Source organism: Methylocystis sp., from assembly GCF_050251305.1.
In the GTDB taxonomy this organism is placed as follows: Bacteria; Pseudomonadota; Alphaproteobacteria; order Rhizobiales; family Beijerinckiaceae; genus Methylocystis.
This window is the reverse complement of the sequence record NZ_JBFWNB010000011.1, coordinates 1-53766: the sequence shown is the minus strand read 5'-3', so window position 1 is coordinate 53766 and position 53766 is coordinate 1. Positions and strand designations below refer to the sequence as shown.

Annotated in this window: 58 protein-coding genes and 1 tRNA gene (1 of these 59 only partly in view); 25 read left to right on the top strand and 34 right to left on the bottom strand. The window is 62.7% G+C overall.

Translation table 11 applies throughout. The annotated features are described in order from the left end of the window. Positions 1–302, bottom strand: the beginning of a protein-coding gene (locus tag AB7F41_RS05940; RefSeq protein WP_428382777.1) for an FAD-linked oxidase C-terminal domain-containing protein. It extends 1192 nt beyond the left edge of the window; the window shows 302 of its 1494 coding nt (coding positions 1–302); its start codon is at positions 300–302; the stop codon falls past the left edge of the window. Positions 303–531: 229 nt separating this feature from the next. Between AB7F41_RS05940 and AB7F41_RS05935 the strand changes: the two genes are divergently transcribed. The 4 genes from AB7F41_RS05935 to AB7F41_RS05920 all read left to right on the top strand — a co-directional run bounded on the left by AB7F41_RS05935 (position 532) and on the right by AB7F41_RS05920 (position 3545). Then, positions 532–921 carry a response regulator gene (locus AB7F41_RS05935; RefSeq protein WP_428382778.1) on the top strand — a complete coding sequence of 130 codons (390 nt, stop codon included), beginning with the start codon at positions 532–534 and terminating at the stop codon, positions 919–921. Between the two features lie 205 nt (positions 922–1126). Further along, positions 1127–1202 (top strand) — tRNA-Ala (locus AB7F41_RS05930). A gap of 248 nt (positions 1203–1450) precedes the next feature. Then, positions 1451–3079 (top strand): adenylate/guanylate cyclase domain-containing protein, encoded by a 1629-nt coding sequence (locus AB7F41_RS05925; RefSeq protein ID WP_428382780.1) that lies wholly within the window; start codon positions 1451–1453, stop codon positions 3077–3079. After that, complete coding sequence (locus tag AB7F41_RS05920) at positions 3036–3545, top strand: hypothetical protein (RefSeq protein WP_428382782.1); 510 nt, start codon at positions 3036–3038, stop codon at positions 3543–3545. The genes AB7F41_RS05925 and AB7F41_RS05920 overlap by 44 nt, the downstream gene beginning before the upstream one ends. A gap of 204 nt (positions 3546–3749) precedes the next feature. Here the strand turns inward: AB7F41_RS05920 and dapA are convergent, their stop codons facing one another. Both dapA and AB7F41_RS05910 read right to left on the bottom strand, forming a co-directional pair. Continuing rightward, the gene (gene dapA, locus AB7F41_RS05915) at positions 3750–4670 is read right to left on the bottom strand and encodes a 4-hydroxy-tetrahydrodipicolinate synthase (RefSeq protein WP_428382783.1); all 921 of its coding nucleotides are present in this window, start codon (positions 4668–4670) and stop codon (positions 3750–3752) included. Positions 4671–4943: 273 nt separating this feature from the next. Further along, a complete protein-coding gene (locus AB7F41_RS05910; protein ID WP_428382785.1) occupies positions 4944–5141 on the bottom strand; it encodes a hypothetical protein in 198 nt (65 codons plus the stop codon). A 437-nt stretch (positions 5142–5578) separates the two neighbouring features. Here AB7F41_RS05910 and AB7F41_RS05905 point away from each other — a divergent pair, with 437 nt between their 5' ends. The 3 genes from AB7F41_RS05905 (at position 5579) to AB7F41_RS05895 (ending at position 7626) form a co-directional block, all read left to right on the top strand. Continuing rightward, positions 5579–5983 (top strand): CBS domain-containing protein, encoded by a 405-nt coding sequence (locus tag AB7F41_RS05905; RefSeq protein WP_428382787.1) that lies wholly within the window; start codon positions 5579–5581, stop codon positions 5981–5983. 247 nt (positions 5984–6230) lie between these two features. Next, entirely contained in the window at positions 6231–6617 is a 387-nt protein-coding gene (locus AB7F41_RS05900; protein ID WP_428382788.1) for a hypothetical protein, read from the top strand. A gap of 271 nt (positions 6618–6888) precedes the next feature. Next, the gene (locus tag AB7F41_RS05895) at positions 6889–7626 is read left to right on the top strand and encodes a L,D-transpeptidase (RefSeq protein WP_428382790.1); all 738 of its coding nucleotides are present in this window, start codon (positions 6889–6891) and stop codon (positions 7624–7626) included. Between the two features lie 153 nt (positions 7627–7779). Here the strand turns inward: AB7F41_RS05895 and AB7F41_RS05890 are convergent, their stop codons facing one another. Both AB7F41_RS05890 and AB7F41_RS05885 read right to left on the bottom strand, forming a co-directional pair. Next, positions 7780–8040: a hypothetical protein gene (locus AB7F41_RS05890; RefSeq protein ID WP_428382791.1), complete on the bottom strand. Its 261-nt coding sequence runs from the start codon at positions 8038–8040 to the stop codon at positions 7780–7782. A 320-nt stretch (positions 8041–8360) separates the two neighbouring features. Continuing rightward, a complete protein-coding gene (locus tag AB7F41_RS05885) occupies positions 8361–8756 on the bottom strand; it encodes a cupin domain-containing protein (protein ID WP_428382793.1) in 396 nt (131 codons plus the stop codon). Positions 8757–9024: 268 nt separating this feature from the next. Between AB7F41_RS05885 and bfr the strand changes: the two genes are divergently transcribed. Beyond that, on the top strand, positions 9025–9516 hold the full coding sequence (gene bfr, locus AB7F41_RS05880; RefSeq protein ID WP_428382795.1) for a bacterioferritin: 492 nt from the start codon (positions 9025–9027) through the stop codon (positions 9514–9516). An 84-nt stretch (positions 9517–9600) separates the two neighbouring features. On the opposite strand, the gene AB7F41_RS05875 is transcribed toward bfr, so the two are convergent. After that, a complete protein-coding gene (locus AB7F41_RS05875; RefSeq protein WP_428382797.1) occupies positions 9601–10533 on the bottom strand; it encodes a hypothetical protein in 933 nt (310 codons plus the stop codon). A 403-nt stretch (positions 10534–10936) separates the two neighbouring features. On the opposite strand from AB7F41_RS05875, the gene AB7F41_RS05870 reads away from it, so the two are divergent. The 3 genes from AB7F41_RS05870 to AB7F41_RS05860 are packed head-to-tail and all read left to right on the top strand — an operon-like array spanning position 10937 to position 14050. Further along, a complete protein-coding gene (locus AB7F41_RS05870; protein WP_428382799.1) occupies positions 10937–11410 on the top strand; it encodes a FeoA family protein in 474 nt (157 codons plus the stop codon). Further along, positions 11407–13770, top strand: a complete 2364-nt coding sequence (gene feoB, locus AB7F41_RS05865) for a Fe(2+) transporter permease subunit FeoB (RefSeq protein ID WP_428382801.1) — start codon at positions 11407–11409, stop codon at positions 13768–13770. Before AB7F41_RS05870 ends, feoB begins: the two co-directional genes overlap by 4 nt. Positions 13771–13783: 13 nt before the next feature. Beyond that, positions 13784–14050, top strand: a complete 267-nt coding sequence (locus AB7F41_RS05860; protein ID WP_428382802.1) for a FeoC-like transcriptional regulator — start codon at positions 13784–13786, stop codon at positions 14048–14050. Between the two features lie 107 nt (positions 14051–14157). On the opposite strand, the gene AB7F41_RS05855 is transcribed toward AB7F41_RS05860, so the two are convergent. Continuing rightward, positions 14158–14667, bottom strand: a complete 510-nt coding sequence (locus tag AB7F41_RS05855) for a YcxB family protein (RefSeq protein ID WP_428382804.1) — start codon at positions 14665–14667, stop codon at positions 14158–14160. Positions 14668–14902: 235 nt separating this feature from the next. Here AB7F41_RS05855 and AB7F41_RS05850 point away from each other — a divergent pair, with 235 nt between their 5' ends. Then, on the top strand, positions 14903–15985 hold the full coding sequence (locus tag AB7F41_RS05850; RefSeq protein WP_428382806.1) for a HoxN/HupN/NixA family nickel/cobalt transporter: 1083 nt from the start codon (positions 14903–14905) through the stop codon (positions 15983–15985). On the opposite strand, the gene AB7F41_RS05845 is transcribed toward AB7F41_RS05850, so the two are convergent. Further along, complete coding sequence (locus AB7F41_RS05845) at positions 15903–17600, bottom strand: adenylate/guanylate cyclase domain-containing protein (RefSeq protein ID WP_428382808.1); 1698 nt, start codon at positions 17598–17600, stop codon at positions 15903–15905. The genes AB7F41_RS05850 and AB7F41_RS05845 overlap by 83 nt on opposite strands. Positions 17601–17696: 96 nt before the next feature. Continuing rightward, the gene (queF, locus tag AB7F41_RS05840; RefSeq protein ID WP_428382810.1) at positions 17697–18158 is read right to left on the bottom strand and encodes a preQ(1) synthase; all 462 of its coding nucleotides are present in this window, start codon (positions 18156–18158) and stop codon (positions 17697–17699) included. 286 nt (positions 18159–18444) lie between these two features. Here queF and eno point away from each other — a divergent pair, with 286 nt between their 5' ends. Together eno and AB7F41_RS05830 are read left to right on the top strand one after the other, a co-directional pair. Continuing rightward, complete coding sequence (eno, locus tag AB7F41_RS05835; RefSeq protein ID WP_428382812.1) at positions 18445–19728, top strand: phosphopyruvate hydratase; 1284 nt, start codon at positions 18445–18447, stop codon at positions 19726–19728. Positions 19729–19876: 148 nt separating this feature from the next. Beyond that, on the top strand, positions 19877–22738 hold the full coding sequence (locus AB7F41_RS05830; RefSeq protein ID WP_428382813.1) for a valine--tRNA ligase: 2862 nt from the start codon (positions 19877–19879) through the stop codon (positions 22736–22738). Here the strand turns inward: AB7F41_RS05830 and AB7F41_RS05825 are convergent. Continuing rightward, complete coding sequence (locus AB7F41_RS05825; protein WP_428382815.1) at positions 22735–23523, bottom strand: phosphodiester glycosidase family protein; 789 nt, start codon at positions 23521–23523, stop codon at positions 22735–22737. The genes AB7F41_RS05830 and AB7F41_RS05825 overlap by 4 nt on opposite strands. A 194-nt stretch (positions 23524–23717) precedes the next feature. Between AB7F41_RS05825 and ribB the strand changes: the two genes are divergently transcribed. Then, positions 23718–24851, top strand: a complete 1134-nt coding sequence (gene ribB / locus AB7F41_RS05820) for a 3,4-dihydroxy-2-butanone-4-phosphate synthase (RefSeq protein ID WP_428382817.1) — start codon at positions 23718–23720, stop codon at positions 24849–24851. Here the strand turns inward: ribB and AB7F41_RS05815 are convergent. Next, complete coding sequence (locus tag AB7F41_RS05815) at positions 24826–25386, bottom strand: hypothetical protein (RefSeq protein ID WP_428382819.1); 561 nt, start codon at positions 25384–25386, stop codon at positions 24826–24828. The genes ribB and AB7F41_RS05815 overlap by 26 nt on opposite strands. A gap of 68 nt (positions 25387–25454) precedes the next feature. Continuing rightward, positions 25455–26831 (bottom strand): L,D-transpeptidase family protein, encoded by a 1377-nt coding sequence (locus AB7F41_RS05810; protein ID WP_428382821.1) that lies wholly within the window; start codon positions 26829–26831, stop codon positions 25455–25457. A 312-nt stretch (positions 26832–27143) separates the two neighbouring features. On the opposite strand from AB7F41_RS05810, the gene ychF reads away from it, so the two are divergent. After that, positions 27144–28241: a redox-regulated ATPase YchF gene (ychF, locus tag AB7F41_RS05805; protein WP_428382823.1), complete on the top strand. Its 1098-nt coding sequence runs from the start codon at positions 27144–27146 to the stop codon at positions 28239–28241. A 45-nt stretch (positions 28242–28286) separates the two neighbouring features. Here the strand turns inward: ychF and phaR are convergent, their stop codons facing one another. After that, on the bottom strand, positions 28287–28916 hold the full coding sequence (gene phaR, locus AB7F41_RS05800; protein WP_428382825.1) for a polyhydroxyalkanoate synthesis repressor PhaR: 630 nt from the start codon (positions 28914–28916) through the stop codon (positions 28287–28289). A gap of 245 nt (positions 28917–29161) precedes the next feature. Here phaR and AB7F41_RS05795 point away from each other — a divergent pair, with 245 nt between their 5' ends. The 3 genes from AB7F41_RS05795 to AB7F41_RS05785 all read left to right on the top strand — a co-directional run bounded on the left by AB7F41_RS05795 (position 29162) and on the right by AB7F41_RS05785 (position 32360). Then, entirely contained in the window at positions 29162–30334 is a 1173-nt protein-coding gene (locus AB7F41_RS05795; RefSeq protein ID WP_428382827.1) for an acetyl-CoA C-acetyltransferase, read from the top strand. Positions 30335–30445: 111 nt separating this feature from the next. Then, positions 30446–31171 (top strand): acetoacetyl-CoA reductase, encoded by a 726-nt coding sequence (gene phbB / locus AB7F41_RS05790; RefSeq protein WP_428382828.1) that lies wholly within the window; start codon positions 30446–30448, stop codon positions 31169–31171. Positions 31172–31271: 100 nt separating this feature from the next. Continuing rightward, positions 31272–32360, top strand: coding sequence for a lysylphosphatidylglycerol synthase transmembrane domain-containing protein (locus AB7F41_RS05785; RefSeq protein WP_428382830.1), 1089 nt, complete (start codon positions 31272–31274; stop codon positions 32358–32360). Between the two features lie 21 nt (positions 32361–32381). Here AB7F41_RS05785 and AB7F41_RS05780 read toward each other — a convergent pair whose 3' ends face one another. Then, positions 32382–32927: a GrpB family protein gene (locus AB7F41_RS05780; RefSeq protein WP_428382832.1), complete on the bottom strand. Its 546-nt coding sequence runs from the start codon at positions 32925–32927 to the stop codon at positions 32382–32384. A 76-nt stretch (positions 32928–33003) separates the two neighbouring features. Here AB7F41_RS05780 and AB7F41_RS05775 point away from each other — a divergent pair, with 76 nt between their 5' ends. Beyond that, positions 33004–33609, top strand: coding sequence for a L,D-transpeptidase (locus AB7F41_RS05775; protein WP_428382834.1), 606 nt, complete (start codon positions 33004–33006; stop codon positions 33607–33609). A gap of 25 nt (positions 33610–33634) precedes the next feature. Here the strand turns inward: AB7F41_RS05775 and AB7F41_RS05770 are convergent, their stop codons facing one another. Both AB7F41_RS05770 and AB7F41_RS05765 read right to left on the bottom strand, forming a co-directional pair. Continuing rightward, positions 33635–34534, bottom strand: coding sequence for a pirin family protein (locus AB7F41_RS05770; RefSeq protein WP_428382836.1), 900 nt, complete (start codon positions 34532–34534; stop codon positions 33635–33637). 70 nt (positions 34535–34604) lie between these two features. After that, positions 34605–34808 (bottom strand): hypothetical protein, encoded by a 204-nt coding sequence (locus tag AB7F41_RS05765; RefSeq protein ID WP_428382838.1) that lies wholly within the window; start codon positions 34806–34808, stop codon positions 34605–34607. Positions 34809–34953: 145 nt separating this feature from the next. Here AB7F41_RS05765 and AB7F41_RS05760 point away from each other — a divergent pair, with 145 nt between their 5' ends. Further along, a complete protein-coding gene (locus tag AB7F41_RS05760) occupies positions 34954–35406 on the top strand; it encodes a MarR family winged helix-turn-helix transcriptional regulator (protein WP_428382839.1) in 453 nt (150 codons plus the stop codon). 47 nt (positions 35407–35453) lie between these two features. Further along, positions 35454–36758 carry an SCP2 sterol-binding domain-containing protein gene (locus AB7F41_RS05755; protein WP_428382840.1) on the top strand — a complete coding sequence of 435 codons (1305 nt, stop codon included), beginning with the start codon at positions 35454–35456 and terminating at the stop codon, positions 36756–36758. A gap of 2 nt (positions 36759–36760) precedes the next feature. On the opposite strand, the gene AB7F41_RS05750 is transcribed toward AB7F41_RS05755, so the two are convergent. Then, complete coding sequence (locus AB7F41_RS05750) at positions 36761–38845, bottom strand: elongation factor G (protein WP_428382842.1); 2085 nt, start codon at positions 38843–38845, stop codon at positions 36761–36763. Between the two features lie 158 nt (positions 38846–39003). On the opposite strand from AB7F41_RS05750, the gene rph reads away from it, so the two are divergent. Beyond that, positions 39004–39717, top strand: a complete 714-nt coding sequence (gene rph, locus AB7F41_RS05745; RefSeq protein WP_428382844.1) for a ribonuclease PH — start codon at positions 39004–39006, stop codon at positions 39715–39717. Position 39718: 1 nt separating this feature from the next. On the opposite strand, the gene AB7F41_RS05740 is transcribed toward rph, so the two are convergent. From AB7F41_RS05740 to AB7F41_RS05685, 12 genes are all read right to left on the bottom strand, one after another. Beyond that, positions 39719–40480, bottom strand: a complete 762-nt coding sequence (locus AB7F41_RS05740) for a WecB/TagA/CpsF family glycosyltransferase (RefSeq protein ID WP_428382846.1) — start codon at positions 40478–40480, stop codon at positions 39719–39721. 12 nt (positions 40481–40492) lie between these two features. After that, entirely contained in the window at positions 40493–41095 is a 603-nt protein-coding gene (locus AB7F41_RS05735) for a GNAT family N-acetyltransferase (RefSeq protein WP_428382848.1), read from the bottom strand. 21 nt (positions 41096–41116) lie between these two features. After that, a complete protein-coding gene (thrC, locus tag AB7F41_RS05730) occupies positions 41117–42523 on the bottom strand; it encodes a threonine synthase (RefSeq protein ID WP_428382874.1) in 1407 nt (468 codons plus the stop codon). Positions 42524–42616: 93 nt separating this feature from the next. Continuing rightward, complete coding sequence (locus AB7F41_RS05725) at positions 42617–43363, bottom strand: SURF1 family protein (protein WP_428382850.1); 747 nt, start codon at positions 43361–43363, stop codon at positions 42617–42619. Beyond that, positions 43360–43737, bottom strand: a complete 378-nt coding sequence (locus AB7F41_RS05720) for a DUF983 domain-containing protein (protein WP_428382852.1) — start codon at positions 43735–43737, stop codon at positions 43360–43362. The genes AB7F41_RS05725 and AB7F41_RS05720 overlap by 4 nt, the downstream gene beginning before the upstream one ends. A 73-nt stretch (positions 43738–43810) precedes the next feature. Further along, positions 43811–44701, bottom strand: a complete 891-nt coding sequence (locus tag AB7F41_RS05715) for a cytochrome c oxidase subunit 3 (RefSeq protein ID WP_428382854.1) — start codon at positions 44699–44701, stop codon at positions 43811–43813. Positions 44702–44776: 75 nt separating this feature from the next. Beyond that, entirely contained in the window at positions 44777–45370 is a 594-nt protein-coding gene (locus AB7F41_RS05710) for a cytochrome c oxidase assembly protein (RefSeq protein ID WP_428382856.1), read from the bottom strand. A 3-nt stretch (positions 45371–45373) separates the two neighbouring features. Beyond that, positions 45374–45583 (bottom strand): CoxF, encoded by a 210-nt coding sequence (locus AB7F41_RS05705; protein ID WP_428382857.1) that lies wholly within the window; start codon positions 45581–45583, stop codon positions 45374–45376. A gap of 12 nt (positions 45584–45595) precedes the next feature. Further along, complete coding sequence (locus tag AB7F41_RS05700) at positions 45596–46528, bottom strand: heme o synthase (RefSeq protein ID WP_428382859.1); 933 nt, start codon at positions 46526–46528, stop codon at positions 45596–45598. Between the two features lie 120 nt (positions 46529–46648). Then, positions 46649–48310, bottom strand: coding sequence for a cytochrome c oxidase subunit I (gene ctaD, locus AB7F41_RS05695; protein WP_428382861.1), 1662 nt, complete (start codon positions 48308–48310; stop codon positions 46649–46651). A 48-nt stretch (positions 48311–48358) separates the two neighbouring features. Beyond that, the gene (gene coxB, locus AB7F41_RS05690) at positions 48359–49222 is read right to left on the bottom strand and encodes a cytochrome c oxidase subunit II (RefSeq protein ID WP_428382862.1); all 864 of its coding nucleotides are present in this window, start codon (positions 49220–49222) and stop codon (positions 48359–48361) included. Positions 49223–49321: 99 nt separating this feature from the next. Beyond that, positions 49322–49582, bottom strand: a complete 261-nt coding sequence (locus AB7F41_RS05685; RefSeq protein ID WP_428382878.1) for a hypothetical protein — start codon at positions 49580–49582, stop codon at positions 49322–49324. On the opposite strand from AB7F41_RS05685, the gene AB7F41_RS05680 reads away from it, so the two are divergent. Further along, positions 49548–50084, top strand: coding sequence for an invasion associated locus B family protein (locus AB7F41_RS05680; RefSeq protein ID WP_428382864.1), 537 nt, complete (start codon positions 49548–49550; stop codon positions 50082–50084). The two genes, AB7F41_RS05685 and AB7F41_RS05680, sit on opposite strands and share 35 nt — an antisense overlap. Further along, positions 50062–50718: a hypothetical protein gene (locus tag AB7F41_RS05675; protein ID WP_428382866.1), complete on the top strand. Its 657-nt coding sequence runs from the start codon at positions 50062–50064 to the stop codon at positions 50716–50718. Before AB7F41_RS05680 ends, AB7F41_RS05675 begins: the two co-directional genes overlap by 23 nt. A gap of 97 nt (positions 50719–50815) precedes the next feature. On the opposite strand, the gene AB7F41_RS05670 is transcribed toward AB7F41_RS05675, so the two are convergent. The 5 genes from AB7F41_RS05670 to AB7F41_RS05650 form a co-directional block, all read right to left on the bottom strand. Then, on the bottom strand, positions 50816–51295 hold the full coding sequence (locus tag AB7F41_RS05670; RefSeq protein WP_428382868.1) for an ATP F0F1 synthase subunit B: 480 nt from the start codon (positions 51293–51295) through the stop codon (positions 50816–50818). Further along, positions 51285–51878 carry an ATPase gene (locus tag AB7F41_RS05665; RefSeq protein ID WP_428382870.1) on the bottom strand — a complete coding sequence of 198 codons (594 nt, stop codon included), beginning with the start codon at positions 51876–51878 and terminating at the stop codon, positions 51285–51287. Before AB7F41_RS05665 ends, AB7F41_RS05670 begins: the two co-directional genes overlap by 11 nt. 99 nt (positions 51879–51977) lie before the next feature. After that, positions 51978–52199 carry a F0F1 ATP synthase subunit C gene (locus tag AB7F41_RS05660; protein WP_138166641.1) on the bottom strand — a complete coding sequence of 74 codons (222 nt, stop codon included), beginning with the start codon at positions 52197–52199 and terminating at the stop codon, positions 51978–51980. 45 nt (positions 52200–52244) lie between these two features. Continuing rightward, positions 52245–53012, bottom strand: a complete 768-nt coding sequence (locus tag AB7F41_RS05655) for a F0F1 ATP synthase subunit A (protein WP_428382876.1) — start codon at positions 53010–53012, stop codon at positions 52245–52247. Between the two features lie 59 nt (positions 53013–53071). Continuing rightward, a complete protein-coding gene (locus AB7F41_RS05650) occupies positions 53072–53410 on the bottom strand; it encodes an AtpZ/AtpI family protein (RefSeq protein WP_428379975.1) in 339 nt (112 codons plus the stop codon). Positions 53411–53766: the final 356 nt, after the last annotated feature.

Here is a 53766-nt window from a genome sequence, read left to right as displayed (position 1 = left end):
AGAATGCCGTCCTCGAGCGGCATCGAACCGCCGGAAAGCGACGTGCCGGCGCCGCGCGGCACGACCTTGACGTTCATGTCGGCGGCGAGCGCCATGACGGCGCGCGCCTGCTCGACGCTCTCCGGCAGCGCGACGACGAGCGGAAGCGCCCGATACATGGTGAAGGCGTCGCATTCATAGGCGCGACGCGCGACCTCGTCGACGATCAGGCTCTCGCGAGGCAGAATGGCGCCGAGCCCCGCGATGAGTTCGTTGCGCCGCGACATGATGGCCGGCTCAGGCGCCGGCATGAGGAGCGTCATGGACTCGCGCCTCCAACGCGAGCGAGAGCGCCGCCGAAACCGCTCGGCCGAGCATGGCTTTGCTCCGGATGCGCCCCAATAATCCTAGCTCGTTTAGATGAGCCCCGGAATGCGCGCAAGCGCGCCGCGACCGCGCAAGCATAAGCAATGCGCGGCTTTTTTGGCGCTTTTCATTAATCTGCGTATGTTAGGCGCAGATCATCGCACGCCGAAAAACGGGCCCACGCGAATGACCAAAACCATCCTCATTGTCGAAGACAATGAGCTCAACATGAAGCTCTTCAACGACCTTCTCGAGTCAAACGGCCATGCGACGCTGCGCACGAAAAGCGGATTCGAAGCGATCGCCCTGGCGCGGACCCATCGGCCGGATCTGATCCTGATGGACATTCAGCTGCCGGAGATCAGCGGCCTGGACGTCACCCGTATGCTCAAGGAGGACAAAGATCTTCGCGACATACCGGTCATCGCGATCACCGCCTTCGCCATGAAGGGCGACGAGGAAAAAATCCTGCAAGGCGGCTGCCAGGCCTATCTGTCTAAACCCATTTCCGTGGCCAAATTCTTGGAGACGGTGAACGCCTTTCTCGCAGAGAAAGGCGAGGATCGCATCGCCTGATTGCGCCGCCTGTCGGGATGCGCCCTCCTTGGCGAAAGTCGAATGGCTGCCTGTGGGCCCTCCCCTCCGGGGCGGCCCACGACAGGAGCGAGGCGTCAGATATTGCGTCTTTTCGACGAGCTTGCAGCCGACGCGCGGCTGAACTATACAGCGCGCGACGGCGACATTCCGTCCGGCCTCCCCCAAGAGGCGTCCGAAATTGCGCGGGGCCATAGCTCAGTTGGGAGAGCGCTTCAATGGCATTGAAGAGGTCGTCGGTTCGATTCCGTCTGGCTCCACCAATAAAATCAATTAGTTAATTAGACAGTTTTCGCCGTCGCGACTGGCGGCGAGCCGTCCTGTCGTCACTCTGTCGCCACCAGTGCGTAGTCGCCCGGCACGCCGCTTCCGCCACCTCCTGCGAAAAAACCGAAGTGGAGGCAGGAGATCGATGGCCTCACACCAGATTCCCAGCTGGTCCTAACGGGCCGAACTCGTTCGCCGACCGTCAGTCCCGGCCAAGAGCAAGCGTCTGCGAGGAAATATGCAGTTGAAACGCCTGTTGCAGTTTCAGTTGGCGGGAACTCTCGCCTTCGCGGGAATAATCACCGCCATCGCCTTCATGCTCAATCAGTTCGAGCGAAGGGTGGAAGATGCGCAGCGCCAGCGTTACGACACCTACCTGCTCGCCGACGAGCTACGACAGTCCTCCGATGATTTGACCCGATTCGCGCGCATGTATGTTGCGACGGCGGACGATCGCTACCTGCGGTATTACTGGAACATTCTCGATATCCGGAATGGCAAGATCCCTCGCCCGGAAGGTTATGAAGGCGTCTATTGGGATCTGGTCGTCGGCAACGCTATTCCTGAGCCCCTCGCCGAGAAAAAAGGCGGCGTCTCGCTCGAAGCGCGTCTGCTTCAGGCTGGCATGACCGTCGATGAATTCAGCAAACTCAAGGAAGCTCAAAACCTGTCGAACGAGCTGGCCCGCCTTGAAACGGTGGCGATGAACGCCATCCGAGGCCAGTTTGACGACGGCACGGGTTCGTTCCAGAAGCAAGGCGACGCCGATCCTGTCTTGGCGAATAAGATTCTCAACGACGATCGTTACAACAATTACAAGACGCGAATTATGCAGCCCATCGGCGAGTTCCTCTCGATGGTGGATCGCCGGACCACAGCGCAACTCGAGGAACTCAATCGAAAGTCTCAAGAACTCCTCGTCGGGATCACAGGCCTTTCCGCCGCCTTCTTCGCGCTCATGTGCCTGATGGTTTGGCTGCTTTCGAGAAACGTGCTCGGCAGAAGCGCAGCGTTGATGCAAGCCGTCCACGAGATCAGCGCGGGAAATCTGGACGCGCGCACCGATGTTTCAGGGAAGGATGAAATCGGCGTTCTCGGCAGTGCGATCGACGCGATGGCGAATAATCTGAAAGCTGCAATAGACCGCGCAAACAACAAGGCCGAGGAAGCTCGGGAACAGGCGGTCAAGCTGAGCGAGGAACGCCATCACTCCGAAAAGCTGCTTAACAATATTTTGCCGGGCCTGATTGCCGATCGCTTGCGTAAAGGCGAGTCAATGATCGCGGAAACCTTCCCCGAGGTCACGGTGCTTTTTGCCGACATCGTCGGCTTCACCGAGCTTTCCGCGCGTTTGGGGCCGCGCGAGATCGTCAACATGCTCAATGACGTTTTCGGGCGCTTCGACAAGCTCGTTGTCGAATATGGGCTGGAGAAGATCAAAACGATCGGCGACTGCTATATGGTCGTCGGCGGCGTTCCAGCGCGCGATCCGCTTCACTGCCAGAAGGCGGCCGATTTTGCGATTGCCGCATTGCATGCTTTCGAGGACTACGCTTCCGATTTTGCTCAGCCTCTCAGCATTCGGATCGGGATGCATACGGGCACCGTGGTCGCCGGCGTCGTTGGCACCCAGAAATTCGCATATGATCTTTGGGGCGACGTCGTGAATGTCGCGAGCCGCTTCGAGTCTTCAGGAAAACCGAACCGGATTCATGTGTCCGATAGCGTCCGGTTTCGCCTTGCCGACGATTTTGCCTTCGAAGAAGGCGAAGATATGCACCTGAAGGGCAAGGGCGTCATGAAATCCTGGTTCATGCTCGGGCGTAAGGATGGCCGAAACGTCGTTCAGCTCAAGACGCTTCCCGCCAGCTGAAATTCTCTTCAAAATCCGCGACCGCTTTCGAAAAGATCGGCAAACGTCGGCGGCGCCCGGCGCGCCTCAATCGTCGGCGAACCGTCGCCTGACAACATTGTCAGTCTTGCTGACCGATTTGCAACAGCGAAGGCGCGCTCAGATTGGCGCGAGCCGGCGATCTTGCTCGCAAGGCCAACAAGCTTTGTGCTTGATCCAGGACGGACGAGAAGGCAACATTCAGCCGATCCTGCAACAGGAGCGCGTATGCTTAAGAAACTCTTCCTCTCCGCAGCTGTCCTCGCTGCATTCGCCTGTCTCGACTCCGCAGTCGCTTTTCACAAAGCGCATGGAGCAAGCGGTTCACAGTCAATTCAAAGCTCTTGCGGCCGTTCGGGCCATCATCATGGCAAATGTCGCGGCTGGCACAAAAACAGCAGCAAGCGTTACTATCATCATCACGACCGGCGCGGTCATCATGGCATGATATTAGGTTGAGCAGGCCCGGGCGCGCTGTTCGCTTCAACCGGCCTAACGGCTTGCCGAACGCCTGCCTTCTGGGCGATTGAACATCGGGCGCGCGGACGGCTGCTGGCGCCGCTTTGTTGATGCTGCGGCGTCGACGCCCCTCCCGCCCTTCAGGATCGCCGGCGCAACGCGCGCCGGCTGTTCATGTGCCTGCCTGAGCGGTCTAAATCAGTCCGGCGCGGTTGAGCGCCGCATCAAGCCGCCTTTCAAGTTCGGCCGTCGGCGCCGCCATCGGCAGGCGGTGTTCATTGTTGCTGATGACGCCGATTCGTTTGAGCATATATTTGGTCGCGATCGGCGACGTGTCCCAGTCTATTGCCGCGAATAACTCAGAGAATTCACTATTCAGCCGTCGCGCGCCTTCGACGTCTCCAGCGCTGTAGAGTTCGCAGAGTTGGGCGACCTTGTCAGGAATGACATTGCTCACTGAAATCATCGCGCCGCAGCTCCCCACAGAAAGCATGGGAAGACTCATTTTTTCCGCGCCACAGAAAATCCGGAAGTCGTCACCGATGCGGCTCAATACGTCCGTCACCAGTCCAATGTCGTCGTCGGTGTTCTTCAGACCAACAAAGTTCTCGGCGCGCTCCTTGATCTCGACTATGGCGCTGGCCGTGAGCGCAACGGCGGCGCGCGCAGGGATATGATAGATCAAGAATGGTTTGTCCGTGCGTCTCGCAGTATCGACAAAAAATTCAACAAGCGCGCGCTGCGGCGGTTTGCAGTAGTAGGGAGTGACGACAAAGATCGCGTCGACTGCAAGCTTCTGATAGCGTTCAATGAGGGTTACAGTTTCTGCATGGGACTGCGACGCCGTGCCGGCCAAGACCGGGCGGCGCCCAGCCGAAACGCCGACGGCGACCTCCACGAGACGGGCGCGTTCTTCGAGCGTCAGCGTCGTCGGTTCGCCGCTCGTGGCGTTGACCAGGAGGCCATGGCTGCCTTTCTCGATTTGCCACTCGCAAATTCTTGCGTAGCTGTCGTAGTCAACTTCTCCCTCATTGAAGGGAACAACGAGCGGCGCAAAAGACCCTTTGATGGCGTCAAGGTTGAGAACTGTCATGCCATTCACCGCAATTGCCATGAGACTGCGCGGCGTTCGCCGCCGCTCCGACCTTAGCAAATAAAAAGCCCTGTACGGGATGCGCTTACGATGGCTTGTTTGGGCTTTGCATGCCTTGGCGCTATCGCGCCGTCCATGTGCGGACGCTTCACACAGCATCGTTCCTGGGAAGAACTCCAGCGCCTGGCTGATCTCATCGTCCAGCTGCGCGAGCGCCGGCAGCGTTGACGGCGTGTGCGGGCGAGACAGGTTCGACGGACGCGACTGCGGAGAGTTCCGGATCGGGCCGCAACCTCACTGAGTCGGAGTATAGTATTTATGAGCGTTCAGGGCGCGCTCCAATTGAGCGATCAAAAGACGCGCGGCATCCAACGGCATCCGAACCTCGAGAACATTTTCCGGATCCATCGCTGACGACATCACTACGACAGCGACGTTATCTTCAGCTCTTACAGCGGAGGTTCCCATCGTAAAGTTGTCGTTCTTGTCCATTGCATGCTCCTCGATGCTTGAAATCTAAATTTCTTGTCGGCTCTTGTGCAACACAGGTCGCTGACCTCTGGCCCCTCTTAATCCCCGCCTCGGCGGCCGTCAGCACAGCAGGCGAGCGATGGTGTCCAACCCGGAAATAAGAAATACTGCGCTGCGCAACATTTGACCCCTGTCCCCCAACGTAACCCTTCTTAAGCAGCAGCGAGCATGATCGGTTGACCGCTTCACTGCGCCGCCGACTGCGCGGCCTTACTCAACGACTGAGCGCCGGGAAGCCGCCGCCCGTCAACTCTCAAGCGATTCGCCCGACCGATAACGCCCCGCGGGGGTGGAACGTGGGTTGCGGCGCAAAAAAGCCAGAACGCGTGGAGCGCCCTATATCCCGATTGATACGGCGAAATCCGTCGTCGAAATCCTGCACGGGGAACGGAGAGCACATGCAGATCAGCAATGTGATGAGCAAGGACGTTGCGAGTATCGTCTCTGGCGAAACGCTTCACCATGCCGCGAGTGAAATGGCCAAATTGAATATCGGCTCCTTGCCCGTGATCGACGGCGGAAATCTCGCGGGCATTGTCACCGATCGTGACATTGTCGTTCGCGGCGTCGCGCAGGGCTTATCTCCCCAGACCCGGGTCGGGAAAGTCATGACAACCGAACTCTTCACCTGCGCGCCAACGACCTCGGTTGACGAAGCGGCCAAGCTCATGGGCGAAAAACAAATTCGCCGGCTCTACGTTGTCGACCAAGGGCGATTGGTGGGCGTGGTCAGTCTCGGCGACCTTTCGCTGAATGCGCAAGATGACGCGGGCGAGGCGCTGACGGAGATTTCAAAAGAATAGACGCCCGCGCTCGCCGATGTTTCTTTCGACGTGGATCCGGGCCGGCGCCACGGGCTTGTCAATCACCAGCGCGCGCCGACGCCCAAGCTGTCGTGCGAACGCTCGCGCGCGCTGACGTCGGAAGCAGCCCATTCGTCCGGAAACAGCAAATTTGACGGCGCGATCGCCGGCTCCAGATTAAGCTTTGATTGACCAATGGGGATGGTTCCCTTGGAAATCGATCGACCGCCTTAAACGGGAGGCGCAGATGCCCAGGATTTTACTATCGGTCGTTGCGGCGCTTGCAGCTATGGGAAGCCCTGCCCTGGCAATGAGTCAAAACTGGAATATCACCGAAGAAAACGTGTCCGGCGTCAAAGGCGCTCAGGGAACATGGTCGGTGAATACCGACGCCGACAACAAAATCACCGGCACGGCGAATTTGCAGTTGGACAATGGCAAAATGCTCACCTACGCGCTTTCCGGCTCCGTTCAAGGCGCTGTCTATAAGATTGAGATGTCGGAACGCAGCGACGGAAAGAAGGGCTGCGTCTGGAATGGCCACATTCCCGCTGGCGCGGACAAGTCTCACGGGCTTATCGGCGAGGCTGTCTGCGACGGCGGCGTGAAGTTGATCATCCGTGCGGGGTTCTGATTGGCTCTGAGCCGCGTTCTGAAAGCGCAAGGAAGCCCCGGCGGGGCGCCGTGGCGGGCGTCCTTGCGCGTAGAGATCTATAGCGCTTTCAGTCAAGGTCGAGCGCGAACTCGGCGAAGACAGACGCCTCGCGGCGGAAAATCCTCGGGATGACAGAAGGATAGCCGAGGTTCCATCGACGCGCGGCGAGCCGGTTCATATGGGCCGGATTTTCAGCTAAATTCCGGCCAAATCCGCTGATATGGGCTCATTGATGTCGCTCCGAACTCGCATGCTGGCCGCATTTGCTGTGATGGCTGGGGGCATATGCCTCGCCGGATGCGCCAGCACATCTCCGCCAGTTGACGCTTCTCTTGTTGCGTCCGCGCCCAGGAATGAACCTGTCAGGAACGAACCTGTTGAGCAGGTTGTGCAGCCGGAGACGGCCATCGCCGGCGAAAGCGCTTCCTACGCCGCGACCAAGGACGCCGGCTTCACCGTTCCAGCGATCAAACCCGGACAAGTCGATCCCGCATTCCTTCGGAAGAGCGTCGCCTATTCGACCAAAGAACCTCCGGGAACGATCATTGTCGATACCGCCAAGCACTACCTCTATTATGTCGAAGCAGGCGGACGAGCGACCCGTTATGGCATCGGGGTGGGCCGCGCAGGGTTCGCCTGGTCCGGAGAAGCGACGATCAAGAGCAAGCAGGAATGGCCTGACTGGTACCCGCCCAAGGAAATGATTGAGCGCAGGCCCGACCTGAAGAAGCAGTTGGCTGAACTGCAGAGTGGTCCCGGCGTGCATGGCGGTCCCTCCAATCCGCTCGGAGCCCGGGCAATGTATCTTTGGCAGGGGGATCGCGACACGCTGTTTCGGATACATGGCACGAACGAGCCTTGGACCATCGGCAAGAGTCAGTCGTCCGGCTGTATACGGATGATCAACCAGGATGCGATGGATCTTTACCAAAAGACGGCGATCGGAACGCGGGTTGTGGTTCTTCCCACCAGCGTCGCGCGGCGGTAAGCGTCCCGGATAATCGCAGCCCCGACGTTATTCAGCGCCTTTCCCTATGCACGTCCGCCCCGACCAGATTGCGATCGTTGGCGAGCGACATCTGCGTCACATGCCGCGTTGCTGCGCGTCGCGCTTCGCCGATTTCGCCCGCCATGACGCCTTTCAGCTGCAGGAGCCTCCAGGATTGTCCGCACATTTCCAATGCGGATAATGATCAGCGCGGTTGCGCATGAGTTTGTTCGCGCCTGGCTTCATTTCATCCCAGGAAAGGCTCTTGCATGTCGCGCGGACGTATCGGGAGACCGCCGGGCGCGGATCATGGAAAATGCCGAACACGCCGGTCTCGTGATCCGCATGAGCATAACTTGTCGCCGAGAGCGACAGACCGCTCGCCGTCAAGAAGATGAATGCAATCTTGTTCATCGAGAATTCCTTTCCTGTCCCACAGCAGAAAAGTAAGCGCCCGCTGTCCTATAGAAAAATAGACGGCTCGAATATTTAACATCGCTTTTTTCGACGCATGTTCGCTCACCTAATTCAGCGACACAGCGGCGCGCTCGAACGATGTGAGAGAAACATCAGCGGCAATTCGCTGTTCGCGGCGGCGCGGCGTTGCCATCCTTTGAGCGGCGAAAGAACATGGCGCATGCGCGCAAGCGTTCGGCGCCGCTCGCGCCACGCCGCGTTCAGGTCAGCGTTGTTCGCGTCGTCGAACGCATGATGAGCGCGCATGCGCCAACCGATCATTCCGTTGTCACGCCGTCGAAATGTTCATGGCTGGTGTTCGCTTCAGCGCATGTGCCGTGGACCGTTCCGTCGACATGTTCGGGCGGGCCGTAGATCGTATAGAGCCGAAGCGGCGTCTTGCCCGTACTGATCACATTGTGGCGCGCGCCCTGAGGAACGATGACCCCATCGTCCGCCTTCACCCTGTTGCACACGCCGTCGATCCAGATTTCGCCCTCTCCATCTTCGATCCGGAAGAACTGGTCGCGATCCTCATGCACCTCCTCGCCGATTTCGTCGCCCGGGTTTATCGACATGAGCACGAGTTGGAGGTTATGCCCTGTATAGAGCACCCGGCGAAAATCGCCGTTTTCCTCGGTCAATCTTTCGATGTTGTCGACGAAACCCTTCATCTCGAAGTCTCCCTGCGTTCCGGCGACGGGGCGCTCGCGTCGGTCGCACTCAAATAGGCTCCGTTTCACTCGGCGCAAGTTGCCGGCCTGATGTGGCGACATACGTGCACGCAGCAATTCGATCGCCAGACTACCATTCTAGTCAATCTGGCGATTCTGGACGCGGCATTTGGCTGCACCACGGCGTTTCTGTTGATTTGCGGAGATCAGAGGTCGTTGACCCGAGAGACAGACGGTCTAAGCTGGCCGCCGGACGCGGGAGAACGGCATGCACGGCGACGCCAAAGTCATTGAATATCTAAATCGAGCGGTGCGCGCCGAGCTGACGGCGATGGCCCAGTACTGGCTCCATTATCGGGTTCTCGATAACCTCGGCTTCAAGGATCTCGCAAGAAAGTGGCGGGCGGAAACCTTGGAAATCATGGAGCACGTCGATGGTTTTGCCGCTCGGATATTGTTCCTCGACGGCTTTCCGGACATGCAGACCCTCGACCCGTTGCGCGTCGGTCGAACGGTCGAAGACGTCATCGACGCCAGTCTCGCGACAGAGTTAGGCGCTCGCGCGCTCTATCTGGAGGCCGCCGCCTATTGCATGGAGATCAATGACCGGGGCACGATGATGCTGTTCGAAGAGACTGCAAAAACGGAAGAGGGACATATCGACCTGCTTGAGCAGCAGCTCAAACTCATCAAGCAGCTCGGCGCAGAGCTCTATTCGCAAAAACGCATGGGCGAACTCGCAGGAACGGAAACGCTATAGGGCGCTCGTTCGGCGCTGACCGCCGAGAGCTGAATCTCACTTTTCCGACCTGATGTCCTTCAATCTCGGAGCGTGCGCTCTAACTCAATGCCTCCCATGTCTTCCGTGGCTATGGCTCGCTTGCTCCTCTTCGTGGCTGTGGCGTGCGTGCTCTGAACCGTGCGAATACCTAGTGTCGGCCACGGTCGACTCACCGAAAATCGGCCGACCGAGCGGCGAATCCGAGAAGATTTCGTGCAGATAAAAGTCGACGCCGATGATCCAGCCGACGCTGCTGCCGCTCGCGCGGTTGATCGGAATGATCGCTTCGGCGCCGATCTGAAAGGAATCTCCCACCCAAAAGACGCCTGGATTGATTGTGCCCGTCGTCTTGAGCCCGGTCTGGAAATTGTTGCCGACCGGCGTGGAGAACTGCGTTTCGATGATTGGCACGAGGCGCCGAATCATATCGGGCAGCCCGACATTGGCGACTTTCGATTCCAAATAACTCAGACTGTATTGCAGCGTCGCTCCGTAAGACAGGAACTGCGGATGGCGCGTCACATCGAGGCTCACGTCGCCGCTTGACGGATCGACCGACGTCGCAAGCGTTCGCCGCCAGGTGGCGAATTCATAACCGATTTGGCCGCTAATCCCGAACGGCCGCGCCCAGGCGAGCGCGTCAGGCAAATCGTTAAGCCCCTTGGCGAACCACAGCGTCGGCGTCACGACGGTGAACTTGTCAGCATCGATCGACGGATTTCCAATGTTTCCCCAGAGGACCGACACGCCTGCGGACATGACCAGTTCCGAGGGAGCGTCGGTCAGGAACTGATATTTGACAGCCGTTTCCAGGTTCTGGAAGTCGCCGGCGCTTAAGCCGGCGGGCGCGCGACAGCGCAAGTAGGAACTGCCGAAGGAAACGCCCAGCTTTTCGGTAATGCGCTTTGAAAATTCCGCCGGGAACTCGATTTCGCGTCCTGACGGGTCGTCCCCATTTTTGATCATCGCCAGATTGGGAATGGCGAGTTCATCCATATTGCATGCATCGTCTATAGCGAGCGTTGCAGGAAAGACTCGATCGCCCACTTCACAGTGCGCGTGGGCGCGCGATCCGACGAGGAGCGGAGCAATTGACGCGATCGCCGCGACGCAGCCGGCGATTCTTCGCAGCCTGCGACGTTCTGACTCCGAAGATTGGATCGTGTACGCCATACGACCGACTCCCGTCGATCCAACGAGCTTTACTTACTATTACTTAGCGTAGCAGAGTACAGATAATAATAAATTGGAATAGTTCTAGCTAGCGATCTGTTTGGAAGTCTTCCAGATAATTATTTGCAAACAAATTCAGCAATATGCTTACTGTATCTCGCTGGCGTATTGTCGCATGATGGCCGCGACGCTGCGGGCGCAGCGATTTCTCCCTGCGGGATCCAGAATGACCGTTTTTCGCTTGAGCGATATTTACCGCGGCGCCGTTCGCGTGACCGCCTTCGACCCGGACGTCGGAACCGAGCAGCGGCTGATCGACCTCGGCCTTCGCGTCGGCTCGACGCTTTCCGTGCTTGAGCAGGATGCGAACGCCGGCGTGCTTCTCGCGGTCGGCGACGGACGGATCGCCGTCGACGCCGCGACCGCGCGGCTGGTGCAGGTGACGAGATTGGAGGAGGCCTTCAGGCCCATGAAGATCGGCGACTTGAAGCCCGGAGAGCGCGCCCGCATCGTCGGCATGGGCAAGGGCATGCCGGGTTATCGGCAGCGGCTCATGGCGATGGGGCTGACGCCCGGCGTCGAATTCATGTTAACGCGCGTTGCGCCGCTCGGAGACCCTGTCGAAATCCAAGTCCGCGGCTTTTCCATGAGCTTGCGCAAAGCCGAGGCGGAACTCCTGGCCATCGAAACGCTCCCATGAATCGTGGAACCGGACGGACCATCGTCGTCGGCATCGTCGGCAATCCGAACTGCGGCAAGAGCACGCTGTTCAACGCTTTGACCGGCGGGCGCCAGGAGGTCGGCAACTGGCCCGGCGTAACCGTGGAAAAGAGAAGCGGACGCTACCGATATGACGGCGACACATATGAGGTGATCGACCTGCCCGGCGTTTATTCGCTCGGCGGGACGATTCAAATTTCGGAAGACGAGCGCGTCGCGCGCGACTTCGTGCTGTCGGGCGAGGCGAGCCTGATCATCAACATCGTCGACGCCTCAAACCTCGAGCGCAATCTCTATCTCACGGCTCAGCTTCTGGAGATGCGCGCGCCCATGGTGGCGGCCGTGAATATGATGGATATCGCCAAGCGCCGCGGGATCGGTTTGGACATTGCGAAACTGGCGCAGGAATTGGGCTGTTCGGTCGCGCCGCTGATCGCCGCCAGAGGAATGGGCGTGTCGGATCTCAAGGCGTATGTCGCGGATCTCGCAGATCGGCCGCGCCCTCCGCAGGTAACGCCGAACTATGGCCCGGCGGTCGAGTCCGCCATAGGCGAACTGGAGCCGCTGCTCGCCGAAGATGGCGCGCCGCGGCCGCATTGGCGCGCGCTGAAGCTGCTCGAAGGAGATGCGATCGTCGCTGGCGCGATGGATGAACGTCTCGAACGCGCAGTTGAGTCGGCGCGCACGATGTTGACGGCGGCGTTCGGAGAAGATCCGGATATCGTCATCGCCGACGCGCGGTTCGGATTCGTGACCAGGATCGTCGAAAGGACCGTGCGGCGCTCCCGCCGCGCGTCGCGCACCCTGTCGGATCGCATCGACCATGTGGCGCTGAATCGCTTTCTCGGCATCCCGATATTTCTGATGATGATGTATGCGATGTTCATCTTCACCATCAGGATTGGCGGGGCCTTCATCGATTTCTTCGAGCAGGCGACGGGCGCGCTGCTTGTCGACGGCGGACGTCAGGCGCTGGAGCAATCCAACGCGCCGCAATGGCTGATCGTTCTGCTGGCTGACGGCGTCGGCGGCGGCGTTCAGACGGTCGCGACCTTCATTCCAATCATCGGCTTTCTGTATCTCTTCCTCTCCTTTCTCGAAGATTCCGGCTACATGGCCCGCGCCGCGTTTGTCATGGACCGCGCGATGCGCGTGATCGGACTCCCCGGAAAATCCTTTGTGCCGCTGATCGTGGGCTTTGGCTGCAATGTGCCGGCGATCATGGCGACGCGCACATTGGAGAGCCGTCACGACCGCATACTGACGATCATGATGGCGCCGTTCATGTCGTGCGGCGCGCGTTTGCCGGTCTATGCGCTCTTCGCCGCCGTCTTCTTTCCGACGAACGGCCAAAACATCGTGTTCCTGCTCTATTTGATCGGCATTCTGTTCGCCGTCGGAACGGGGTTCCTGCTCAAGAACACCGTGCTCAAAGGAGAGGCCTCTCCCTTCATCATGGAGTTGCCGCCCTACCACATGCCGACGGCGGGCACAGTTCTGCTCAGGGCGTGGGATCGGCTGAAAAGCTTCGTGTTCCGGTGCAGCCGAGTGATCATTCCGATCGTGGTGGCGCTGAGCTTTCTCAACGCCATCGGCGTCGACGGCGGTTTCGGCAATCAGAACAGCGAAAAATCCGCGCTTTCCGCTGTCGGCAAGGCGCTCGTCCCCGCCTTCGAGCCCATGGGCATGACGCAGGACAATTGGCCTGCCGCGGTCGGCGTGTTCACGGGCGTTCTGGCCAAGGAGGCGGTGATCGGCACGCTCAACGCGCTCTATTCGCAACTGGGCGCGACGAATGGCGGCGATACGGACGAGGCCGCGGCACAAAAAATGAGCCTCGGCGAGAAGCTCATTGCAGCCTTTCGCACCATTCCGCAGAATCTGGCTGGCGTCGTCGCGGATCTGACCGATCCCCTGGAACTCGACATTTCCTTCATACGCGACGCTGCGCAAGCGGCGGACAAGCTCAAAGTGCTGCAATCCGCATTCGCCGCGATGGAGACGCGCTTCGACGGTCCCGTCGGAGCCTTCGCCTACCTCCTCATGATACTGCTGTATATTCCATGCGTGGCGGCGATGGGGGCGATCTATCAGGAGATCGGCTGGCGCTGGACGGCGTTCAGCGCCGTGTGGAATACTGGACTGGGCTGGTGCGCCTCGGTGATCTTCTATCAGACCATGAGATTTGAACGCGCGCCCGCGACCGCGGCGTTCTGGATCGGAGCCTGCCTCGCCATCGTGATTTTGGCCATGGCGGGGTTACGGCGCGTGGGGCAAAGGGTGGCGCTTACGCGTGATCGGTCTGTCGCGCCCGGCGCTTCGCAGGCGCTTCAAAACTGAACGGGGCGGCGCGATGGCAACGCTCTCTGCGGCAAAGCTTTTTATGGAAAATCGCGGTCGGGCGTCGGTGGCGGAGATCGCCACGGCGCTTGATACGACGCCGGACGTCGCGCGCAGCCTTCTTGAGATCTGGCGAACAAAAAAGAAGGCGCGACGTGTCATCGGCATGTGCGCCGCTTGCGGCGAGAGCGCGAGTTGCGCCTGCGCCTGCGCAGGCGGCGCGGATCTCACCGATGTCTATGAATGGGTCGAAACGCAGAAAAATTCTGCGGCGCAGTAACCTCCCGCGCGTCACCGGCGCATGGACTGACGCGCCGGCGCACTCTGCGCCGGTCCGGTCAGACCGCCTGCTGCGTCATGCGGACGGCGCGCCGGGAACCCAGTTGATTACGCGCGCTCGACTGGCGACGGGGAAACATGCGCGCGCAGGAAATCAAGCGCCTCCTGCGGCGCATTGGCGAGCGGCAGCGTGATGAAATGGTTCGTCGCGAGGATCAGCAGCCAGGCGCCTTCGACCGGCCATATCGCCTTGATCTGCGGCCATTCCAGGAGCGAGGCCGGGCCAGGGCCGTCGATGATGACGCCGTCGTCGCGCAAGCGCGCCATCGGCCATCGCCCCCGCATGGCGTCGACCTTGCCGCGCATGATCCGCAAATGCATGCGCCAACCCGACGCCACGAAGATCGCGAGCGCCGCCGACAGCGCCAGGAACAACGCAACGCCAAGTTCTTGCTCGCCCGAGAAAAACAGCATCACGCAGGCGAAAATCATCAGGGCCAGCGGAACGAAGGTCCGCGCCGCATTTTCGCGGAACAAGGCCCGCGTCACGAAGCCGTTGACGGCTGACCGGATCAATTTCTCGTCGTAGCGGAGCAGAAAGACGTAACGCTCAGTCATGGCGCGGACTCACTCAGACAAAAGCCGTTTTGACGGCCTCCAAGGAGTCTAGCCGAAGAGGCGTCTCTTGACGACACGTCGATGAGCGGCGACGGCGGCGGGCGCCAGGACTCGTCACGCAGCCCAAAGCTGAGCGGCTTCCCAATCCGAACGTCCTGTCCCCAGCCCTTAGTATGAACTTTCATAGGTGAGCGATTACGGTTAAAAGCTTCTATTGCTGAGACGGGCCGGGATAATGGCGCTCCATCCTTTCGACGACCGCGGCGAGAACCTCAAGGCGAAAGCCACGGCGACCTATGTGCTTGTCATCGGGGCGAATATCTTTGCCTGGACATGGGCGTGGATGGCGTTCTCCGATCGGCCGGGGCTGATGGGCGCGGCCGTTCTGGCCTTCCTGTTCGGTCTCCGGCACGCCTTCGACGCCGATCACATCGCCGCCATCGACAATGTCGTGCGGAAGCTGATGCAGGACGGGAAAACTCCCTTCTCGGTGGGGTTTTTCTTCTCCCTCGGCCATTCGACGATCGTCACGCTCGCCTCGGTCGCCATGGCCGCGACAGCCGTGGCGATGCAAGGCCAGACGGACGAGTTGCGAACTTTGAGCAGCGCATTCGGCACGATCGTCTCCGCGCTGTTTCTGATCGTCATCGGCCTGGTGAATCTCCTGTTGCTCAGAGGCGTCTGGTCAGCATACCGTCGCGCCCGAAACGGCGAGCCGGTCCTCGACGAGGACCTCGACCGTCTGCTCAACGGCCGCGGGGTGTTCACGCGAATCTTCGGGCCGCTATTCCGCTTCGTCTCGCGGTCCTGGCACATGTATGTCGTGGGCTTTCTCTTCGGCCTGGGCTTCGACACTGCGACGGAGATCGGTCTGCTCGGCATTTCCGCCGGGCAGGCCGCGCAAGGCCTGTCGTTTTCGACGACGCTGGTGTTTCCCGCGTTGTTCACTGCCGGCATGACGCTGATGGACACGACGGACAGCCTCGTGATGACCGGCGCCTATGGCTGGGCGTTTGACGATCCGCTCAGAAAACTTTGGTACAATCTGGTCATGACGGCGATGTCGGTGGTCGTCGCCATCTTCATCGGCGGCGTGGAGGCGCTTGGGCTGATCAGCGACAAGCTCGGCTTCGAAGGCGGCTTCTGGGGTCTCGTTCAGGGCCTCAACGACAATCTCGCCGACTTCGGCTTCGCGATCGCCGCAATCCTGATCGCGAGCTGGCTCGTCTCCATGCTCATCTATCGGACCCAGGCGCCAATGAAGACCTATCCAGGCGCCGCCGGGTTGGACTATCGGCCGCGGCGCTCGGCGCCGTGAACTCCAGGATTCCCGGCATCTGCGTCTTTTTGCCGATCAGGAAGAAAGAGCGCGTCGTCTCTTTGCCCTTCATCTCGACGGCGCCGCCGTCCAGGAACAGGTAGTCGTCGCTCAGGCGCACCTTGACCGCTTCGGACACGTGGATCTTGTCGGGCTGGCCCGTGGACTCGAAGCGGCTGGCGACATTCACGACGTCGCCCCACAGATCATAGGAAAATCGCTTTTTTCCGACGACGCCGGCGGCCACCGTGCCGGTGTGCACGCCGATCCGCATGCGCAGCGGGTAAGGAACCTCATTCGCGTAATTCATGATGAAACTTTGCGCCTCCAAGGCGAAGTCGGCGATATGCTGACAGTGGAGCGGGTCCCGGTTGGGAACCCCGCCAACGACCATGTAGCTGTCGCCGATCGTCTTGATCTTTTCGACGCGGTGCTTTTCGACCAGTTCGTCGAATTTCTCGAAGATCGCGTTGAGCATGTTGACGGTCGCATGCGGTCCCAGCTTCGCCGAAAGCTCGGTGAATCCGACGATGTCCGAGAAAAACACCGTCACTTCAGGGAAAACCTCGGCGATCGTCTCTTCGCCGCCGCGCAATCGCTCGGCGATCGCGGCAGGGAGAATATTGTGAAGCAGCTTTTCCGAACGGGAGCGTTCGATCTCGAGATCGGACAGGGCCTTCCCTGAAAGTTTTATCTTGTCTTCGAGCTTGTCGAACGCGACGTTCAGATTTTCAGCCATCGTGTTGATGGTGGTCGCGAGTTCGTTGATCTCGTCTTTTCCGGAGACCGAGGCGCGAGCCGCCATATCGCCTGAGCCGAGATCGCGAACGACCCTCATAAGCTGCGACGCTCGAACCGCGAAGCGACTACGCAAGTAGATGATAGACAGAACGACCAATCCGAATAAGCCGATGTTCAAATATGTGTTTGCGTCGAACAATCGCCTGGTGAAAGCCTGCTCTTGCAAAATCTGCGCAACATATCTCTTCCGGATCAACTCCTGCATCTGCGCGATTTTCAGCGTCAGATCTCCGTTGAGCTTGCGATATTCGTCGCTAAACAGCAATTTTGTCGCGAAGGCGCGATCTGGCTTGCCCTTTCGCGAAAAGGTTCCGGCCCCGTCGTCGAAGTCGCCGTCGACGGCGTGCATTGCAGCCCGTTCGATCGCGACCACTTTTTCCTGGAAGCTTCGCGCTTCCTTCAGCTTATTCAGCTCCTGCGCCGTGATGTTCTGACTTAAGAACCGATCTTCTATGGAAACTGCGCCATCGCGATTCTTGTCAGGCGGCGGAATGAGCCCGCCATTCACGAGATCCCAATAAGAGAAATTATAGTTCTTGGGCCGGGCGACTTCGCCGTCCAGAATGGCGCCAATGATGTTGTACCACTCAATTCTTCTCGGATTGTTGTGGTCGATATAGCCTCGTGCGAAGCGCGTCTGCCATTGCGAGGAGAAAACCAGATCTTCGGCAAGCGTGGTCAGAGACTGCAGTTGGTGATGCGACGTCTCCAGATCCTGTTGCGCCTTTTCCAGAAAAACGCCCAACGCCAGATTGCCGCCGGCCAAAGCGACGAGCAGCAGGAAGAAGATCGAGAAAAAGGTTCGAAGCTTCATGTGGTCGGCGCCTCGTGTCGGATGGTCTCGTCCAGAAGACCACAGGTGTCGATAGCTACGTGATCCGTTGGCGAGCGCACAAGGGCGTGCGCCCGCCTAGCCTCGACCGCGGTAGGGCGGCACGCCCTGATCCGGCAGCCACAACCCTTCAGGCGGCGCGCCGGTCTGCCAAAAGACGTCGATCGGCATGCCCCCGCGGGGATACCAATAGCCGCCGATCCGCAGCCATTTCGGCGACATCGCCGCAACGAGATCGCGGGCGACGCGCAGCGTGCAGTCTTCGTGAAAGGCGCCGTGATTTCTGAAGCTTCCGAGATAAAGCTTCAAGGCCTTCGATTCGACCAGCCATTCGCCGGGAACATAGTCGATGACGAAATGTGCGAAATCCGGCTGTCCGGTCACCGGACAGAGCGACGTGAACTCGGGCGCGGTGAAGCGCACCAGATAGGCCGCATCCGGATGGGGGTTGGGCACGAGGTCGAGTTCGGCCTCATCCGGCGAAGCCGGCGGCGCGGTCTGTCGGCCGAGCAGCGCGGCGCCCTTGTGCGTCTTGGTCATGCGCGTAACAAAGGCGCGATCGCGGCCGCGTCAAGCGCAAAGGCCGTCGACGTTCCGCGCCGGCCGGGGATCGCTCATTGGGCGAAGCCGACTTTGATCAAGCTCAAGGATTGCGGCGGCGGCCCGCCGGCCAACGGCGGCGACTGGCGGGCGGGCGGGCGGTGCGCCGCAGCATGGCCCCATCAAAGGGCGCGTCCACAGAGAACCTTTTTACGGCTGAGGCTTTTCCGCAGGCCGCAATAGGGCTAAGAAGTCGCGCCCCGCGCCGCATCATAAGAGGCCTGAAATGACCGAGATCGTCGACATCCACGCCCGCGAAATCCTCGATTCCCGCGGAAATCCCACGGTCGAGGTCGACGTGACGCTGGAGGACGGATCTTCCGGGCGGGCGGCGGTCCCGTCCGGCGCTTCGACCGGCGCGCATGAGGCGGTGGAAAAGCGCGACGGCGACAAATCGCGCTATCTCGGCAAGGGCGTGCTGGCGGCGGTCGACAATGTGAACGACGAAATCGCCGGCGCGCTGCTGGGCTTCGAGGCGGAGGATCAGGTCGCCGTCGACGAGGCGATGATCAAGCTCGACGGCACCCCCAACAAGGCGCGCCTCGGCGCCAACGCCATTCTCGGCGTTTCGCTCGCGGTCGCGAAGGCGGCGGCCGAGGCGACCGCTCTGCCGCTCTACCGCTATGTCGGCGGCGTTCAGGCGCGGGTTCTGCCGACGCCGATGATGAACATCGTCAATGGCGGCGTGCACGCCGACAATCCGATCGACTTCCAGGAATTCATGATCATGCCGACCGGCGCGCCGAATATGCGCGACGCCATCCGCTGGGGCGCGGAGATTTTCCACACGCTCAAGGCGGCGCTGAAGAAGGCGGGCCTCAGCACCTCGGTCGGCGACGAAGGCGGCTTTGCGCCCAATCTTCCCTCCGCCGAAGCGGCGCTCGACATCATCATGAAGGCGATCGAAACCGCGGGCTTCAAGCCGGGCGTCGACGTGCATCTCGCCTCCGACTGCGCCGCGACGGAATTCTTCAAGGACGGCAAATATGTCTACGAGGGCGAGGGCGTGACGCGCGCGATCGACGAGCAGGTCGCCTATCTCGCCAAGCTCGCGGACGCCTATCCGATCATTTCGATCGAAGACGGCATGGCTGAGGACGACTGGGAGGGCTGGAAGAAGCTCACCGATGTTCTGGGCAAAAAGATTCAGCTCGTCGGCGACGATATTTTCGTGACCAATGTCGTGCGCCTCAACGAAGGCATCACGCAGGGCGTCGCCAATTCGCTGCTCGTCAAGGTCAATCAGATCGGCACGCTGACCGAGACGCTCGCCTCCGTCGAGACGGCGCATCGCGCCGGCTACACCACGGTCTTCTCGCATCGCTCCGGCGAGACCGAGGATTCGACCATCGCCGATCTCGTCGTCGCGACGAACAGCGGCCAGATCAAGACCGGCTCCCTCGCCCGCTCGGACCGCATCGCCAAATATAATCAGCTCATCCGCATCGAGGAGGAACTGGGCGACGCGGCGATCTACGCCGGCAAGAGCGCGCTCAAGGCGCTGGCGTAACCCCTCCCCAAACCTCTCCCGCTTCGCGGGAGAGGGAGTAGATTCGAGCCTTCACTGACGTACGACGAAACGCCGATCGTTAGCGTCCCCTCTCCCGCAACGCGGGGGAGGGACAGGGTGGGGGCAAAAGGCTCCTTACCCGATGACGATGGACAAGACTTTTAATCCCGCCGCAATCGAATCGCGCATCCGCGACGCCTGGGAGGCGGCGCAGGCCTTCCGCGCCGGGCGGCCCGAACGCGCCGGGGCGAGCCCCTATTCCATCGTCATTCCGCCGCCCAATGTCACCGGCAGTCTGCATATGGGCCATGCGCTCAACAACACGCTGCAGGACATTCTCGTGCGTTACCGGCGCATGAAGGGCGACGACGTGCTCTGGCAACCGGGCACCGACCATGCCGGCATCGCCACGCAAATGGTGGTCGAGCGCCAGCTGATGGAGCGCCAGGAGCACCGTCGCGCGCTCGGCCGCGAGAAATTCGTCGAGCGGGTGTGGGAATGGAAAGAACAATCAGGCGGCACGATTGTCGAGCAACTTAAACGCCTTGGGGCGTCCTGTGACTGGACGCGTCAGCGCTTTACGCTCGGCAAAGACGAGAGCGACCAGATGTCGCGCGCGGTGGCGAAAGTCTTCGTGCAGCTCTATCGCGACGGGCTGCTCTATAAGGACAAGCGCTTGGTCAATTGGGACCCCGCGCTGCACACGGCGATCTCAGACCTCGAAGTGCAGCAGGTGGAATCCCGCGGCTCATTCAAATGGGAGCGCGGCGAAACGCCCTTCGATGCCGAAGCTCTCGCGAGAGCCTTAAGCAAAAATCCAAACGGCCATCTCTATTACTTCAATTATCCGCTCGAAGGCGAAAGCTACGACCCGGATAATGCGGCGACATTCATTCAAGTGGCGACGACGCGTCCCGAGACCATGCTTGGCGATACGGGCGTCGCTGTGCATCCAGAAAATGACAAGCTCAAACACCTAATCGGGCGATTCGTCGTCCTCCCACTAGTCGGACGACGCATTCCGATCATCGGCGACGAATATGCCGATCCAGAAAAAGGCACCGGCGCGGTGAAGATCACGCCCGCGCATGACTTCAACGATTTCGAAGTCGGCAAACGTCACAGCGACAGCGGCGTTACCCCCATCAATATCTTCACGACAGATGCCAGAATTATATCGAATGACTTCGACGAACTGGGACGTTTCCAATATCCCGTTGCCGACCGCGTTGGCCGGCAAACCGATCCGGGGGGGCTTGCAGGGCCTTCAATATGGAGAACGATACCAGACGACTTGCGGGGCCTGGATCGTTTCGAAGCGAGGGCGAAGATTGTTGAAAAGCTCGTTGAACTCAAATTGTGCATAAAGATTGAACCGAATGCCCACGTGGTCCCGCATGGCGACCGCTCGGGCGCCGTGCTCGAGCCGCGTCTCACCGACCAATGGTATGTCGACGCCAAGACTCTCGCGCAGCCGGCGCTCAAGGCGGTGCGCGACGGCCGCACGATTTTCGTGCCGAAAAATTGGGAGAAGACTTATTTCGAGTGGCTGGAAAACATCCAGCCCTGGTGCGTGTCGCGTCAGCTCTGGTGGGGCCATCGCATTCCCGCCTGGTATGACGAAGACGGCAATGTCTATGTCGAAGAAACGGAAGAAGCGGCGATTGCCGCGGCGCGCGCCAAACTCGGCCGCGGCGTGACACTCACGCGCGACGAAGACGTTCTCGACACCTGGTTTTCCTCGGCGCTCTGGCCCTTCTCGACGCTCGGCTGGCCGGAAAAGACGCCGGAGCTTGCGCGCTACTATCCGACGAGCGCGCTCGTCACCGGCTTCGACATCATCTTCTTCTGGGTCGCCCGCATGATGATGATGGGCCTCCATTTCATGGGCGAGGTTCCCTTCCGCGACGTCTATATCCACGCGCTCGTTCGCGACGAGAAGGGCGCGAAGATGAGTAAGTCGAAGGGCAATGTCATCGACCCGCTGCACCTCATCGACGATTACGGCGCCGACGCGCTGCGCTTTACGCTTGCGGCGATGGCGGCGCAGGGCCGCGACATCAAGCTCTCGACGCAGCGCGTCGAAGGCTATCGCAATTTCGCGACGAAGCTCTGGAACGCCTCGCGTTTTGCTGAGCTCAACGGCTGCGCGCGCGTCGCCGGCTACGATCCCCGCGCCAACAGGATCACGCTGAACCGCTGGATTGTCGGCGAGGCGGCGCGCGCGACGGCGGACGTGAGCGCGGCGATCGACGCCTATCGCTTCAATGACGCGGCGAACGCCGTTTACCGCTTCGTCTGGAGCGTTTTCTGCGATTGGTATGTCGAGCTCGCGAAGCCGCTGCTGCAGGGCGCCGATGGCGCCGAAAAGGACGAGACGCGCGCGACCGTCGCCTTCGCCCTCGACCAGATCTACGCGCTGCTGCATCCCTTCATGCCCTTCCTCACCGAGGAGCTTTGGGCGATCAAGGGCGCCGAAGGGCCCAAGCGCGACACCATGCTGGCGCTCGCCGCATGGCCGTCTCTCGCAGACCTCGAAGACGCCGAAGCCGAAAGCGAAATCGGCTGGGTCGTCGATCTCATCTCGGAAGCGCGGTCGCTGCGCGCCGAGATGAATTTGACCAGCGAAACCGAGCTGCTGCTGATCGGCGCCGATGACGCGCTGCAGGCGCGCGCGACGCGCTGGGACGAGACGATCCGTAAACTGGCGCGGCTCTCGCGCTTGGGCGTCGCCGACGCGGCGCCGAAATCCTCGGCGCAGCTGCTCGTGCGCGGCTCCGTCGCCGCGATGCCGCTCGAAGGCGTGATCGACCTGGGCGCCGAAAGAGCCCGACTGGCGAAAGAGACCGGCAAGCTGGAGGGCGAGTTGAAGAAGCTCGACGCCAAGCTCGCCAATGAGGGCTTCCTCGCCAAGGCCGACGAAGAGGTGATCGACGAGCACCGCGACCGGCGCGAGGAGACGGCGACGCGCATCGAAAAGCTCAATGCGGCGCTTGCGCGGTTGAGCTAGCGACTCGCGCTCTCGACGACGCCGACGATCGGCCCCATCGCCGGGATGAAGCGATCGTGACGCGAGAGCGACGGCGCATAGAGTCCCGAAGCCGCGCCGCCGTCCAGAAACAGCGCGTCCTGACAGTGCAGCCGGTCCCGAAAGAGTCGCGCGAATTCATAGAACGTCACCGGCCGGTTGGAGATCGCAAAGCGCGCGATATGCCCGTCGCGGACGCAGACGCCATTGCGATATTTCTGCGACACCCCGTCCTCATGAATGCGGGGATGGATGCGCCCGCCGATCACGAGCATCGGCCCCGACTGCGTGGCGAACTGCGCTCGCTGACGCCGTTTCAGGAAGCGCGCCGTCTCGGTCACGCCGACATGCTGTCCGTCGACCCAAAACACGCCATTCGGCTTCATGTGGAAATTGCCGGGTCCCGGCCGCGTATTGGCGCTCTTGAGCGTGCGGCCGTTTTCGACATAGAGCCCGACCGGCGCGCGATCTTCGGCATACATGCCGGCGTTCATGGCGAAGACGAGCGTCTCGCCCCTGCCCGAGAGGTCGCCGGACAGGCGAGAGAAGTCGTTATAGGCCTCGCCCTTCGCATTACGCAGAAACAGCCGGATGTCGCTCTTGCGCGCGTCAAAATCGCACACGACGTAGGCGGCGCCGCCCTCCTCGACGTCGGCGCATGGGTTCGCGCCGGCGATCGCAGGCGGCGCAGAGAGCGCAAGCGCGGCGGCCGTCAGCGTTCCCAAAATATTTGAGATTGTGCGCTTCTTCGATCCCGCGTCGTGCAACCGACCCTCCTTTCCTGCTCGCCTGAGCGTAATCGATTCCCGGCGCGCCGGAGATTCGACCGGGAATCTTGAGCAATGTCAGGAATGATAGCACGCCTGGATTTCGGATCGCCGGCTATGCGCGCGTCGGAATCGACAATCGCGAAAGCTTGCGCGAAACGCCGGTTTGAAACGTCGCGGCGTCGAGGCTAGATATGCAAGGCGGTCGCCGCAAGCGGCCCGTTGCGGAGATCTCATTGTCCCATTCCATCACCGAAGCCGTCGAGGCGGTGGCCCGAGGCGAAATCGTCGTCGTCACAGATGACGACGACCGTGAAAACGAAGGCGACCTGGTCGTCGCGGCGTCGCTCTGCACGCCGGAGAAAATGGCGTTCATCATCCGCCACACGAGCGGCATCGTCTGCGCGCCGCTGACGCTCGAAGAGGCCCGCCGCTTCAATCTCGCGCCGATGGTCGCCGAAAACAATGCGCCGCTCGCGACCGCGTTCACGGTCTCGGTCGACGCGCGCCACGGATTGACCACCGGCATTTCCGCCGAGCAGCGCTGCAATACGGTGCGCGCGCTCGCCAACGGCAATATGGGCGCGAGCGATTTCGTGCGGCCCGGCCACGTCTTTCCGCTGATCGCCAAGGACGGCGGGGTGCTGATGCGCTCCGGACACACCGAAGCCGCGGTCGATTTGTGCCGGCTCGCCGGCCTGCCGCCCGTGGGCGTCATTTGCGAACTCGCCAATGACGACGGCACGGTGATGACCGGCCGCCAGATCGAGGACTTCGCCCGCGCGCATTGCCTCAAACTCGTCTCGGTCTCCGATCTCATCGCCTTTCGACAGGCGCGCGAAAAGCTCGTCGAACGCGTCGCGACCTTTCCCGTCGAGACGGAGGTCGGGGAAATGACCGGACACGCCTATGTGACGCCATTCGACAGCGTGCAGCATTTCGCTTTCGTGCTCGGCGCGATCGGCGACGGCCGCGACGTGCCGACGCGCCTGCATCGCGCCGACATCATCTCCGACGTGATGTGCGGCGCGCCGACGATCAAGAAGACTCTCGCGCGCTTCGCCCGCGAAGGGCGCGGCGTGCTCGTCTATCTGCGCGACGGGGCCGCCGGCGTGCCGGCGAACATCGTCGGACGTCAGGGCGGCCTGGAGGAGAACGCCGAGGAGACGCGCAAGCGGCAATGGCTCGACGTCGGCCTCGGCGCGCAGATCCTGAAGGACCTGGGAGTCTCGTCGATCCGCCTGCGCTCCTCCTCCGCGCGCCCGCGCGCCTTCGTCGGCCTCTCGGGCTTCGGGATCGAAATCACCGACGTGGAGCCGGTGGAGTGAGCGGCAGCTGACGCCGACGCCAGACGATGAACGCGAACGTCAGGATGAAGAGCGACGCCGCGCCCGCGACGAGATAATCGGAATCGGCGGAGCCGATGACGAAGACAACATGCTGGCCGCGATGGATCGCGCCGTCGGCGCTTTTCGCGGCGACCGCGACGATATATTTGCCGTCTTCGGCGAAGAAGTATCCGAAGCTGATCGGCGCCAAGCCCCGCGAGTTTACGGTCTTGAGAAGCTCGGGCGGCGCCAAGTCGTTCTTGCCCCAGGAGAGCGCGACATCGGTCTCCAGATCGTGTGAGCTCGTATCAGCGGTCGCCTCCCCCGAGGCGTCGCCTGACTCATAGCCGATGAATTCGACATTCAACCGGGTCGGGCCGAAATTCGGAATCTGCCGATAGAAACGTTCGGCCGCGCCCTTCTGGGTCGCGAAGAACTGAAGCCGGTAAGGGCCCGCTGCGAACAGGCCTCTGCACGGGCCCTCCATGCACTCCTCGGCCCAGGCGCCGGCGCCGGTCGCGACGCCTGCGGCCATGAGGACGATCGCCAGCGCGCGTCCGAGCCTTCGCGACGCTCCGAAAATTGCTGCGCGCCCGGGTGTCGTCACTGTCCGGCGATTTCGCTGTTTTCGTCGAGATGATAGACGTCGTCGCGAAAATGCACCACGCCATCCGCCGACGCCCAGCCGGTCATGTAAACCCACGCCACCGGCACATACTGCGACAGCCGCGCCTCCTCGCGCGCGCCCGACGCGATCTTTTGAACGATCTCGTCCTTGCTCATCTGCGGACCGGATGCGCCGTCCAGCAGCCAGGCGGCGAGATCGACGACGCCCTGCACGCGCACGCAGCCATGCGACAGGAAGCGATAATCATTGGCGAAGAGATTTCGCGACGGCGTGTCATGCATATAGACGGAATGGGAATTCGGCATCGAAATGCGGATCGAGCCAAGCGAATTGTCGGCGCCGGAATCCTGACGCAGCGTGTATTGGGCGGCGCGCTCGCTCGCCCAGTCGATCGAGCGCGGATCGACCTCCTCGCCGCGCGCGTTCAGCACGCGGATGTGCGAGCGCTGAAGATAGGTCGGATCCTTCAGCATCTTCGGCGCGATCTCGTTCTTGATGATCGATACGGGCACCGTCCAGGTCGGATTGATGTTGACCGCGACGACCTTCGCCTGCAGCTCCGGCGAATGGTGCTCGGGGTCGCCGACGATCGCAGCGTAGCGGCGCATGACCCGATCGTCTTCCACCGCTTCGACCGCGGTCGACGGAATATTGACGACGATGTAGCGCGGACCATAGGCGAACTCGAATGCGGTGAGCCGCTGAGCGGTTGACGACAACTGAAGAAGGCGGGTCTCCGCCGGCACGTCGAGCCCGCGTAGAGTCGCCCCTGCGACGACGCCGGTCTGTTTGAGTCCCAGACGAAACTGAAAGCGCTTCACCGCCGCCGTCAATTCGGCGTCCCATTTCTCTTTCGCCGTGTCGACGATGCTGTCGTCTTCGGCGGCGAGGCGCCGGCGCAGCGTCGAAACCGCAGGCCCCTTTGCGCCAGGCCGGAGCGACACGCCCACTCTCGGCCATCCGCCGAGATCGACGATCTGACGATAGCGATCCGCCGCTTTCGAGGTGGTGTAGAAGGTTTGCGGCTGTAAGGCGGGCGTCGGATCGTCGGAAAGCGCCGTCTCGCGCGGCGGCGCGGGTTTCGGCTTCGGCTTGCGAGCGGCGGCCTTTGCGGGCGCGGCCCGCGTCGGGGGCGCTGCGGCGGGCGCGGCGCTGACGGGCGGCGCCGGCGCGACAGGCGCGGATTGGGGAGGCGCAACGGGCGGCGCCTCGATGGACGCCGGCGCCGATTGCGCCGGAACGGACGCCGCTTCGGGCGTCGCGCTTTGCGCGCGAAGCGCCGCATCTGGCGCCAGCGTCGCCAGCAGCGCGCCAAGAATGCGAACGCGGAAGGCGAAAGACCTGTTCTTCATTTTCATGCCGTGTCGACGCGCGCGCAGCGGCCGGCGGCGCTCGCCGCGCCATTGAGAATCACGCGCGCCAATGCCGTATTTGCATCGCATATTCTATTGATTCGAGGGAGCCATGATCGGAAACAAATCATGGCGCGCGCCATCGAGGGCGCGCCTCGCCGCCACACTCTGACGCGCCTGTCGGGTGAAGGCCGAAAGTCCGCGCCAGGACCGCCGAGGCCGACGCTCAGGGGGGCCGCGCGTCCCCCTTGCCTTTTCCCGCGCCGCCCCGCATACCGCGCCGCAACGCGCAATAGACGAGCCGGGACGGATATGGGGTTCAAATGTGGCATCGTCGGCCTGCCGAACGTCGGCAAGTCGACCCTTTTCAACGCGCTCACGCAGACCGCCGCGGCGCAGGCCGCCAACTATCCGTTCTGCACGATCGAGCCCAATGTCGGCGAGGTCGCCGTTCCTGACCCGCGGCTCGAGCAGCTTGCGAAGATCGCCGGCTCGAAGGAGATCATCCCCACCCGGCTGACCTTCGTCGACATCGCCGGCCTCGTGCGCGGCGCCTCCAAAGGCGAAGGACTCGGCAACCAGTTCCTCGCCAATATCCGCGAATGCGACGCCATCGCCCATGTCGTGCGCTGCTTCGAGGATGGCGACGTGACCCATGTCGAGGGCGGCGTCGATCCCATCCGCGACATCGAGACGATCGAGACCGAGCTGATGCTCGCCGATCTCGACAGCCTCGAGAAGCGCGTCGTCGCGATGGAGAAGAAGGCGAAGGGCGGCGACAAGGACGCGAAGGCGCTCGTCGATTTGATGAACCGCTGCCTTGTCCTGCTGCGCGAGGGCAAGCCGGCGCGTCTCGCGAAGATCAGCGACGACGAACGTGACGCCTTCGCGGGACTCGGGCTCCTCTCGTCGAAGCCCGTGCTTTACGTCTGCAACGTCGAGGAGGGGTCGGCGGCCGACGGCAGCGCGCAGTCGGCGAACGTCGCGGCGCGGGCAGCCGAGGAAGGCGCCGCGTCGGTCGTCGTTTCGGCGAAGATCGAGAGCGAGATCGCCGTGCTGCCGGCCGAGGAGCAGAAGGATTATCTGGAGGCCGTCGGCCTCGCGGAGCCCGGGCTCAACCGCGTGATCCGCGCCGGCTACGACCTCCTGCATCTCATCACCTATTTCACCGTCGGCCCAAAGGAAGCGCGCGCCTGGACCATCGAAAAGGGCGTGCGCGCGCCGCAGGCCGCAGGCGTGATCCATACCGATTTCGAGAAGGGTTTCATTCGCGCCGAGACGATCGCCTATGGCGATTACGTCGCCAACAAGGGCGAAACCGGCGCCCGCGACGCCGGGCGCCTGAGGCTGGAAGGCAAGGAATACATCGTCGCCGACGGCGACGTGATGCATTTCAGGTTTAATACATAAGCTCAGGGTTGGCGGCCGCGCCGGGCGCGGATTGGCCCCCGCGCCTTACCCCTGCTTCGATAAATTGTCGATCCGCTTGTTGAGCTCGTCCAGCTGACGCTTCAGCTCGGCGACGTCGCCGCCTTCCTTGCGGGCGCCGGCGCCTTCCTGCTCCTCCATCGTCGGGCCGGTGGTCATCATGCCTTCCGTCGGCACGCCGAAGGGGTTGAACATCGTCAGCGCCTGGCGGAACACGGCCATGTTCTTGCGCGCCTGCTCTTCGAGCGACTGGAAGGCGGCGCGGGTCGGCTCCGTGAAGGGGCCGCCGCCGACGCCAAGCGCCGAAGAGAACTGGTCGCGAAACTTCTGCTGTTCCTTGGTGAGCTTGTCGATCGAGAATTCGAGATAGCTCGGCACCAGCATCTGCATCGAATCGCCATAGAAGCGGATGAGCTGGCGCAGGAAGGCGATCGGCAGCAGGCTCTGCCCCTCCTTGCACTCCTGCTCGAAGATGATCTGGGTGAGCACCGGGCGGGTGATGTCCTCGCCGGTTTTTGCGTCGCACACGAGGAAATCCTCGCCGCGCTTGACCATGGCGGCAAGGTCCTCAAGCGTCACATAGGTGCTCGTTCCGGTGTCATAGAGCCGACGGTTGGCGTATTTCTTGATGGTTGTCGGTTTTTTCTCAGTCGCCATACGCCTGACACGCTCCCCTCGCCGCACGGCCGCCGCCCGCCCAAAAAACAGTCGCCTACCGCAGGACGATACGCGCAAATTGGCGCCTGCGGCAATATTTTCGTGCCGGAAGCCTTTCGCTACCGCTCGATTCCGTGCAAAACGGGCCGCGGCTTGCCCCCCGCAAGCGCGAAAGGACTAACATTTCGCCCCCTGACCGGCCAAGGCGGTCGGGCGGTTGGACTATTTTTCAAGGAGAGGGACAGATGACCGATATCGTGATCGTTTCCGCGGCGCGCACCGCCGTTGGATCGTTCAACGGAGCCTTTGGCGCGGTTCCGGCCCACGAGCTCGGCGCTGTCGCCATCAAGGCTGCTCTCGAGCGCGCCAAAGTCCAGCCGAACGAGGTCAATGAAGTCATCCTCGGCCAGGTGCTGGACTCGGCGCAGGGCCAGAATCCGGCCCGTCAAGCCGCGATCAAGGCCGGCATTCCGGACAGCGCGACGGCGTTCGGCATCAATCAGGTCTGCGGTTCCGGCCTGCGCGCCGTGGCGCTCGCGGCCCAGCAGATCCAGGCGGGGGACGCCACCATCATCGTCGCCGGCGGCCAGGAGTCGATGTCGCTGTCGCCGCATGCGTCGCAGCTGCGCACGGGCACGAAGATGGGCGACGTGAAGTTCGTCGACACGATGATCGTCGACGGGCTCACCGACGCCTTCAACAATTACCACATGGGCGTCACCGCCGAGAACGTCGCCAAACAGTGGCAGATCACCCGCGAGCAGCAGGACGAATTCGCCGTCAAGTCGCAGAACAAGGCCGAGGCGGCGCAAAAGGCCGGCAAGTTCAAGGACGAGATCGTCCCCTACACGATCTCGACGAAGAAGGGCGACGTCGTCGTCGACGCCGACGAATACATCAAGCATGGCGTGACCATTGAAGGCGTCTCCAAGCTGCGCCCGGCCTTTGCGAAGGACGGCACGGTCACGGCCGCGAACGCCTCCGGCATCAACGACGGCGCCGCGGCGCTGGTGCTGATGAGCGCCGACGAAGCCAAGAAGCGCGGCTTGACGCCGCTGGCGCGCATCGCCGCCTGGGCGACCGCCGGCGTCGATCCGACGGTCATGGGCTCGGGCCCGATCCCGGCGTCGCGCAAGGCGCTGGAGAAGGCTGGCTGGAAGGTCTCGGACCTTGATCTCGTCGAAGCCAACGAAGCCTTCGCGGCGCAGGCGATCGCCGTCAACAAGGACATGGGCTGGGATCCCGAGATTGTGAACGTCAATGGCGGCGCGATCGCCATCGGCCATCCGATCGGCGCCTCCGGCGCGCGCGTGCTCACCACCCTTCTGCACGAAATGGCGCGCCGCGGCTCGAAGAAGGGCCTTGCGACGCTCTGCATCGGCGGCGGCATGGGCATCGCGATCGCGGTGGAGCGGTAATCAAAGGCGGTCGACAATAAGCGTCAGGCAGTCGAATTATGACGCTCTCCGACTGCCTGCGCACGACGGCCGATACAAGCAACGAAATTGATTCAGGAGGAGACCCCTTTAATGGCAAGAACTGCAGTTGTGACGGGCGGCACGCGCGGCATTGGCGAAGCGATTTCCAAGGCGCTGAAGGCGGCGGGCTACACTGTCGCGGCCACCTACGCGGGCAATGACGAAGCCGCCAACAAGTTCAAGGCGGAGACAGGCATTCCGGTCTATAAGTTCGACGTTTCGAACTATGACGCCTGCGCCGCCGGCATGGCGCAGATCGAGAAGGATCTCGGCCCGGTCGACATTCTCGTCAACAACGCCGGCATCACCAAGGACCGCCTGTTCCACAAGATGGAGCTTGCCCAGTGGCAAGCGGTGATCAACACCAATCTGAACTCGCTGTTCAACGTCACGCGCCCGGTCATCAACGGCATGCGCGACCGCGGCTTCGGCCGCATCATCGTCATCTCGTCGATCAACGGCCAGAAGGGCCAGGCCGGCCAGACCAACTATTCCGCCTCCAAGGCCGGCGACATCGGCTTCGTCAAGGCGCTGGCGCAGGAAAGCGCGGCGAAGGGAATCACCGTCAACGCCATCGCGCCCGGCTATATCGCCACTGACATGGTGAAGGCGGTTCCGCAGGACGTGCTCGACAAGCACATCATTCCCTATATCGCCGTCGGCCGCCTCGGCGAGCCCGAGGAGATCGCGCGCGCCGTGGTCTTTCTTGCCGCCGACGACGCCGGCTTCATCACCGGCTCGACTCTGACGATCAACGGCGGCCAGTATCTGCAGTAACCGGGCGCCGTTTCCGGATTAGAGAATGGCCGGTCCGCCAGCCGGCCATTCTTCCGCCTTCGAGGCGCAGCCCAATTTCCGCGCCGCAGCGAGATTGGCCATGAGCGTAGAGGACGATCAACGTCGACCGACGCGTTTCGCGCGCGAACTTCGCTTCAGCGAATTCGTCTCGCCGGCAGGCGGCGTGCGGCCTTCGCCCGCGAGCGCCGAGTCGCAGCCAGCGGCGCGTTCGACAATCGTCTCTCAGCGGGGCGGCTATGTCGCGCTGATTTTGAATGCATGTTTCTTCGGTTTTATTGGCTATTGGCTCTACAACAACATTGAATTCGCCGATCTGGCGCTCGAGCTGAAACAAATCCCCCTCGCCGCGATTGCCATCGCAATGACGATGAATGTGTTCGTCTTGCTGTTCTACGGGTCGCGCCTCTCGACCCTGCTGAGCGGCCGACTTTTCTCGGGTTTTCTGATCGCCACGATGGGGTTCACCTTCAACAGCCTGATCCCGTTCCGGGCTGGCGAAGGCGTCAAAATATACTTCGGACATTCCTATTTCGATTACGCGGTCGGCGGGATCAGCGCCGCCGTCCTTTTGGAAAAGCTCTATGACGTCACCGCGATCATCCTCCTGTCGCTGCTGATTCTGGCGAGTTCGGATTCGAGCCTGGTCGACGCGCGAATGCTGGTCGCGGCCGCTGTGGTCATTGCGATGATCTTTGCCGGCGTCTTCGCTCTGCGGCGGAAAGGCGTCGCTTGGAGGCTGCCGGATTGGGGCGTCGTGCGCGCGGCGCGACTCAATGTGTTTCTCGAACAGGCCGAGCGGCTGGTCGCCCATCACCGCGCGGGAAGAACCGCGTTCTTCACGGCGTCGATCTGGTTGACCAACGTCTGTCTGGTCTATGTGGCCTTCAGAACGCTGCTGCCCGAAATCGATTTCACGCTGATCCACGCGGTGACGCTGTTGATCATCGGCGCGCTGGCGATCGCCGTGCCGGCGAGCCCCGCCGGACTGGGCCTGTTCGAGGCCGGCATCGTCGCCTATCTGGTGAACGCTTATGGCGTGCAGAAGGAACGCGCCATCTCCGCCGCGCTCGCCTATCATTTCTCGATTACCGCGCCGCACACGCTGATTGTCGTCGGCTTCCTCGGCATTGCATTTTTCCGCTGGGTGAAAGCGCGCTCGAGGGCGTAATCGTGCGCATCGCGCTGCTATTTAGACGCCGCGAGACTGGTTTCGGGCTCTATACCAAATCAGCGCCTTTGCCTCGATTTGCCTGATCCAGGCGTCCTTCGCCTCTGTATAGGCGTGCGAGTCAGCGGGGTGGAGATCACGGGCACGACGCTTTTCCTTTTCATATGCGCGCGCTGTTTCCGGATGCGCGCGCAAATAGTCTCTAAAGGCGAGGTGACGCGCGACATGCATCGAACCCGTCTCGAAAAAATGCAGTTGCGCGATGCGCCGGCCGTCGCTGTCGTTCAGAGTGCAATAGCGGCGTCCCGCCATCCCGAATTCGCCGTGCCATTCGAAGTTCAGGGCGACGACGTCCTGTTGGCGACGGTCGAGTTCTGACAGTCTAACAACGACGGGCATCAGATCGATGATCGGCTTTGCTGAGAGTCCAGGCACGGATGTCGAGCCGATGTGATGAACTTCTAGAACGAATCCGCCGAGCGCACGCAACTGGCCTATGAATTCAGCCGCCATCGCAGGCCAAGCGGCGGTGTAAGGAATCAGCTCGACACGGATTGGGGGAGGCATAGCGGAAGGCTATCGCGTAGCGAGCGCGAACGCCATTTCCGTCTAAGCGATCTCCTCGGATGGCGTCAGCATTGGCGTGCGCTTGCGCACGGAATGCGGACCGCGCCTCGCCTACAACGCGCTCATCGAGACACCGAACGCCGAGCGCAAGAACATGAAACCCCAAACTTCCAAGATCGCCCAGATCGCTTTCGCCGCCGCCCTTATCGGCGCCGCCGTCGCCCCGCAGACCGCCGCCGCCCGCGAATTCGTCCACTATCACTCCGAGCTCGATCCCGGCTCGATCGTCGTCAGCGAACATGAGCGCAAACTCTATCTGATCGTCGACCAGGACGACGCCATCGCCTACAGGGTCGCCGTGCCAAAGCATGGCAAGGAATGGACGGGCGTCGTGCAGATCAACGGCAAATTCGTCGAGCCCGACTGGACGCCGCCGGAAGACGTGAAGCATGACCATCCGGAACTGCCCGAGGTGATCCCCGGCGGCGCGTCGAACAATCCGATGGGCGCCCGCGCCATGACGCTCAGCGAAGGCCAGGTCGCGATCCACGGCACGACGCAGAAGATGCGCAAGTCGATCGGCTCGGCCGCCTCCTACGGCTGCATCCGCATGCTGAACGAAGACGTCGTCGACCTCTACGACCGCGTCGCCGTCGGCGCCACCGTGGTGATGACGCCGTAAATGTGCGGGGCGCCGACGGCGCCCCCTAGTCTTCGGGCAGCGGAATGAATTCCGCATCGCCCGGCACGGAAGGGAATCTCCCTTCGCGCCAGTCGCGCTTGGCCTCTTCGATCCGCTCCTTGCGCGACGAAACGAGATTCCACCAGACGAAGCGGCGCCCATCGAGCGGCGCCCCGCCCAGCAGCATCATGCGCGCATCCGCAACCGCCCGCACAGTCACCGCGGCGCCGGGCTTGAAGATCAGCAATTGCGGCTCGTCGAAACGCTCCCCGGCGATTTCGATTGCGCCGTCGACAAGGTAAAGCGCCCGCTGCTCATAATCCGCGTCGAGCGGCGCAGCGGCGCCGGCGGAGAGACGCAGTTCGACATAAAACCAGTCCGACAGGGTCTCGACCGGCGACCGCACGCCAAACGCGGCGCCGGCGATGACGCGCGCCAACATGCCTCGATCCTCGACGACAGGAAGAACGTCAGCGCCGAAATGCTGGAAGCTCGGTTCGGTTTCTTCATGCGCCAGCGGCAAGGCCAGCCAGCTCTGCACGCCGAGCATGCGCTGGCCTGCGGCACGCGGCTCCGGCGGCGTGCGCTCCGAATGAACGATGCCGCGCCCGGCGGTCATCAGATTCATCGCGCCGGGCGCGATCTCCTGCACGTTCGACAAACTGTCGCGATGCAGAATGCGCCCGTCGAAGAGATAGGTGACGGTCGCGAGCCCGATATGGGGATGCGGACGCACGTCCATCCCCTGCCCCGGCGCAAATCGCGCCGGGCCCAAATGATCGTAGAAGATGAACGGCCCGACCATCTGACGCCGGTCGTCCGGCAACGCCCGCCTGACGCTGAAGCCGCCAAGATCGCGCGCGCGGGGCGCAATCCGCAGTTCTATCGTCGTCGCCGCCGTCTCCGCGCCGCCAGATATCGACATGCCGGGCCTCCTCCGCGCATCGGTGTGCGCAATAGCTAAGGCCGGCGGATGGCGCTTCAAGCGCCGAGATTTACGCCCTGTGGCGCTTACCCTTCACGACGCAACCGCCATTCGCCGCATGCCGCATTTTCTTGCTTTTGATGCAGCGCGGCGACGACGTCGCCGTTTGGCTTTTCACTTGGGGCGCGACGGACGACGCGCGCTTCAAGCCGCCGGCGCTCGAATAGAAGCTGAACGACATGGCGAGAATGGCGGCGACCAAGAATATGAACATTCGCATCTCATCTTTTCCTTTTTGACAATCGAACGAAGGGAGAAGTCGCCAATTTGCATTGAAGCGCTCTCGCGCACTGTGCTCACGCGCACAGGCGCGCCTGCCTACGCTTGACGGCGCGAATAAATGGGTATATACACATGTTATGGCTTCGTTAGACCCGTCCAACGTCAGGCGCTGCGCGCAAAGCTGCGCCGCAGCCAATATCCGCCGCGCCAGCCGCGCCATCACGCGGCTCTATGCGCAGTTCATGGCGGCAACCGGTCTGGAGCCGACACAATATTCTCTGCTCGTCGCCTGTTCCCTGACCGGCAGCGCGACGGTGAGCAAATTGGCGGAATCGTTTGCCCTCGAGCGCAGCGCGCTCGCGCGAAATGTAGCGGTTTTAGAGAAACGCGGGCTTGTGAAGGTAAAGGCTGGCGACGACCGGCGCACGCGCAAGATCGCACTGACGCCCTTTGGCGAGGCGACGCTCGCCAACGCTTTGCCCCATTGGCGCGAAGCGCAGAACGCCGTTGAAGCAAAGTTCGGCGCGGAACGCCTGCACAGGCTTTTGTCGGAATTGCGCGTCCTGACCGAGGCGACCTCGCACATCTGAAGGGAGCGGCGCCGAGACGGTCGCGCGCATAAAAAGGGGTATATACAATGGCGATTCGTCCCAGCCTTTCCCTCGCGTCGGACGCCGCACCCCTCGATGCGAACGCGATCCGCAAGATCTCCCTCTGGGCCGGCGCAGACGATGTCGGCTTCGTCTCGCTTGACGACCCGGCGCTTGACGATCAACGGCGCGATATCCTCGCCGCCTTTCCGTTCACACGAACGCTGATTTCGTTCGTCGTCCGAATGAATCGCGAAAACATCCGCAGCCCCGCGCGCTCCGCCGCGAATGTCGAGTTTCATCATGCCGTCGATGATTGCGACGAGATTGCGCGACGCATTGTTCGCGCCCTAGAGGCGTTGGGCGCGCGCGCAGCCTTTCCATCGATGGGCTTTCCGATGGAAGCGGACCAATGGCCCGAAAAGATGTGGATCATCTCGCACAAGCCTGTCGCCGTCGCCGCGGGCCTCGCGCGCATGGGAATCCATCGCAACGTCATTCACCCGCAGTTCGGCAATTTCATCGTGCTCGGAACGGTCGCCGTCGACATCGAGCTTGAAGCTGCCGCGGCGCCACTGGACTTCAATCCGTGCCTCGAATGCAAGCTCTGCGTCGCAGCCTGTCCGACAGGCGCGATCGCGCCCGACGGACATTTCGATTTCAGCGCGTGCTATACCCATAATTATCGAGAATTCATGGGCGGTTTCAGCGATTGGACGAAGACGGTCGTCGAAGCGAAAAGCGCCCGCGCCTATCGAAACAGAGTCAGCGACGCCGAGACTGTCTCGATGTGGCAGAGCCTCGCCTTCGGCCCGAATTACAAGGCGGCCTATTGCATGGCCGTCTGCCCGGCGGGCGCGGATGTGATCGGCGCCTATCAATCGGATAAGAGACGCTATCTCCAGGAGATCGTCGATCCGCTGCAGAAGAAGGCGGAAACCATCTATGTGACAGCGGGTTCCGATGCAGAAGCCTATGTGGCGCGGCGGTTCCCGGCCAAGACGCCAACACGCGTGGGAGCGACGCTACGTCCCACGACGGTCGAGGGTTTTCTATTCGGCTTGCGACTGCTCTTCCAGCGCGGCAGGTCTTCCGGTCTCGAAGCAGTCTACCACTTCGTCTTTACGGGCGCGGAACGCCGCAGCGCCACCGTCGCCATCGCGAACAAGTCGCTGAGGGTCGACGATGGCCTTGTCGGCGCGCCACAATTGACCGTGACCGCCGACTCGGAGACTTGGCTGCGTTATCTGCACAAGGAGACAAACCTCGTCTGGGCGCTGCTGCGCGGCAAAATCAGGCTGCGCGGCGATCCACGCCTGCTTCTCGCTTTCGGGCGCTGCTTCCCGCCCTGAGCCTATCCGCCGTTCGCCTTCGCATGGGCGGCGACGATGTCGCGCGCCTGCTTGCCGACGACTTCCGCAAGGTGGTCGAAGCGCGCCTGATAGAAGCCCGCGCCCGCCGTCGCGGAGCGCAATTCGACGATGAGATTGTCCATCTCCGCCTCGGGGATCAGCGCTTCGAGCTTGTCCCAGCCGTCCCAGCCCTCGCGCGGGCCGAAGCCCATGATCTGGCCGCGGCGCGCCGAGACGATGCCGGTCGCGCGCGACATGGCGTCGCTTGGCACGAATATGTCGACCGCGAGCACCGGTTCGAGCAGGATCGGCTCGGCTTTTTCCAGGGCCTCGCTCATGCCGATGCGCGCTGCGGTGCGGAACGCCATGTCGGACGAATCGACGGAATGGTACGATCCGTCGGTCAGCACCGCCTCGACGTCGACCACGGGAAAGCCCAGCGGCCCGTGCAAAAGAGCGTCCTGGCAGCCGGCCTCGACGGATGAGAAATATTGCTTGGGCACGGAGCCGCCGTGCACGCGCTCGCTGAAGGCGAATCCTTCGCCGCGGCTGCGCGGCGCGATCTCCAGCACCACGTCGCCGAACTGGCCATGCCCGCCCGACTGCTTCTTGTGGCGGCCGCGGACGGTGACCTTGTGGCGGATCGTTTCGCGATAGGCGACGGTCGGCTTCGACTGTTCGACCGCGACGTTGAAGCGCGAGGCGAGGCGTTCGAGGGCGACGCGCAGATGCATCTCGCCCTGGCCGAAGAGCTTGATCTGCGACAGCTCCTGGTCATGAACGAAGACCAGCGAAGGATCCTCTTCGATAAGCTTCGCGACCGCGGCGGCGAGGCGCATCTCGTCCTTTCGATCCTTCACATTGAGCGCGAGAGCGTGCACCGGATCGGGTATCTCCGCGCGGGTCTGCTTCAGGTCCGCCGCGCCCGCGCGGGCGTCGACGACGACATTGTCGCCCGTCTGCGCATGATCGAGACGCCCGAGAGCCACGACGTCTCCGGCGTTCGCCTCGGTCACCTTGCTCGTCGTCGCGCCCATCAGGCGCGACATGCCCGAAATGCGATCCTCGCCCTGCTGAGACGCGACCGTCTGCCCGTCCGCCAAGGCGCCGCGCAGCACGCGGGCGACCGACATCTTGCCGCCGTGCGGCGTATGAATCGTGCGGAAGATGCGGGCAAGCGCAGGACCGCCTTCGGCGACGCCGAGCCGCGCACATGTCGCTTCAATTCCCGGCGCTTCATGCCGCAGCGCCTTGAGCAGCCGGGTGACGCCGGCGCCCCGCTCCGCCGAGCCGATGAACAAGGGAACGACGAGGCCGCTGCGCATTTCCTTAGTCAGATCGTCGAACACCTGATCGCGCGGCGGCTCGATATCGGAAATCAGCTCCTCCATCAGGGCGTCGTCATAATCGGCGAGGCGCTCCAGCATCGAGTAGCGCGCTTCCTTCTCGGTCGCGCTCTCGCCCTTGGGAATGTCGATGACCTCGGAGGGCGCATGTTCGCGGTAGACATAGGCGCGCTCCAGCGCGAGATCGATGAAGCCGACCGCGACGCCGTTGTTCCAGATCGGAATCTGTCGCAGCAGCAGCGGCGTGCGCGAGGCCGGCTGCAGCATGCTGAGCGCATCGCGCACATCGATGGTCGCCGCGTCGATCTTGTTGAGGAAGATGACGTGCGGCACGCCAACCTCTTCGAGCTGCCGCAAAATCAGCTGCAGCGCCGGAACCTTGCGGGGATCGGCCTCGCAGACGACGATGGCGGCGTCGACCGCCGGCAGGATGTTGCGCGATTCATGGGCGAATTCGACGGAGCCCGGCAGATCGACGAAAGTGTAGCGATCGCCCATGTAATCAATGGTCGAGACATTCGACTCGACGCTCATCTGATGGGCTCGGGCCTCCGGACTTGAATCGCCGACGGTCGCGCCCGCAGCGACGGCCCCCTGCCGCGGGATCGCGCCGGCATGGGCCAGAATCGCCTCCAAAAGAGTGGTCTTGCCGCATTGAAAAGGGCCCGCCAGCGCGATCAGCCGGGGGCCCTGTGCTCTCGCCTCGTGAGAAAGCGCTCCTTGGGACGACGCTTGGCCCATCATTCCCTCCTTATCTGTCGGAGCCTGGTTTGTCCGGCCCCGTTAGCTCATGGTTTCACCATGCGGGCGCGAGCGCAAGACGCCGTCCCCTCGCCCGGCGCTTCCACGGTGGCCGAAAGCGCGATAGAAGGCGCAACGAACACGTTAACGGAGCTATTATGCGTCCCAGCAAGCGCGCGCCCGACGAGATGCGCCAGGTGAGCTTCGAGCGTCGCGTCGCCCGCTACGCCGAGGGCTCCTGCCTCGTAAAATTCGGCAATACGCAGGTGCTTTGCGCGGCGTCGCTCGAAGACAAGCCGCCGCCATGGCTGCGCGGTCAGGGCCGCGGCTGGGTGACGGCGGAATATTCCATGCTGCCGCGCGCCACCCATACGCGCACGCGGCGCGAAGCGGCCACGGGCAGGCTCTCGGGACGCACCCAGGAAATTCAGCGCCTCATCGGCCGCTCGCTGCGCGCTGTCACCAATCTGTCGGCGCTGGGCGAACGGCAGATCGTCGTCGATTGCGACGTGATACAGGCCGATGGCGGCACTCGCACCGCGTCGATCACCGGCGCATGGCTCGCGCTGCATGATTGCTTCGACTGGATGCGTTCGCGCTCCATCGTCAAGGAGAGCCCGCTGCGCGACCATGTCGCTGCGGTGTCCTGCGGGATCTTCAACGGGACGCCGGTGATCGACCTCGATTACGCCGAGGATTCTACAGCGGAAACCGACGCAAATTTCGTCCTGACCGGCTCTGGCGGCCTCGTCGAAATTCAGGCGACCGCCGAAGTCGCGGTGTTTTCGCAGGACGAGCTCTCGGCCATGCTGGCGCTTGCGCAGCAGGGCGTCGCCGACCTCATTGCGCTGCAGAAAGCCGCGCTCGCCTGAATTATCTTGTCCGGGTCAGCAGCAGGAACGCCGCGATCGGATTCGTCGTCAGATAGCGCTTGAAGAGTCGCCGCGGCTCGAGCCCCAATCGGAAGGCCCATTCCAGGCCGGCGTCCTGCATCCATCGCGGGGCGCGCCGCTTTGCGCCGGCGACGAAGTCGAAAAGGCCGCCGGAGGTCTTGATCATCTTCACATTGTAAAGGCGCCGCGCGTGATCGGCGACGAATTGCTGCTCCAGCGGCACGCCCATCGCGAGCCACAGAATGTCCGGCGCCAGCGCGTTAATTTCATCGAGCTTCGCATCGAGCGCCGCGCCTTTGAGATAGCCATGCGAACGGCCGCGAATGTCGAGACGCGGACAGTCGCGCTTCGTCGCCTCATAGGTCGCGCGGTTGACGTCTTCGCTCGCGCCGAGAAGATAGAAGCTCGCGCCGCTGTCCTCGGCCATGCGCGCGACTGCGGGATAAAGATCGGTCGTCGCGACCCGCTCTGGCAGCGGCCGCCTGGACAGAAGACGCGACGCGACGACGAGCGGCTGTCCGTCGGCGCTGATGAGATCGGCGTGGTCGATCTGCTGCGCAAAGGCCGCGTCCATTGCGCGTCGCGCCAGGACCTCGCCGTTGACGGAGGTGAAATAATAGGGGCATTCGGGTCGCGGCGGCGCCCGCGCGACGTCGCACATGAGCCGCGCTGTCTCCTCGACGCCCAGTCGCGCAACCTCCGCGCCGCCAACGCATGTGGTCTCCACGCCGGCGATCGTCATGACGCGATCCGTTCAGGCCGCCGACGGAGGATTGATCGGCTGCGGATCAGTCTCCAAGAGCGCATAAAGCAAATGGTCGCGCCACTGGCCGTTGATATTGAGATAGGAGCGCGCATAGCCCTCCTGCTTGAATCCGACGCGCTCGAGCAGCCGCTTGGACGGCTCGTTGGTCGGCAGGCAAGCGGCCTCGATGCGATGGAAGCCCCGTTTTTCGAACGCATAGGCGCAAGCAGCGCGAACGGCGCGGGTCATATGGCCCTTGCCCGCATAAGGCTCGCCCATCCAATAGCCGAGCGTCGCCGCCTGCGACACGCCGCGCCGCACATGGCCAAAGGAAAGGCCGCCCATCAGCGCATCGTCCTCCTCGCGGAAGATGAAAAAGGAATAGGCCTCGTCGCGCGCCATCTCCTCGGCGTGACGGCGCACGCGATAGCGAAAGCTCGCGCGCGTGAGATCGTCGATGGGCCAGAGCGGCTCCCATGGCGTCAGGAAGGAGCGGCTCTTCTCGCGGAGTTCGGCCCATTCGACGTAATCGCGCATTTCCGACGCGCGCAGATAAACCCCGTCGCCTCTGATCGGCAGGTCGCGGCGTCCGATTACGCTGAAGATCGCCATCGTGCTCCCTGCCAGACCTTGTCAGTTCTGCGCCGCGCGCGCGCGCTGCGATATGAATTCGGCGACTCGCGCGCCGTCATTTTCAAGAATCGTGAATCGTTCCGGCGCGTCAAGTCGCGCGGCGATATTTTCAGGCGGCTGCGGGCGCAGTCCGATCGCGCGCTCGATTGCGTCTGGAAACTTCGCCGGATGCGCGGTCGAAAGCGCGACGACAGGCGTTGACGGATCCTGCGCGAGACGCGCGCGCGCCGCGCTGACGCCGGTCGCCGTATGCGGATCGAGCACATAGCCGGTCTCACGCCAGGTACGACGAATCTCTTCCGTCGTTTCAGTTTCGCCAACGGCGTGCGCGTCGAATTCGGCGCGAATGGCGGCAAGCGCGGCGGCAGGAATTTCGAAAGCGCCGGACTGATCGAGCGAAGCGAAAGCGGCGCGCACCGCGGCCGCGTCGCGTCCGGTCGCATCAAACAACAAGCGTTCGAAATTCGACGAAACCTGAATATCCATCGATGGCGACTGGGTTGGCGTCACGCCGCGCGGCTCGTAGCGGCCGCCGGCAAGCGCGCGCGCGAGGATGTCGTTGGCGTTGGTCGCGACAATGAGTCGTTCAATCGGCAGGCCCATGCGCTTGGCGACATAACCCGCAAGCACGTCGCCGAAATTGCCTGTCGGCACCGCAAAGGAAATATGCCGATGCGGCGCGCCGAGCGCGACGGCGCTGGTGAAGTAGTAGACGGTTTGCGCGACGACGCGCGCCCAGTTGATCGAATTGACGCCGGCCAGTCCGACGCGCGCGCGAAAGTCGGCGGCGCGAAACAGGCGTTTCAAAATCGCCTGGGCGTCGTCGAACGACCCCTGCAGCGCGATGGTATGAACATTGTCGTCTGCGACCGTCGTCATCTGCTTGCGCTGCACGTCGGAGACCCGGCCGTGCGGAAACAGAATGAAGACGTCGACGCGATCCAAGCCCTTGAACGCCTCGATCGCCGCGGCGCCCGTATCTCCCGACGTCGCGCCGACGATGGTGGCGCGCAAATTCCGCTTTTCGAGCACATGATTCATCATGCGCCCGAGGAGCTGCATCGCCAGATCCTTGAAGGCGAGCGTCGGCCCGTGGAAAAGTTCAAGAACGAAGAGATTGTCGTCGATCTGCGTCAGCGGCGCGATGGCGCGGTGACGAAAGCCGGCATAGGCGCTCGCCGTCTGCGCGCGGAGAATCTCTGGCGAAAAGGTCTCGCTGAGATAGGGCGCAATGAGTTGCGCCGTCGCTTCGGCGTATGGCCGACCAGCGAGCACGGCGATGTCGGAGGGCGCCATGTGCGGATAGGCGAAGGGCGCATAGAGGCCGCCGTCGGTCGCGAGACCGGCGAGCAGAACGTCGTCAAAGCCGAGCTGCGCGGCCTCGCCACGCGTTGAAAGATAGCGCAACCGTCGATCCGTCGATGGGAGGGGCGCGCCGCGCGCGACGCGCATGTCAGTGCGCCTTTTCATAGCATATTCGCGATCGCCGCAAGGCCGGGGCTACGGCTCCTGCGCATCGGCGCGCGCCAGGACTCCGCGCGCGTAAACCGCAAAGACGACCAGCAGCGCGACCGAGAGGCCGAACCATGTCACGGCGTAGGAGAAATGGTTGTTGACGATCGTCGGCACGCCGCCAACGGGCCGCGGCCAGCCCTGCGCCGTCGCGGGAGCCGCATCGACGACGAGCGTGAACGGCGCGGCGCCGGTCAGGCCGAGCGCGGCGGCGATCGCCGCCGGATCGCGCGCAAAGAATACGCTCTTCTCCGGCGAGTCGGCCGGCGTAAAGGCGTTGCGCCGCTCCGGCGCGCGCATCAATCCGACCAGCGTCATTTCACCCGAAGGGACCGCGCGCAGAGCCGCGTCATTCGTCATCGAGGCGGGCAGAAATCCGCGGTCGACGAGCACGACGCCGCCCTCCGTCAGCGCGAACGGCCTCAGCAGCGAATAGCCCGGCTCTCGGTTCGCGCCTTCAGGCGGCGCGGCGAACACGAGCGCGTCGCGATCGTCGATAAAGCGCCCCTGCGCGCGCACATGCGTAAAGTCGTAATCTTCAGCCCGCAGCGTCGCCCATCGCCCGGATGGCGGAAGCGGCTGCGGCGCTTGCGTCGAGCGCTGTTCGACGCGGGCGATCAACGCCTCCTTTTCGCCGAGCCGCCGCACCTGCCAAAATCCGAGACTGACCAGCACGGCGAAAAGCAGCGCCGTCGCGATCGCCGGCCACACGAGCGCGCGGAGCGCGGGACTCACGATTGGTGCCGGCTTTCTTCGGCCTTGTTGAAATATTGCAGGGCGATCAGCAGGCCTTTCATCGGCCGCAGCAGCGCGACGCAGAGGATGGCCGACAGCGGCACAAGGATCGCGGCATGCACCCAGTAGGACGGATGATACGCCACCTCGACGTACCACAGCACGGCGATCATCACGAAGCCGACGATCGTCATGACGAAAATCGCAGGCCCGTCGCCTGCATCCGCGAAGGAGAAATCCAGCCCGCACACTTCGCATCGAGGCGCGACCGCGAGCAGCCCCTTGATCATGTGCCCCTTGCTGCAGCGCGGGCATCTGCCGAGAGCCCCGTCGATATAGAGCGAAACGGGCGGATAAACATGCTCTTCTGACATATCGACCTCCAACGAAAACGGTCACGGGCGCGCCCGTGACCGTCCAATGTACAGCTTTGGATCTGGGCGTGGGCTATTCCATGACCCCGCCCCAGTTCCCCCACACATAGATGCAGGCGAACAGGAACAGCCAGACGACGTCGACGAAGTGCCAGTACCAGGCGGCGAATTCGAAGCCCAGATGCTGATCCGACGTGAAGGCGCCCTTGAACACGCGCAGCAGGCACACGAGCAGGAAGATCGTGCCGACGATCACGTGAAAGCCGTGGAAGCCGGTCGCCATGAAGAAGGTCGAGCCGTAATTCGTCGCCGCCGGCTTCGCAGGATCAAAGGCGAAGGGGAAAGGCGCATGAATATATTCGTAGGCCTGGATCATGGTGAACACGAGGCCGAGACCGATCGTGGCCATCAGGCCCTTCTTCAAGACGTCGCGGTTGTTCTCCAGGAGTCCGTGATGCGCCCAGGTCAGCGTCACGCCGGAGGTCAGCAGAATGATCGTGTTGAGAAGCGGCAGTCGCCAGGGGCTCAGCACCTCGACGCCTTTCGGCGGCCAGATGCCCTGGAACAGTTCGGTGCGCATGACCTGCGCCGCGTCGTCCGGGAACAGCGACGAATTGAAGAACGCCCAGAACCACGCGACGAAGAACATCACTTCCGAGAAGATGAACAGGATCATCCCGTAGCGGTGATGCAGCCGCACGACTGGCGAGTGGAATCCTCCGACGCTCGCTTCGTGGATGACGTCGCTCCACCACGCGTACATCACGAACAGCACACCGGCCAGGCCGATGAAAAACATGATGCCGCCGAAGGTCATGCCGCCGATCGGCGCGCCCTTGTGCTGCGCCAACCACATGACCGCTCCGATCGCCATGACGAGCGCGGCGAACGCGCCCACGATCGGCCACGGACTCGGATCGACCAGATGATAGTCGTGTTCGGGTTTCGCGTGTCCGTCCGCCATCTTGCTCTTCCTTGTCAACGGCCGGCGGTCCCGGCCCATCCCCTATGTTTGCCGCGCGCCAAGCCGCGCGGCGCGTCAACCCTTGGGCCTTGCGCTCGCCGCCTCGCCCGTCTTGGACGCAGCCGTGTCTTTGGTGGCGAAGAAGGTATAGGACAGCGTGATCTCGTGAACGTTGCGCATGCCTTCTTCGCGCTCGAGCGCGGGATCAAGATAGAAAACCACCGGCCATTCCTCGGCCTCATGTGGGCCAAGCCGCTTCTCCTCGAAGCAGAAGCAGGCGACCTTGACGAAGAAGGCGCCAGCCTGGCCGGGCGCGACATTGTAGGCCGCCTGCCCGGTCGTCTCCCGGTCGGAGAGATTGGCGACCTTGTAATAGACCGTTTTCGTTTCGCCCGTGCGCAAAGAGACTTTCGCGACCTCCGGCTCGAAGCGCCAGGGCAGATCGCGCGCGACATTGGCGTCGAAACGCACGGTGAGAACGCGCTCGCCGACGGCCGGCGGCCCGGCGACATTGGTCTTCGGCGTGCCGCCGAATCCCGTCGCGGCGCAAAAAGCGCGATACAGCGGCACCGACGCGAACGACAGGCCGAGCATCGCCGCCGCGCCGACGATCAGCGCCGCCGCGACAAGCCGCGGTCGATTGCGCGAACGAGGTGCGGGCGCGACCATGGCTCAGATCGCCTTGTTGATGATGGCCGCCCCGAACTTGACGAGCGTCACGGCGTAGAACAGCACGGCGAGCAGCGCGATCGTCACGCCGATGGCGATATTGCGGGAGCGGCGGCTGCGCGCCTGCTCCTCCGTCAGCACGACCCCGGGGCCGGAGAATCCGCTTGCGCTGTCTTTCATCTTGTCGCCTGCGTCCGTCATTTCGTTCACCATTCGCTTGGCCGTCTAGATCAGCGCAAAGATATGCGCCGTCCGCTCGACGACGAGGACCAAGAACAGCAAAAACAGATACAGGATTGAGAACAAAAACATCCGACGCGCAGCCAGGCGGGCGGCGTCGCCCTCGCGGCGCTTGAAGACCGCCGTCGCCGCGGCGAGCAGCGCGATTCCGCAGCCGATCGAAACGAGCCCATAGGCGAGCGAGGCGAAGCCCAAGAGCCAGGGCGCGACGCCGAGCGGCGCGAGCGCCAGCGCATAGATCAGAATTTCGAGGCGCGTGCGATCCTCGCCCGCGACATTGGGCAGCATCGGCACGCCAGCGCGGCCGTAGTCCTCGCTCTTCAAGAGCGCGAGCGACCAGAAATGCGGCGGCGTCCAGATGAAGATGATCGCAAAGAGCACGACGCTCGCGAAATTGATCTCGCCCGTCGCCGCGGCGAAGCCGACCATCGGCGGCAGCGCTCCGGCGGCGCCGCCGATGACGATGTTCATCGGCGTCCAGCGCTTCAGCCATATCGTATAGATCACGACGTAGAAGAAGATGGTGAACGCGAGCAGCGCGGCGGCGAACCAATTGGCGACATAGCCCAGCGTGAAGACCGAAAGCGCCGCGAGCACAAGGCCGAAGCCGAGCGCCGCCTCGGGCTCCAGACGCCCGGCGGGGATCGGCCGCTTGCGCGTGCGCGTCATCAGCGCGTCGACGTCGGCGTCGTACCACATGTTGAGCGCGCCCGAAGCGCCGGCGCCGACGGCGATCGCCAGCAGCGACGCAAAGCCGATCAGCGGATGCGGCGGCGTCGGCGCGAGCAGCAGGCCCGCGAGCGCGGTGAACACCACGAGCGACATCACGCGCGGCTTGAGAAGCGCGAGATAGTCCGACGGCGACGCGACTGAGATCCGCGGAGCCTGTTCGTCGTGGAGAAAAGATGCGTCGCTCATGGGCGTCTCAGTGGCGTTTCACTCAGAACATCGCCGGCTCAGGGCTTTGCGGCGATCCCGCCGCGACGCCCGCCGGCTTGCGTCGCCGGCGCGAATTCGCTCGCGCCGGCGCTTGTTTCGTTACCGACCCGGACCGGTGATCCGCGGCAGCACCTGGAACTGGTGGAACGGCGGCGGGGAGGACAGAGTCCACTCCAGCGTCGTCGCGCCCGCGCCCCAAGGATTGGCGCCGGCCTCCCGCTTCTTCATGAAGGCTTCGATGATCACGTAGAACCAGACGAGCAGCGACAGCGTGACGAAGATCATGCCGGAGGACGACACGAGGTTCCACAGCGCGTAAGCGTCCGGATAGTCGATGTAGCGACGCGGCATCCCGCCCAGTCCGAGGAAGTGCTGCGGGAAGAAGACGACGTTGACGCCGATGAACAACAGCCAGAAGTTCGCCTTGGCGAGCGTCTCCGAATACATGTAGCCGCTCATCTTGGGGAACCAGTAATAGAACCCCGCATAGAGCGCGAAGACCGCGCCGAGCGACAGCGTGTAGTGGAAGTGCGCGACGACGTAGTAGCCTTCGTGGAACTGCTTGTCGACGCTGGCGTTCGCGAGCACGACGCCGGTGATGCCGCCCATTGTGAACACGAAGATGAAGCCGATCGCCCAGACCATCGGCGCGCGGAACGAGAGCGAGCCCCCCCACATCGTCGCGACCCAGGAGAAGATCTTGATGCCGGTCGGCACCGCGATCACCATCGTCGCCAGCGTGAAGTAGCGTTGAGCATTGAGCGACATGCCGACGGTATACATGTGGTGCGCCCACACGATGCTGCCCAGCACGCCGATGGAGACCATGGCGTAGGCCATGCCGAGATAGCCGAACACCGGCTTTTTCGAGAAGGTCGACACGACCTGGCTGATGATGCCAAAGCCAGGAAGAATGACGATATAGACTTCCGGATGGCCGAAGAACCACAGCAGGTGCTGGAACAGCAGCGGATCGCCGCCGCCCGCAGGGTCATAGAACATCGTGCCGAAGTTGCGGTCGGTCAGCAGCATCGTGATGCAGCCGGCGAGCACGGGCAGAACGAGCAGCAGCAGGAAGGCGGTCACCAGGACCGACCACACGAACAGCGGCATCTTGTGCAGCGTCATGCCCGGCGCGCGCATGTTGAAGATCGTCGTGATGAAATTGATCGCGCCGAGGATCGACGAGGCGCCGGCGAGATGCAGCGCCAGGATCACGAAGTCCATCGCCGGGCCCGGCGAGCCCGTGTTCGACGACAGCGGCGGATAGAAAGTCCAGCCGCCGCCGAAGCCCTTCATGCCCGGCGCGCCCTCGACGAACATCGAAAGGACGGCGAGCACGAGCGACGAGACCAGAAGCCAGAACGAGATGTTGTTGAGGCGCGGGAACGCCATATCCGGCGCGCCGATCATGATCGGCACGAACCAGTTGCCGAAACCGCCGATCAGAATTGGCATGGCCATGAAGAAGATCATGAGCACGCCGTGCACCGTGATGAAGACGTTGTAGAGATTCTTGCCTGCGTCCAGCGCCATCGATGGATCGGCGCCATGCAGAAATTCCGCAAGGCCGGGAAAGATCTGCACGCCTGGAAAGGCCAACTCGAGCCGCATGGCGAGCGACAGCAGAAAGCCGATTATGCCGCCGATCGAGCCGAGAATAATATAGAGCGTGCCGATGTCCTTGTGGTTGGTGGAGAAGAGGAAGCGGCGCAAACCCCTCGGATGATCATGCGCCCCGGCCATCGTCGAACTCGCCATCGTCATGTTCCTTAGAAAGACTAGTGTGTTCCGTTGCGTCTCGTGCGTTTAGCGGCTTTCGGCGGCGAGCCGAACGCGCGACTGGGCGCCGGCGAACTTCTGCTTCGACTCGGCAAGCCACTCATCGTATTTCTCGCGGCTGACCGCACGGATCACGATCGGCATATAGGCGTGGTCCTTGCCGCAGATGAAGTAGCACTGCCCGTAGTAGACGCCTTCCTTCTCGACCTTGAACCAGGTCTGGTTCAAACGGCCGGGGATGGCGTCCATGCGAACGCCGAACGACGGAATGCCGAACGCGTGGATGACGTCGTTCGACGTGATGTGGACGGCGATCACTTCATTCACCGGCACCAGCGCCTCATTGTCGACCGTCAGCAGACGAAGCTCGCCCGGCTGCAGCTCGGATTCCGGCTTCAGCATCTGATCGAAGCCAAAGCCGCCGCCCTGATCCTCCGGATATTTATACGACCAGTACCACTGGTTTCCGGTCACCTTGATCGTCACCGCCGCCTCCGGCACCTCGACCTGCTCGGCCAGCAGCCGCAGCGACGGGACGGAAATGAACAGCAAGATCAGGACCGGAATCAGGGTCCAGACGATCTCCAGCGTCGTATTGTGCGTCAGCTTCGACGGGATCGGGTTCGCCTGCTCGTTGAAGCGGTAGACGACGTAGATCAGCAGCCCCAGAACGAAGAGCGCGATAAACGAAATGATGGGCATCAGCACCATGTTGTAAAACTGCTGAGTCCCAAGGCCGACCGGCGTGACCATGTTCGGGAGGCCGAGGCCGCCGGGCACAGGCTGGCCGTTCTCTTGCGCAAAGGCGAGACTGGCGAGCAGGGTCGCCGGAACCGCCACAGCGGCCGCCACTGCGCCGCGCGCCAACATCTGTCGATTGACGTTAAACATCAAAGCCGCCTTTCGGACCATCGCCAGCCAGCGTTGTTTCTTTTGTTGATTTCCGTGCGCAGCCCGCCCAAAGCCCGCCCCGCTCGGTAGTCGGCCGGTTCAATCACAAACCGTCGATCTGCGCAATTGTTGCAACGCCAGATTCGACAGACAAATCGTCGCGTCGGAGCGTTTGCCAAACAATGCGGCGCACGCGCTGACGACCTTGACAGTTGAAGTCCATTTGATAGGCAACAAACATTGCGCCCGACGGCGCCCGGCGGCCAGCCGTTTTTCCATCGCGATGGTATCGCAACGGTCAAAACGCCGTCCTTCAGGAGTCACGATGAAGCCATTGCGCGCTGCAAGAACCGGGCGCATCTTGCGACATCAGGTCGCGGCAATCGCGTCGGCGGCCGTGCTCAGCCTCGCCACCGGCGCGTCCGATGCGCAGCGCGGCCCGGCAAGAGCCAAATTCGGCGACTGGGAAATGCGCTGCGAGAAGCCTGCGGGCGCGGCGAACGAACAGTGCGCGCTGATCCAAAGCCTCGTCGCCGAGGACAAGAGCAACGTCAATCTCGTCGTCGTCGTCCTGAAGACGAGCGACGGGAAAAGCCGGCTCCTGCGCGTGATCGCGCCGCTCGGCGTGCTCCTGCCCAACGGGCTCGGCTTGAAGATCGACCAGACCGATATCGGCCGCGCCGGCTTCGTCAAATGCCTGCCGACAGGCTGCGTCGCCGAGGTGATGATGGATGACAAGCTGATCGATCAGCTGAAGAGCGGCAAAGTCGCCACCTTCATTATCCATCAGGTTCCGGAGGAAGGCATCGGCCTGCCGCTGACTCTGCAGGGGTTCAAGGATGGATTCGCAAAACTGCCGTGAGGTTTGCGCGACGCGCGGCGCAGACAAGGCCGCGAGCGCGCGCTGGCGGCCGCTGGCGGCCGCGGCGCTTTCGATGTCGGTCGCGCTGGCGCCGGTCGCCGCCGCAGCGTTCGAATTGCCCAAGGTCCGCGTGCCCAGCATCTTTGGCGGCGGCGAACAGCGCGAAGGCGAACCGCCGCCTCCCGGGGCGACGGCGGACTGTCCCGAAGTTTTCGTCGAGACCGGCGCGGCCATGATGCGTTCGCCGCCGGACGCCGAAAGCGGGAGCGTGCGCTACCAGCTTTCGCTCGGCGAGACGGCGCGCGAATGCATCGTCGACGGCGACCATATGACGATCAGAGTGGGCATCGAAGGTTCGGCCGTGCTCGGCGCGGTCGGCCAGCCCGGCACCTATGGCGCCAATCTGCGGGTGGCGATTCGCCGTCAGAAAGACGATACGCTGGTCTCCTCGAAGACCTATCGCGTCAGCGCGTCGATTCCGAAGGGCGGAACGCGCGGCGATTTTGAAGTGATCGCCGACCCCATCACCCTGCCGCTCATGAGCCCGCGCGCGCAAGACGACTATGAAATTCTCGTCGGCTTCACCCAGGGCGGCGATAAGCCCGCGCCCGAGAAACGGCGGCGCGGCGGCTAGCTAGACCGCGCAGTGATTGTGCGGAGCGCGGCTTTCACGCCAGACGCGCACTCCGGCGTCTCCGCCCAAATGCGCGCGAGCGCGACGCCGCGCTGAATCAGTGCGCGAGAGACTTCAGTTCCTTGATTCCGTCGGCGACGAAATCCTTGCCTGCGACCGCGCCGCTCGAAAGCGTGCGTCCGGCGATCCGGACCGCCGCGTCGGCGGCGGCGGCGCGCACTTCGGCCGAGGCCTGCGCTTCCGCCTGCGCGATCTTTTGTTCGACCTGCTTGACGCTGCGCGCCGTGAATTCGTCGAGACGCCGACGCCCTTCCGCGGCGATCAGCTCCGCCTCTTCCTTCGCCTGCGAGACGATGGCCTTGGCCTCTGCTTCCGCTTCCGCCCGCTTCTGCTCGAACGAGGCGAGCAGCGCCTCCGCTTCGTTACGCAGACGCTCGGCCTCGGCGAGCTCGCCCTTGATGCGGTTGATGCGCGCATCGATGAGCGCGGCGAATTTGGAATGCGCGCCGACCCAGAGCATCACGAGAACGAAGATCGTGAAGCCGACGGCGACGAAGAATTCGGCGTCAAAATGCATCGAGCGTCTCCTTGGCGGTCGACGTCGCACGATCCTTGGCGAGCGCGGCCTGATCGACTTTCACGCCGGTAAGCTTTTCGATGATCGCCGCGGCGGCGTCGACGGCGATCTGCTCGACATTCGCCAGAGCCTTCGTCTTCGCGTCCGCGATGCGCTCGTCGGCGGCGCGGATCTTCTCCGCCGCCTGAGATTCGGCGAGCGTGCGCTGCTGCGCGGTTTCGGCGGCGATCTTGTTCTGCGCTTCGCGGCCGATGGCCTGCGCCTCTTCGCGACGGCGACGAAGATTTTCGTCATTGGCGGCCGCAGCGGCCTGCGCCTTCGACTGCATCTCGCGCGCGGCGCCGAGATCGCCGGCGATCTTCGCGCCGCGATTCTCGATAATGCCGCCGACGCGCGGAAGCGCGATGCGCGACATCAGCACGTAAAGCAGCCCGAAAATAATGACGAGCCAGACGATCTGAGGCGCGAAGTTTTCGGTCTGGAAGGGCGGAAAGACGCCCTCATGATGCGCCTCGCCGGCGCCGACGGTCTCGTGCGTCGTCTGCTCGCCCTCGGCGGCGAAAGCGGAAGAGATGATCGCCATGGACATGATCCAGTCTCGGACACGGGCCGCACGACCTCCGCGCGGCGCCAAGCGCTGCAAAAAGAGAGCGTCCGGCCCCAGAGGGCCGGACGCGTAACGTTACGCCTTCAGGAACAGCAGGATCGCGATCAGAAAGGCGAAGATTCCCAGACCTTCGGCAAGCGCCGCGCCGATGATGGCGTTGGTGAACTGGGAAGCGGCCGCCGACGGATTGCGCAGCGCGCCGTTGACGAAATTACCGAAGATGATGCCGACGCCGATCGCCGCCGCGCCGGTGCCGATCGCCGCAAGTCCGGCGCCGACGAGTTGCATTTCTGCCATGGTATGCTCCTGCTGAATGGGGCGACGTTTATTGTTCGATGTTTATCAGTGGCCCGGGTGAATTGCGTCGTTCAGATAGACGCATGTGAGAACGCTGAACACGAAGGCCTGCAGACAGGCCACGAGCAGTTCGAGCGCGTAGAGCGCGACGATCGCGAGGAGCGGCACGGGCGCGAGCGCAGCCCAGACGCCGGCGCCGAGCAGCATCACCACGAAGCCGCCGAACACGGCGAGGGTGATGTGTCCCGCGAGAATATTGGCGAACAGACGGACGGAAAGCGACACCGGCCGCGACAGGAAGGAGATGATCTCGATCGGCACAAGCACGACGAGCACAGGCAGCGGCACGCCATGCGGCACGAACAGGTTGAGAAAGCCGAAGCCGTGGCGATAGAGGCCGTAAAGAACCACGAGCGAGATCACCACGATCGCGAAGGCGAAGGTGACGACGATCTGGCTCGTCACCGAATAGGTGTACGGAATGAGCCCGATCAGATTGGCGATCAGAATGAAGGAGAAGAGCGTGAAGACGAAGGGAAAGAACTTCATCCCTTCGGTTCCGGCGGTCTGGCGCACCATGCCCGCGACGAATTCGTAAAGCATCTCGGCCATCGACTGGATGCGGCCCGGGACGATCGCCTTCTTGGAGGTCGCAAGGATCATCAGCGCCACCACGCCGAGCGCGGCGATCAGCATGAACAGCGAGGCGTTGGTGAAGGACGTCTCGATGCCCTGGATCTCGAAGGGCCACAGCCGATGCAGTTCGAACTGCTCGATGGGATTGGGCTTTGCGGCTGCTTCTTCCGGATTCATCGCTCTTTCCGGACGTCGCCGCCCGGCCCCGCTCGACGCGTCCTAAACGCGCCTTCTTCCTAGTCTTCGCCCGGCTCTTTCGGCTTCGCCACGCGATAGACGTTCCAAAATCCCGCCGCGACGCCCAGCCCCAGCATGACGATCAAAAGCCATGGCGTGGTGCCAAGCCATTTGTCCGCCTGCCAGCCGATCACGGCGCTGACCAACACCGCCCCGACGAATTCGGAGAACGCGTTGAGGCCGACGCGCATGGCCTTCGTAAAGCCCTTGCGCTCCGTCCGCGGCGCAGCGGCTTCAGCGGCCTGCTCTTCGTCGACCTTTCGCAAGGCCGCGTTGAGCTTCTCGAGCCTTGCGTTGAGCGCCGCCCGTTCCGCGTCTTCCTCGTCTTCGTCGCTCATCGGCGTTCTCCGTCGCAGATTGCGCCACGCGCCAATTAACGAGGGCGCGACGTCGCGCGACGGAAAAGTCGAACCGTTCGGGAGACGGCGCGAAACTCTCGGCTTGCGGCCAATCCTTTCGAGCCGCGCGCAACATATTTGCGCGCTCCGATTTAGTCAAGGCGAGGCTCATTCAGATAAAGCATTGAATTATCATATCATTTTAAGACGTGGGCCTATCGACCGCACGGGAAGGCGCCGCGGCGCGACAAAATGCCGAAGCTGAAGCGCGCCGGCGCGGAACTGTGACGGCGTCCAATTGATTACGCTTTTATGACGCTCTCTCTCCGATCCCATGGGCCGCTGTTCGGATTCCT

What these genes read in the sequence shown, in the direction of transcription:
- AB7F41_RS05935 (WP_428382778.1), top strand. Translation starts at nt 532, where the DNA reads ATGACCAAAACCATCCTCATTGTCGAAGACAATGAGCTCAACATGAAG.
- AB7F41_RS05920 (WP_428382782.1), top strand. Translation starts at nt 3,036, where the DNA reads ATGGCCGAAACGTCGTTCAGCTCAAGACGCTTCCCGCCAGCTGAAATT.
- dapA (WP_428382783.1), bottom strand. Translation starts at nt 4,670, where the DNA reads ATGGCAATTGCGGTGAATGGCATGACAGTTCTCAACCTTGACGCCATC.
- AB7F41_RS05910 (WP_428382785.1), bottom strand. Translation starts at nt 5,141, where the DNA reads ATGGACAAGAACGACAACTTTACGATGGGAACCTCCGCTGTAAGAGCT.
- AB7F41_RS05905 (WP_428382787.1), top strand. Translation starts at nt 5,579, where the DNA reads ATGCAGATCAGCAATGTGATGAGCAAGGACGTTGCGAGTATCGTCTCT.
- AB7F41_RS05900 (WP_428382788.1), top strand. Translation starts at nt 6,231, where the DNA reads ATGCCCAGGATTTTACTATCGGTCGTTGCGGCGCTTGCAGCTATGGGA.
- AB7F41_RS05895 (WP_428382790.1), top strand. Translation starts at nt 6,889, where the DNA reads ATGCTGGCCGCATTTGCTGTGATGGCTGGGGGCATATGCCTCGCCGGA.
- AB7F41_RS05890 (WP_428382791.1), bottom strand. Translation starts at nt 8,040, where the DNA reads ATGAACAAGATTGCATTCATCTTCTTGACGGCGAGCGGTCTGTCGCTC.
- AB7F41_RS05885 (WP_428382793.1), bottom strand. Translation starts at nt 8,756, where the DNA reads ATGAAGGGTTTCGTCGACAACATCGAAAGATTGACCGAGGAAAACGGC.
- bfr (WP_428382795.1), top strand. Translation starts at nt 9,025, where the DNA reads ATGCACGGCGACGCCAAAGTCATTGAATATCTAAATCGAGCGGTGCGC.
- AB7F41_RS05875 (WP_428382797.1), bottom strand. Translation starts at nt 10,533, where the DNA reads ATGGATGAACTCGCCATTCCCAATCTGGCGATGATCAAAAATGGGGAC.
- AB7F41_RS05870 (WP_428382799.1), top strand. Translation starts at nt 10,937, where the DNA reads ATGACCGTTTTTCGCTTGAGCGATATTTACCGCGGCGCCGTTCGCGTG.
- feoB (WP_428382801.1), top strand. Translation starts at nt 11,407, where the DNA reads ATGAATCGTGGAACCGGACGGACCATCGTCGTCGGCATCGTCGGCAAT.
- AB7F41_RS05860 (WP_428382802.1), top strand. Translation starts at nt 13,784, where the DNA reads ATGGCAACGCTCTCTGCGGCAAAGCTTTTTATGGAAAATCGCGGTCGG.
- AB7F41_RS05855 (WP_428382804.1), bottom strand. Translation starts at nt 14,667, where the DNA reads ATGACTGAGCGTTACGTCTTTCTGCTCCGCTACGACGAGAAATTGATC.
- AB7F41_RS05850 (WP_428382806.1), top strand. Translation starts at nt 14,903, where the DNA reads ATGGCGCTCCATCCTTTCGACGACCGCGGCGAGAACCTCAAGGCGAAA.
- AB7F41_RS05845 (WP_428382808.1), bottom strand. Translation starts at nt 17,600, where the DNA reads ATGAAGCTTCGAACCTTTTTCTCGATCTTCTTCCTGCTGCTCGTCGCT.
- queF (WP_428382810.1), bottom strand. Translation starts at nt 18,158, where the DNA reads ATGACCAAGACGCACAAGGGCGCCGCGCTGCTCGGCCGACAGACCGCG.
- eno (WP_428382812.1), top strand. Translation starts at nt 18,445, where the DNA reads ATGACCGAGATCGTCGACATCCACGCCCGCGAAATCCTCGATTCCCGC.
- AB7F41_RS05830 (WP_428382813.1), top strand. Translation starts at nt 19,877, where the DNA reads ATGGACAAGACTTTTAATCCCGCCGCAATCGAATCGCGCATCCGCGAC.
- ribB (WP_428382817.1), top strand. Translation starts at nt 23,718, where the DNA reads ATGCAAGGCGGTCGCCGCAAGCGGCCCGTTGCGGAGATCTCATTGTCC.
- AB7F41_RS05815 (WP_428382819.1), bottom strand. Translation starts at nt 25,386, where the DNA reads ATGGCCGCAGGCGTCGCGACCGGCGCCGGCGCCTGGGCCGAGGAGTGC.
- AB7F41_RS05810 (WP_428382821.1), bottom strand. Translation starts at nt 26,831, where the DNA reads ATGAAGAACAGGTCTTTCGCCTTCCGCGTTCGCATTCTTGGCGCGCTG.
- ychF (WP_428382823.1), top strand. Translation starts at nt 27,144, where the DNA reads ATGGGGTTCAAATGTGGCATCGTCGGCCTGCCGAACGTCGGCAAGTCG.
- phaR (WP_428382825.1), bottom strand. Translation starts at nt 28,916, where the DNA reads ATGGCGACTGAGAAAAAACCGACAACCATCAAGAAATACGCCAACCGT.
- AB7F41_RS05795 (WP_428382827.1), top strand. Translation starts at nt 29,162, where the DNA reads ATGACCGATATCGTGATCGTTTCCGCGGCGCGCACCGCCGTTGGATCG.
- phbB (WP_428382828.1), top strand. Translation starts at nt 30,446, where the DNA reads ATGGCAAGAACTGCAGTTGTGACGGGCGGCACGCGCGGCATTGGCGAA.
- AB7F41_RS05785 (WP_428382830.1), top strand. Translation starts at nt 31,272, where the DNA reads ATGAGCGTAGAGGACGATCAACGTCGACCGACGCGTTTCGCGCGCGAA.
- AB7F41_RS05780 (WP_428382832.1), bottom strand. Translation starts at nt 32,927, where the DNA reads ATGCCTCCCCCAATCCGTGTCGAGCTGATTCCTTACACCGCCGCTTGG.
- AB7F41_RS05770 (WP_428382836.1), bottom strand. Translation starts at nt 34,534, where the DNA reads ATGTCGATATCTGGCGGCGCGGAGACGGCGGCGACGACGATAGAACTG.
- AB7F41_RS05765 (WP_428382838.1), bottom strand. Translation starts at nt 34,808, where the DNA reads ATGTTCATATTCTTGGTCGCCGCCATTCTCGCCATGTCGTTCAGCTTC.
- AB7F41_RS05760 (WP_428382839.1), top strand. Translation starts at nt 34,954, where the DNA reads ATGGCTTCGTTAGACCCGTCCAACGTCAGGCGCTGCGCGCAAAGCTGC.
- AB7F41_RS05755 (WP_428382840.1), top strand. Translation starts at nt 35,454, where the DNA reads ATGGCGATTCGTCCCAGCCTTTCCCTCGCGTCGGACGCCGCACCCCTC.
- AB7F41_RS05750 (WP_428382842.1), bottom strand. Translation starts at nt 38,845, where the DNA reads ATGGGCCAAGCGTCGTCCCAAGGAGCGCTTTCTCACGAGGCGAGAGCA.
- rph (WP_428382844.1), top strand. Translation starts at nt 39,004, where the DNA reads ATGCGTCCCAGCAAGCGCGCGCCCGACGAGATGCGCCAGGTGAGCTTC.
- AB7F41_RS05740 (WP_428382846.1), bottom strand. Translation starts at nt 40,480, where the DNA reads ATGACGATCGCCGGCGTGGAGACCACATGCGTTGGCGGCGCGGAGGTT.
- AB7F41_RS05735 (WP_428382848.1), bottom strand. Translation starts at nt 41,095, where the DNA reads ATGGCGATCTTCAGCGTAATCGGACGCCGCGACCTGCCGATCAGAGGC.
- AB7F41_RS05720 (WP_428382852.1), bottom strand. Translation starts at nt 43,737, where the DNA reads ATGTCAGAAGAGCATGTTTATCCGCCCGTTTCGCTCTATATCGACGGG.
- AB7F41_RS05715 (WP_428382854.1), bottom strand. Translation starts at nt 44,701, where the DNA reads ATGGCGGACGGACACGCGAAACCCGAACACGACTATCATCTGGTCGAT.
- AB7F41_RS05710 (WP_428382856.1), bottom strand. Translation starts at nt 45,370, where the DNA reads ATGGTCGCGCCCGCACCTCGTTCGCGCAATCGACCGCGGCTTGTCGCG.
- AB7F41_RS05705 (WP_428382857.1), bottom strand. Translation starts at nt 45,583, where the DNA reads ATGGTGAACGAAATGACGGACGCAGGCGACAAGATGAAAGACAGCGCA.
- AB7F41_RS05700 (WP_428382859.1), bottom strand. Translation starts at nt 46,528, where the DNA reads ATGAGCGACGCATCTTTTCTCCACGACGAACAGGCTCCGCGGATCTCA.
- ctaD (WP_428382861.1), bottom strand. Translation starts at nt 48,310, where the DNA reads ATGGCGAGTTCGACGATGGCCGGGGCGCATGATCATCCGAGGGGTTTG.
- coxB (WP_428382862.1), bottom strand. Translation starts at nt 49,222, where the DNA reads ATGTTTAACGTCAATCGACAGATGTTGGCGCGCGGCGCAGTGGCGGCC.
- AB7F41_RS05680 (WP_428382864.1), top strand. Translation starts at nt 49,548, where the DNA reads ATGAAGCCATTGCGCGCTGCAAGAACCGGGCGCATCTTGCGACATCAG.
- AB7F41_RS05685 (WP_428382878.1), bottom strand. Translation starts at nt 49,582, where the DNA reads ATGCGCCCGGTTCTTGCAGCGCGCAATGGCTTCATCGTGACTCCTGAA.
- AB7F41_RS05675 (WP_428382866.1), top strand. Translation starts at nt 50,062, where the DNA reads ATGGATTCGCAAAACTGCCGTGAGGTTTGCGCGACGCGCGGCGCAGAC.
- AB7F41_RS05670 (WP_428382868.1), bottom strand. Translation starts at nt 51,295, where the DNA reads ATGCATTTTGACGCCGAATTCTTCGTCGCCGTCGGCTTCACGATCTTC.
- AB7F41_RS05665 (WP_428382870.1), bottom strand. Translation starts at nt 51,878, where the DNA reads ATGGCGATCATCTCTTCCGCTTTCGCCGCCGAGGGCGAGCAGACGACG.
- AB7F41_RS05660 (WP_138166641.1), bottom strand. Translation starts at nt 52,199, where the DNA reads ATGGCAGAAATGCAACTCGTCGGCGCCGGACTTGCGGCGATCGGCACC.
- AB7F41_RS05655 (WP_428382876.1), bottom strand. Translation starts at nt 53,012, where the DNA reads ATGAATCCGGAAGAAGCAGCCGCAAAGCCCAATCCCATCGAGCAGTTC.
- AB7F41_RS05650 (WP_428379975.1), bottom strand. Translation starts at nt 53,410, where the DNA reads ATGAGCGACGAAGACGAGGAAGACGCGGAACGGGCGGCGCTCAACGCA.